General features: G+C 71.7%; 54 protein-coding genes (1 of these 54 cut by a window edge). 27 read left to right on the top strand and 27 right to left on the bottom strand.

The annotated features are described in order from the left end of the window. Positions 1 to 129: 129 nt before the first annotated feature. From OG488_RS36415 to OG488_RS36405, 3 genes are all read left to right on the top strand, one after another. Positions 130 to 501, top strand: a complete 372-nt coding sequence (locus OG488_RS36415) for a VOC family protein (protein WP_329237287.1) — start codon at positions 130 to 132, stop codon at positions 499 to 501. A 152-nt stretch (positions 502 to 653) separates the two neighbouring features. Continuing rightward, a complete protein-coding gene (locus OG488_RS36410; RefSeq protein ID WP_329237284.1) occupies positions 654 to 1,211 on the top strand; it encodes an isochorismatase family cysteine hydrolase in 558 nt (185 codons plus the stop codon). A gap of 307 nt (positions 1,212 to 1,518) precedes the next feature. Continuing rightward, on the top strand, positions 1,519 to 2,838 hold the full coding sequence (locus OG488_RS36405; protein WP_329237282.1) for an MFS transporter: 1,320 nt from the start codon (positions 1,519 to 1,521) through the stop codon (positions 2,836 to 2,838). Positions 2,839 to 2,849: 11 nt separating this feature from the next. Here the strand turns inward: OG488_RS36405 and OG488_RS36400 are convergent, their stop codons facing one another. Beyond that, positions 2,850 to 3,242 (bottom strand): SgcJ/EcaC family oxidoreductase, encoded by a 393-nt coding sequence (locus OG488_RS36400; RefSeq protein WP_329237279.1) that lies wholly within the window; start codon positions 3,240 to 3,242, stop codon positions 2,850 to 2,852. A gap of 384 nt (positions 3,243 to 3,626) precedes the next feature. On the opposite strand from OG488_RS36400, the gene OG488_RS36395 reads away from it, so the two are divergent. Both OG488_RS36395 and OG488_RS36390 read left to right on the top strand, forming a co-directional pair. Continuing rightward, complete coding sequence (locus tag OG488_RS36395) at positions 3,627 to 4,838, top strand: phospholipase D-like domain-containing protein (RefSeq protein ID WP_329237276.1); 1,212 nt, start codon at positions 3,627 to 3,629, stop codon at positions 4,836 to 4,838. A gap of 139 nt (positions 4,839 to 4,977) precedes the next feature. Further along, positions 4,978 to 5,409 (top strand): hypothetical protein, encoded by a 432-nt coding sequence (locus tag OG488_RS36390; protein WP_329237273.1) that lies wholly within the window; start codon positions 4,978 to 4,980, stop codon positions 5,407 to 5,409. Positions 5,410 to 5,562: 153 nt separating this feature from the next. Here OG488_RS36390 and OG488_RS36385 read toward each other — a convergent pair whose 3' ends face one another. Next, entirely contained in the window at positions 5,563 to 6,522 is a 960-nt protein-coding gene (locus tag OG488_RS36385) for a MerR family transcriptional regulator (protein WP_329237271.1), read from the bottom strand. A gap of 92 nt (positions 6,523 to 6,614) precedes the next feature. Between OG488_RS36385 and OG488_RS36380 the strand changes: the two genes are divergently transcribed. The 6 genes from OG488_RS36380 to OG488_RS36355 all read left to right on the top strand — a co-directional run bounded on the left by OG488_RS36380 (position 6,615) and on the right by OG488_RS36355 (position 13,443). Then, positions 6,615 to 8,132, top strand: a complete 1,518-nt coding sequence (locus tag OG488_RS36380) for an alpha/beta hydrolase (protein ID WP_329237268.1) — start codon at positions 6,615 to 6,617, stop codon at positions 8,130 to 8,132. Positions 8,133 to 8,238: 106 nt separating this feature from the next. Beyond that, the gene (locus OG488_RS36375; protein ID WP_329237266.1) at positions 8,239 to 8,469 is read left to right on the top strand and encodes a DUF2945 domain-containing protein; all 231 of its coding nucleotides are present in this window, start codon (positions 8,239 to 8,241) and stop codon (positions 8,467 to 8,469) included. A gap of 150 nt (positions 8,470 to 8,619) precedes the next feature. Beyond that, the gene (locus OG488_RS36370; protein ID WP_329237263.1) at positions 8,620 to 9,885 is read left to right on the top strand and encodes an NAD(P)/FAD-dependent oxidoreductase; all 1,266 of its coding nucleotides are present in this window, start codon (positions 8,620 to 8,622) and stop codon (positions 9,883 to 9,885) included. Then, positions 9,882 to 11,120, top strand: a complete 1,239-nt coding sequence (locus OG488_RS36365) for a lycopene cyclase family protein (protein ID WP_329237260.1) — start codon at positions 9,882 to 9,884, stop codon at positions 11,118 to 11,120. The genes OG488_RS36370 and OG488_RS36365 overlap by 4 nt, the downstream gene beginning before the upstream one ends. Then, complete coding sequence (locus tag OG488_RS36360) at positions 11,117 to 11,851, top strand: class I SAM-dependent methyltransferase (RefSeq protein WP_329237257.1); 735 nt, start codon at positions 11,117 to 11,119, stop codon at positions 11,849 to 11,851. Before OG488_RS36365 ends, OG488_RS36360 begins: the two co-directional genes overlap by 4 nt. Then, positions 11,848 to 13,443, top strand: coding sequence for an FAD-dependent oxidoreductase (locus OG488_RS36355; RefSeq protein WP_329237254.1), 1,596 nt, complete (start codon positions 11,848 to 11,850; stop codon positions 13,441 to 13,443). The genes OG488_RS36360 and OG488_RS36355 overlap by 4 nt, the downstream gene beginning before the upstream one ends. On the opposite strand, the gene OG488_RS36350 is transcribed toward OG488_RS36355, so the two are convergent. The 5 genes from OG488_RS36350 to OG488_RS36330 all read right to left on the bottom strand — a co-directional run bounded on the left by OG488_RS36350 (position 13,411) and on the right by OG488_RS36330 (position 18,791). After that, positions 13,411 to 14,418: a DUF5914 domain-containing protein gene (locus OG488_RS36350; RefSeq protein WP_329237251.1), complete on the bottom strand. Its 1,008-nt coding sequence runs from the start codon at positions 14,416 to 14,418 to the stop codon at positions 13,411 to 13,413. The two genes, OG488_RS36355 and OG488_RS36350, sit on opposite strands and share 33 nt — an antisense overlap. Then, the gene (locus tag OG488_RS36345; protein WP_329237249.1) at positions 14,415 to 15,401 is read right to left on the bottom strand and encodes a phytoene/squalene synthase family protein; all 987 of its coding nucleotides are present in this window, start codon (positions 15,399 to 15,401) and stop codon (positions 14,415 to 14,417) included. Before OG488_RS36345 ends, OG488_RS36350 begins: the two co-directional genes overlap by 4 nt. After that, positions 15,398 to 16,933 (bottom strand): phytoene desaturase, encoded by a 1,536-nt coding sequence (locus OG488_RS36340; RefSeq protein WP_329237246.1) that lies wholly within the window; start codon positions 16,931 to 16,933, stop codon positions 15,398 to 15,400. Before OG488_RS36340 ends, OG488_RS36345 begins: the two co-directional genes overlap by 4 nt. After that, positions 16,930 to 18,108 (bottom strand): polyprenyl synthetase family protein, encoded by a 1,179-nt coding sequence (locus OG488_RS36335; protein WP_329237242.1) that lies wholly within the window; start codon positions 18,106 to 18,108, stop codon positions 16,930 to 16,932. Before OG488_RS36335 ends, OG488_RS36340 begins: the two co-directional genes overlap by 4 nt. Before the next feature lie 194 nt (positions 18,109 to 18,302). Further along, positions 18,303 to 18,791, bottom strand: coding sequence for a carboxymuconolactone decarboxylase family protein (locus OG488_RS36330; RefSeq protein ID WP_329237240.1), 489 nt, complete (start codon positions 18,789 to 18,791; stop codon positions 18,303 to 18,305). A gap of 121 nt (positions 18,792 to 18,912) precedes the next feature. On the opposite strand from OG488_RS36330, the gene OG488_RS36325 reads away from it, so the two are divergent. After that, complete coding sequence (locus OG488_RS36325) at positions 18,913 to 19,914, top strand: pirin family protein (protein WP_329237238.1); 1,002 nt, start codon at positions 18,913 to 18,915, stop codon at positions 19,912 to 19,914. Then, entirely contained in the window at positions 19,911 to 20,249 is a 339-nt protein-coding gene (locus OG488_RS36320; RefSeq protein WP_329237236.1) for a GNAT family N-acetyltransferase, read from the top strand. Before OG488_RS36325 ends, OG488_RS36320 begins: the two co-directional genes overlap by 4 nt. A gap of 61 nt (positions 20,250 to 20,310) precedes the next feature. On the opposite strand, the gene OG488_RS36315 is transcribed toward OG488_RS36320, so the two are convergent. The 4 genes from OG488_RS36315 to OG488_RS36300 all read right to left on the bottom strand — a co-directional run bounded on the left by OG488_RS36315 (position 20,311) and on the right by OG488_RS36300 (position 24,471). Next, positions 20,311 to 21,849 carry a glycoside hydrolase family 43 protein gene (locus tag OG488_RS36315; protein WP_329237233.1) on the bottom strand — a complete coding sequence of 513 codons (1,539 nt, stop codon included), beginning with the start codon at positions 21,847 to 21,849 and terminating at the stop codon, positions 20,311 to 20,313. A 502-nt stretch (positions 21,850 to 22,351) separates the two neighbouring features. Beyond that, a complete protein-coding gene (locus OG488_RS36310) occupies positions 22,352 to 22,645 on the bottom strand; it encodes a DUF1330 domain-containing protein (protein WP_329237230.1) in 294 nt (97 codons plus the stop codon). A 33-nt stretch (positions 22,646 to 22,678) separates the two neighbouring features. Further along, the gene (locus OG488_RS36305; protein WP_329237227.1) at positions 22,679 to 24,067 is read right to left on the bottom strand and encodes an MFS transporter; all 1,389 of its coding nucleotides are present in this window, start codon (positions 24,065 to 24,067) and stop codon (positions 22,679 to 22,681) included. An 11-nt stretch (positions 24,068 to 24,078) separates the two neighbouring features. After that, the gene (locus tag OG488_RS36300; protein ID WP_329239264.1) at positions 24,079 to 24,471 is read right to left on the bottom strand and encodes a MarR family winged helix-turn-helix transcriptional regulator; all 393 of its coding nucleotides are present in this window, start codon (positions 24,469 to 24,471) and stop codon (positions 24,079 to 24,081) included. Between the two features lie 129 nt (positions 24,472 to 24,600). Between OG488_RS36300 and OG488_RS36295 the strand changes: the two genes are divergently transcribed. Then, on the top strand, positions 24,601 to 24,771 hold the full coding sequence (locus OG488_RS36295; RefSeq protein WP_329237224.1) for a hypothetical protein: 171 nt from the start codon (positions 24,601 to 24,603) through the stop codon (positions 24,769 to 24,771). Between the two features lie 92 nt (positions 24,772 to 24,863). On the opposite strand, the gene OG488_RS36290 is transcribed toward OG488_RS36295, so the two are convergent. Beyond that, positions 24,864 to 25,334, bottom strand: coding sequence for a GNAT family N-acetyltransferase (locus tag OG488_RS36290; RefSeq protein WP_329237221.1), 471 nt, complete (start codon positions 25,332 to 25,334; stop codon positions 24,864 to 24,866). A gap of 167 nt (positions 25,335 to 25,501) precedes the next feature. On the opposite strand from OG488_RS36290, the gene OG488_RS36285 reads away from it, so the two are divergent. From OG488_RS36285 to OG488_RS36275, 3 genes are all read left to right on the top strand, one after another. Further along, entirely contained in the window at positions 25,502 to 26,443 is a 942-nt protein-coding gene (locus OG488_RS36285) for a polysaccharide deacetylase family protein (RefSeq protein ID WP_329237218.1), read from the top strand. A gap of 242 nt (positions 26,444 to 26,685) precedes the next feature. After that, the gene (locus tag OG488_RS36280) at positions 26,686 to 26,862 is read left to right on the top strand and encodes a hypothetical protein (RefSeq protein WP_329237215.1); all 177 of its coding nucleotides are present in this window, start codon (positions 26,686 to 26,688) and stop codon (positions 26,860 to 26,862) included. A 111-nt stretch (positions 26,863 to 26,973) separates the two neighbouring features. Beyond that, on the top strand, positions 26,974 to 27,801 hold the full coding sequence (locus tag OG488_RS36275) for an aldo/keto reductase (protein WP_329237213.1): 828 nt from the start codon (positions 26,974 to 26,976) through the stop codon (positions 27,799 to 27,801). 84 nt (positions 27,802 to 27,885) lie between these two features. Here the strand turns inward: OG488_RS36275 and OG488_RS36270 are convergent, their stop codons facing one another. After that, entirely contained in the window at positions 27,886 to 30,234 is a 2,349-nt protein-coding gene (locus OG488_RS36270; protein ID WP_329237211.1) for a GH92 family glycosyl hydrolase, read from the bottom strand. A gap of 340 nt (positions 30,235 to 30,574) precedes the next feature. On the opposite strand from OG488_RS36270, the gene OG488_RS36265 reads away from it, so the two are divergent. Next, entirely contained in the window at positions 30,575 to 31,750 is a 1,176-nt protein-coding gene (locus OG488_RS36265; protein ID WP_329237208.1) for a PP2C family protein-serine/threonine phosphatase, read from the top strand. A 255-nt stretch (positions 31,751 to 32,005) separates the two neighbouring features. On the opposite strand, the gene OG488_RS36260 is transcribed toward OG488_RS36265, so the two are convergent. The 5 genes from OG488_RS36260 to OG488_RS36240 all read right to left on the bottom strand — a co-directional run bounded on the left by OG488_RS36260 (position 32,006) and on the right by OG488_RS36240 (position 36,477). Beyond that, positions 32,006 to 32,605: a class F sortase gene (locus OG488_RS36260; RefSeq protein ID WP_329237205.1), complete on the bottom strand. Its 600-nt coding sequence runs from the start codon at positions 32,603 to 32,605 to the stop codon at positions 32,006 to 32,008. 91 nt (positions 32,606 to 32,696) lie between these two features. Continuing rightward, the gene (locus OG488_RS36255; protein ID WP_329237202.1) at positions 32,697 to 33,107 is read right to left on the bottom strand and encodes an LPXTG cell wall anchor domain-containing protein; all 411 of its coding nucleotides are present in this window, start codon (positions 33,105 to 33,107) and stop codon (positions 32,697 to 32,699) included. Between the two features lie 101 nt (positions 33,108 to 33,208). Continuing rightward, the gene (locus OG488_RS36250) at positions 33,209 to 35,218 is read right to left on the bottom strand and encodes a sensor histidine kinase (RefSeq protein WP_329237200.1); all 2,010 of its coding nucleotides are present in this window, start codon (positions 35,216 to 35,218) and stop codon (positions 33,209 to 33,211) included. Continuing rightward, the gene (locus OG488_RS36245) at positions 35,202 to 35,924 is read right to left on the bottom strand and encodes a response regulator transcription factor (protein ID WP_329237197.1); all 723 of its coding nucleotides are present in this window, start codon (positions 35,922 to 35,924) and stop codon (positions 35,202 to 35,204) included. The genes OG488_RS36250 and OG488_RS36245 overlap by 17 nt, the downstream gene beginning before the upstream one ends. A gap of 160 nt (positions 35,925 to 36,084) precedes the next feature. Then, positions 36,085 to 36,477 (bottom strand): hypothetical protein, encoded by a 393-nt coding sequence (locus OG488_RS36240; protein WP_329237196.1) that lies wholly within the window; start codon positions 36,475 to 36,477, stop codon positions 36,085 to 36,087. Positions 36,478 to 36,971: 494 nt separating this feature from the next. Here OG488_RS36240 and OG488_RS36235 point away from each other — a divergent pair, with 494 nt between their 5' ends. From OG488_RS36235 to OG488_RS36215, 5 genes are all read left to right on the top strand, one after another. Further along, positions 36,972 to 37,250, top strand: coding sequence for a polyprenyl synthetase (locus OG488_RS36235; RefSeq protein ID WP_329237193.1), 279 nt, complete (start codon positions 36,972 to 36,974; stop codon positions 37,248 to 37,250). Further along, the gene (locus OG488_RS36230; RefSeq protein WP_329237190.1) at positions 37,240 to 38,295 is read left to right on the top strand and encodes a polyprenyl synthetase family protein; all 1,056 of its coding nucleotides are present in this window, start codon (positions 37,240 to 37,242) and stop codon (positions 38,293 to 38,295) included. Before OG488_RS36235 ends, OG488_RS36230 begins: the two co-directional genes overlap by 11 nt. Positions 38,296 to 38,385: 90 nt before the next feature. Continuing rightward, positions 38,386 to 39,546 carry an oxygenase MpaB family protein gene (locus OG488_RS36225; RefSeq protein WP_329237187.1) on the top strand — a complete coding sequence of 387 codons (1,161 nt, stop codon included), beginning with the start codon at positions 38,386 to 38,388 and terminating at the stop codon, positions 39,544 to 39,546. Between the two features lie 340 nt (positions 39,547 to 39,886). Then, a complete protein-coding gene (locus tag OG488_RS36220) occupies positions 39,887 to 40,123 on the top strand; it encodes a DUF2283 domain-containing protein (RefSeq protein WP_329239261.1) in 237 nt (78 codons plus the stop codon). Between the two features lie 60 nt (positions 40,124 to 40,183). Beyond that, positions 40,184 to 40,699 (top strand): DUF1877 domain-containing protein, encoded by a 516-nt coding sequence (locus OG488_RS36215; RefSeq protein ID WP_329237185.1) that lies wholly within the window; start codon positions 40,184 to 40,186, stop codon positions 40,697 to 40,699. A gap of 243 nt (positions 40,700 to 40,942) precedes the next feature. On the opposite strand, the gene OG488_RS36210 is transcribed toward OG488_RS36215, so the two are convergent. Further along, the gene (locus OG488_RS36210; protein WP_329237182.1) at positions 40,943 to 41,395 is read right to left on the bottom strand and encodes a winged helix-turn-helix transcriptional regulator; all 453 of its coding nucleotides are present in this window, start codon (positions 41,393 to 41,395) and stop codon (positions 40,943 to 40,945) included. Between the two features lie 96 nt (positions 41,396 to 41,491). On the opposite strand from OG488_RS36210, the gene OG488_RS36205 reads away from it, so the two are divergent. Beyond that, entirely contained in the window at positions 41,492 to 42,814 is a 1,323-nt protein-coding gene (locus OG488_RS36205) for an MFS transporter (protein ID WP_443074260.1), read from the top strand. Positions 42,815 to 42,937: 123 nt separating this feature from the next. Here OG488_RS36205 and OG488_RS36200 read toward each other — a convergent pair whose 3' ends face one another. The 5 genes from OG488_RS36200 to OG488_RS36180 form a co-directional block, all read right to left on the bottom strand. After that, positions 42,938 to 44,230: a YeeE/YedE family protein gene (locus tag OG488_RS36200; RefSeq protein ID WP_329237176.1), complete on the bottom strand. Its 1,293-nt coding sequence runs from the start codon at positions 44,228 to 44,230 to the stop codon at positions 42,938 to 42,940. A 306-nt stretch (positions 44,231 to 44,536) separates the two neighbouring features. Then, entirely contained in the window at positions 44,537 to 46,579 is a 2,043-nt protein-coding gene (locus tag OG488_RS36195; protein ID WP_329237174.1) for a beta-galactosidase, read from the bottom strand. A gap of 68 nt (positions 46,580 to 46,647) precedes the next feature. Further along, a complete protein-coding gene (locus OG488_RS36190; RefSeq protein ID WP_329237171.1) occupies positions 46,648 to 47,985 on the bottom strand; it encodes an ABC transporter substrate-binding protein in 1,338 nt (445 codons plus the stop codon). Between the two features lie 89 nt (positions 47,986 to 48,074). Beyond that, positions 48,075 to 49,016 (bottom strand): carbohydrate ABC transporter permease, encoded by a 942-nt coding sequence (locus tag OG488_RS36185; protein ID WP_329237168.1) that lies wholly within the window; start codon positions 49,014 to 49,016, stop codon positions 48,075 to 48,077. Between the two features lie 4 nt (positions 49,017 to 49,020). Further along, positions 49,021 to 49,947, bottom strand: a complete 927-nt coding sequence (locus tag OG488_RS36180; protein WP_329237165.1) for a carbohydrate ABC transporter permease — start codon at positions 49,945 to 49,947, stop codon at positions 49,021 to 49,023. A gap of 291 nt (positions 49,948 to 50,238) precedes the next feature. Between OG488_RS36180 and OG488_RS36175 the strand changes: the two genes are divergently transcribed. Then, positions 50,239 to 51,231: a LacI family DNA-binding transcriptional regulator gene (locus tag OG488_RS36175; protein WP_329239258.1), complete on the top strand. Its 993-nt coding sequence runs from the start codon at positions 50,239 to 50,241 to the stop codon at positions 51,229 to 51,231. Between the two features lie 393 nt (positions 51,232 to 51,624). Here OG488_RS36175 and OG488_RS36170 read toward each other — a convergent pair whose 3' ends face one another. Continuing rightward, entirely contained in the window at positions 51,625 to 52,032 is a 408-nt protein-coding gene (locus OG488_RS36170; RefSeq protein WP_329237162.1) for a VOC family protein, read from the bottom strand. A gap of 154 nt (positions 52,033 to 52,186) precedes the next feature. Continuing rightward, positions 52,187 to 52,681, bottom strand: a complete 495-nt coding sequence (locus tag OG488_RS36165; protein WP_329237158.1) for a PaaI family thioesterase — start codon at positions 52,679 to 52,681, stop codon at positions 52,187 to 52,189. Positions 52,682 to 52,773: 92 nt separating this feature from the next. On the opposite strand from OG488_RS36165, the gene OG488_RS36160 reads away from it, so the two are divergent. Then, complete coding sequence (locus OG488_RS36160) at positions 52,774 to 53,244, top strand: winged helix-turn-helix transcriptional regulator (RefSeq protein ID WP_329237156.1); 471 nt, start codon at positions 52,774 to 52,776, stop codon at positions 53,242 to 53,244. Between the two features lie 383 nt (positions 53,245 to 53,627). On the opposite strand, the gene OG488_RS36155 is transcribed toward OG488_RS36160, so the two are convergent. Continuing rightward, positions 53,628 to 54,764, bottom strand: a complete 1,137-nt coding sequence (locus tag OG488_RS36155; RefSeq protein ID WP_329237153.1) for an SGNH/GDSL hydrolase family protein — start codon at positions 54,762 to 54,764, stop codon at positions 53,628 to 53,630. Positions 54,765 to 55,325: 561 nt separating this feature from the next. Here OG488_RS36155 and OG488_RS36150 point away from each other — a divergent pair. Then, positions 55,326 to 55,831, top strand: the 5' end (the start) of a protein-coding gene (locus OG488_RS36150; RefSeq protein WP_329239255.1) for a ricin-type beta-trefoil lectin domain protein. It continues 778 nt past the right edge of the window; the window shows 506 of its 1,284 coding nt (coding positions 1-506); its start codon is at positions 55,326 to 55,328; the stop codon falls past the right edge of the window.

The raw sequence follows: 55,831 nt of genomic DNA, 5'->3' as shown, positions 1-55,831 counted from the left end.
GCTCATCGCCCGACGTGCCCACCGTTCACCCGCCCGGGATGATTGACCCACCGCCGCAGGGGAACGCGACGACCGGTAGCCGGGACGCTCCCAGTAGGTTCCGCTCGGCACCTGACGAAAGGACCGGAGATGCCTGTCGCCACCTACAGCCTCGTCGCCCTCGACTGCCCCGATCCCCCGTCGCTGGCTGCCTTCTACCAGGCGGTTCTCGGTGGCGAGATCAGGAAGTACGACGAGGACTGGTACGACCTCTACGTCCCGGGCGGCGCACGGATCGCCTTCCAGAGGGCGGCGGACCACCGACCGCCTGAGTGGCCCCGGGGGGACCGCAATTCCCAGCAGGAGCATCTGGACTTCGACGTGACCGACATCGAGCACGCGCAGGAGCAGGTGCTCGCCCTCGGTGCGACGCCTCTGGACCTCGACGACCAGGGCGGCGAGCGGGGATTCCGTGTGTATGCCGACCCGGCGGGTCATCCGTTCTGCCTCTGCAGTCAGTGACTCGCGGCCGATGCGTGATGCCGTAGGGCAGCAGGCCCCGCACGGGAGCGGCCTCGTTCACCCCGTGCCGCGTCGTCCATGCCCTCACGCCATGCCGCGTCGTCCGTGTCGCCCACGTGCCTGGCATGACGACGCGGGGAGAATGCGGGGCCATGAGCAGAAGTGCCCTCATTGTCATCGACATGCTCAACACCTACGACCACCCCGACGCCGATCGCCTCATCCCGTCCGTGCGCGAGGCGCTCCCCCACGTCGTGGGGCTCATCGAACGAGCCCGGAACGACGGCGTTCCGGTGATCTACGTGAACGACAACTTCGGTGAATGGCGGTCCCACCACGGCGAGATCATCGAGACGACCCTGGCGGGGGCGCACCGCGACCTGGTGGAGCCCGTGCTGCCGGACGCCGCATCACTGTTCGTCGTGAAGGCACGGCACTCGATCTTCTACGAGACCCCGCTCAGCTACCTCCTTTCGCAGCTGGACGTCCGCCATGTGGTCCTCTGCGGCCAGGTCACCGAGCAGTGCGTCCTGTACTCGGCCCTCGACGCGCATATCCGCCATCTCCGGGTGACCGTTCCCGACGACGCCGTCGCACACATCCACGAGGACCTGGCGCAGGCGTCCCTCCAGATGATGGAGCGCAACATGAACGCGTCCGTCCGGAAGGCACGGACCGTCGAGTTCTCGCTCGGGGCACCGAGGCCGTAGACCGTCGCCACCCACGAGGAGACCGGTTTCCGTCACCGTACCGAAGGCCGGGACCAACACCGGTGAACCCGAACGGTGTTACCGGGAGGCCCGACCGGTAGTGTCGTCCTCCACCGGATCCGCTCTTCGATCCCGAAGACCCGATCTCCGCACTCAACGCATCTGCCGGCGCGGGAGCCGACGCCGACGCGGGCCGTACCTCCGCCCCGTCCGCGTCACCATGGACGACTCCTGGCGGGCGGGGGCCGGTGCCCGTCACGGGGCGTCGCACTCCCGGACCGTCCCACCGCGCAGCGGAAGGTATGCCGTGACGTCGCGGCACTGGATTCGTCGTACCACCCGAGGGTTCGGCACCGCCGTCCCGGCACGGAGGGGAACCAGCTCCTACCGGTCGGCCCTGCGCGTTCCCGGCGCGGCGGCCTTCTTCCTGGCCTCGGCGCCGGCCCGGGTCGGGGTGGCCATGGCCGGTCTCGGCATCGTCCAGCTGGTCCATGCCGAGACCGGTTCCTTCGGGGTGGCCGGCCTGGTAACCGGCTCGTTCGCGGTCGCGGAGACGCTGGCCGGGCCGCAGACGGCCCGCCTCATGGACCGCTTCGGGCAGCCGCGCGTCCTCGTGCCTCTCCTGTGCGCCCACGCCGGAGCGATCGCCGCCCTGATCGCGCTGGTCCTGACAGGGGCGTCCTCGGCGCCGCTGATGGCGGCCGGCCTCGCGGCCGGGGCCACCGTTCCCCAGTTCGGTGCTCTCTCCGCGGCCCGCTGGTCGGCCCTGCTGCGCGGCAGACCCGAGCTCTCTCCGGCCCTCGCGCTCGAAACGTTGAGCAACGAGGCCGCCTTCCTGCTCGGGCCCACCCTCGCGGTGCTGATGGCGGCCCAGGTACACCCGGCCGCCGGTACGGTGCTGGCGGGGGCGCTCGTCGTCGGCGCCGGGCTGGTGTTCGCGATGCTGCGTCGCACGGCCCCGGCTCCCGCCGTGACGTCCGCACCGGGCCTGACGGCCGCCCGGGGGCCCGGGGGCCTGTTGTCCCGGAACTTCGCCGTCCTGCTGACGGTCAATCTGGCCCTGGGCGTCTTCTTCGGATCGATGCAGGTCTCGGTGACCGCCTTCGCCGGCGTCCACCACGCCGCCACGGCGGCCGGGTTCCTGTACGGGCTGATGAGCGCGGCAAGTCTGCTGACCGGCCTCGCCTACGGACGACTCCGGCGGCACACCACATCTGCCGCTCAACTGCCCGTCATCCTGGCCTTTCTGGCCTGTTGCTCGCTGCTGCCCCTGCTGGCGGGCTCCCCCTGGCAACTCTCCCTCGCCCTCCTGCTCGCCGGTGCGGGGGTGGCGCCGTGCGTCATCGTCTCCTCGGCGCTCGTCGAGTCGGTCATGGACCGGTCGGTCCTGACCCAGGCGTTCACCTGGACAAACTCCGCGAGTGCGGCAGGCATCGCCGTCTCAGCCGCCGCGGTCGGCCGACTCGTCGACGGACCGGGCGGCCCCCGCGCCGGCTTCGCCGTCCCTCTCCTCGCCCTGACCGCCGCGGCAGCCCTGGCCCGGTCCGGCCGGCATGCCCTGGCCGAAGGCGCCGTGGCAGCCGGCCGGCCGACGTCGGAGGGTGATCCGAGTGTGCGCCGCCCCTGAGGTCCGACCGGTCAAGCGGCCTGGACCCCCGTGTTCTGGCAGGCGTGGAGCAGCCATGCCCCGTCGTCGCTCTTCGTCATGACGTAGAGCGGGGCTCCCTCCGATCCACCCTCGTCCGAGCGGTAGACCTGACGGACCTTGACGGCCGCCACATCGGGCCGCAGGAACTGGGTGTGAACGACCTCGTACGTCACCTCACCGTCCCAGTCGGAGCGCGGCAGCACCGAACGGGTGAACTCGGCGATCGCGTCGAAGCCGATCAGGACCTTGCCGTGGGCGGTCGTCCAGAGGGCATCGGGGTGGAAGAGCGCGAGGAAGCCTTCGGCGTCCTTGGCCCGCTGGCTGCGCTCCACGGCCGCGACCACTTCTTCGATGGCCTTCATGTCTGCGGTTTCGGTGTTCATGCGGACCACTCTGATACCTGAAGCGTGGTTGAGGTCAAGAGGGAGTCCTCTGCGTGGAGCCGGGGTTCCTCGAACGGCGCGACGTGCCCACCGCGTGCGGGCTCGGTCAGGCGAACCGGGTTCGTCATGCGCTCCAGCCACGCCCGGGGCGGGCGGAGCATGTCGCCCGGGACGAGCAAGAGGCGCCGGGGACTGCTGGACGATCGGCTCGGGGCGGGGCCGCAGGTCCGGCGTACGGGCATCCGACGGGCGGCGTCGGTCTCACGGCGGGCGCCACCGGCCACCCGCCCCGGCCCGAAAGTCATACCGGCGGCTCCTGGGGGTAGAGGGCCACGAGAGTAAGGTCGCCATGCCCGTTTGCCCACAAGTCACCAGGTGAGAGATTTGTCCAGCCACATAGATGAGAGATCCACGCTCGACAGACCCGACGAAGCCGTCCACGAGGAGCGCGCGAAGCGTCTGCGGCGGCGGCTGGAGCGCCTGATCGGCATCGCCGCGACCGAGGGCAACAAGCTCGTCCCGCTCCGCAACGGGGACCAGATCTTCCCCGCGATGCTGGAATCCATCCGTGGCGCCGAACACACCGTGGACATGATGACGTTCGTGTACTGGCGCGGGGACATCGCCTGCGAGTTCGCCGAGGCGCTGGCCGAGCGGGCTCGCGCCGGAGTACGGGTGCGACTCCTGCTGGACGGCTTCGGGTCCCGGCTGATCGAGAAGGACCAGCTGGCGCTGATGGACGAGGCGGGGGTGGAGGTCGCGTGGTTCCGGAAGCCGCTGTACCTCTCTCCGCTCAAGCAGAACCACCGCTGCCACCGCAAGGTCCTGATCACCGACGAGGAGACCGCGTACACCGGCGGGGTGGGGATCGCCGAGGAGTGGTGCGGCGACGCCCGTGACGAGAACGAGTGGCGGGACACCCATGTGCGGGTGCAGGGCCCCGCGGTGGACGGTCTGGCAGCCGCGTTCGCACAGAACTGGGCCGAGTGCCACGACGAGCTCTTCACCGACCGCGACCGGTTCGTGGACTCCACACGGCAGGGCGACTCGGTCGTCCAGGTGGTGCGCGGATCGTCCAGCTTCGGCTGGCAGGACATGCAGACCCTGCTCCGTGTCGTGCTGGAGTCCGCGGAGGAGCGGGTCCGGCTCACCACGGCGTACTTCTCGCCCGACGCGTACTTCGTCGAGGTGCTGTGCGCCGCCGCCCGCCGGGGCGTGTCGGTGGAGATACTGCTTCCCGGACCGCACACGGACAAGCGGGTGTGCCAACTGGCAGGCCAGAACTTCTACGAGGATCTGACCGCTTGCGGCGTGAAGATCTACCAGTACCAGCCGACCATGATGCACACCAAGGTGCTGACGGTGGACGGTATCGGCTCGCTGATCGGATCGACGAACTTCAACCGCCGCTCGCTCGAGCACGACGAGGAAGTGATGCTCGCGGTGCTTGACCCGGAGTTCACCGCCACGCTGGACGGCCACTTCGAGGATGACATGAAGAAGAGCACCCTGATCGACGGGAGCCGGTGGAAGCGCCGCTCGGTCGTGCAGCGGGCGCGGGAAGCAGCGGTCCTGCCGATCCGGCGCTGGCTGTGACATCCGCGTCCGTGTGTGCGGCGACCCAGGGGGCCACCCTCGCCCCTGCCACCATGACGCGGTACCCGGGAAGTGTGACGGCCCCGACCGGGGGCATACGGGCTGTCACCTGCCGCTTGTCAGGTGAAGGGAGTGGACCATGAGCGAGTCTGTCGAAACACGGCCGGAGACGATCCCGGTGGTGACGGAGCCCGTGCCCGACCTGCAGCTCCAGTTGCTGATCCAGCTGCTGGACAGGGAGCTGCGCTCCAGTCTGCCGATCACCCTCGCTCTGTCCGGTGCCGTTCTCCACGGAGACGTGATCGGCCACGAGGCGTGGAAGGCCGACTGGGCGCGGAGCCTCCGCCAGGTGGAGGGTGAGGGGGCCAACCTGATCGCGGAGTTCCCGGAGACGGTGGACCAGGGGATCAGGGAGCTGGGGGCCGGTGAGGAGGATGCCGGGCACCTGCCGCGCTGGATCCACCTCAGAGACTCCACGCTGGTCTTCGGCGGGACAGGATCCCTGCGGCTGCCCCTGTGGCGCGGACGCCTGGCCGATGTGTCGGGGTGGGCGCTGGGACGCCCGCAGTGAGGTAGGACGCAGGACGGGAGAGCCGACGGGTGCTGATCACCGGCCCGTCGGCTCCCCGCTGTCCGGCCGACCTTCCGGCGCGGGCCAACCGCCCAGTTCCGGGTGCGCCCCCACCAGCCCTACGACGTGCGGGCGGCAGCCGGAGGGCCGGGTCTACGCGGGCAGCGTGGTTCCCGTGTCGGCGTCCAGTGCGGCGCAGAGCCATTCGTGCGCGGCCCCGGGAGTCGGCTCGGGCAGGCCGGTCAGCTCGGCCGTCAGCTCCCAGTAGCGGTCGATACGCGGGTCGCCCGCGAGCTGCCGGGAGAGGGTCCGGCGGAAGTCGGGCGTGTCCGCGGTGGTGCGCGCGCTCGCGTAGGCGTCGACGAAGCCGTCCAGGGCCTCCCCCGGACACGGCTCCCCGTCCCGGCGCATCTCGGTCGCCGCCAGGCCGTACGCCTCGGCCAGCCCCGCATAGAGGATGGCCGACTCCCGGGCGCCCGCAGCCCGGTGCGCGTGGGGCTGGGGTTGCCCGGCGCTCCCGTCGCACGGGCGGGACACCATGGCGTACAGCTGGGCGAAGGCGAGCACCTGGCCCGGATCGGGATCCTCGGGCGGCTGCGGAACGGCGACCTCGAGGAACGCGGTGACGGAGCGGGCGGGCATCCGCGGTGGCAGCCAGCCGCGCCAGAACCGGGCCAGGGGCGCCGTGTCGGGCGGCGACGTCACCGCGCCGACCAGGAGCAGCCTGGCGGGGCGTTCGGCCGGCGGGCACTCCTGCACCGAGCGGAGGGCCGCCTCTCTCCAGCGCAGGGCGCGCAGTTGGGATCCGAGGGTGCGCAACTGCCCGGCGACGGCGTCCTCCAGGGCCCCGCCCACGCGCCCGGCCGTGTCCTCGCCGTCGTCCTCGTCGAGGACGCGGCGCACCGCGGAGACCGGCAGGTCCATGGCGCGCAGGGAGCGGATCATCCGGAGCCGCTCGAGGGAGCCGGGGCCGTATCTGCGGTGCCCGCCGACGCTGCGGGCCGCCTCGGGAAGCAGGCCGCCGTCGGAGTAGAAGCGGACCGTCTTGACACCGACTCCCGCGCGCGCGGCGAGCTCGCCGATGCCCCACAGCCCGTCGTGCGACGTGAACACTTGAACCTCCCTCAGGGGGAGTTCCTACGGTACCCGCGACAGGACCGGGTGTCCGGGCCTGCCAGCGGACAACGGCGTACCGAGGAGAGACCATGCGCACATTCATCCTGGTGTCCGGAATGTTCACCGGCCCCCACGTGTGGGAGGAGACGGCCGCGCGCCTTGCCGCGGTGGGGGCCGACGTCCACGCGGTGGCGCTGACCGGACTGGGAGGAGCCAGTCCTCCCACCGGTACGGGCATCGATCTGGAGACACACATCGCGGACGTCCTCGCGGTGATCGACTCGGCCCGGCGCACAGCGGACGACGGGATCGTGCTGGTCGGCCACGACTACGGCATCCACCCGGCCCTCGGAGCCGCCGACCGGCGGTCCGAGTCGATCGCCCGGATCGTCTACCTCGACTCCGGGCTCCCTCAGGACGGTGCCCCTGCCCTTGCGGCGGTGGCCGACCAGGGGCTGCGCGAGGAGGCGATGGACGCCGCGCACGGGCCGGGCGCGTCACTGCCGCCCCCTGCCCGTGACGGGTGGCGGCTCTGGGGCAGCACCGCCGGCGTCCCCGATGCCGCACTCGACCGGCTCACCGCTCTCGCCTCCCCGCAGCCGCTGGGCACACTGTTCCAGCCGCTGCGGCTGACCGGTGCGGCGGCCGCGGTGCCGATGACCGGAGTGCTGTGCACCGGCAACGGGGCGAGCATCGCGGTGGTGCAGGCCCGTGCGGACATGGGCGAACCCACCCTCCGGGCGCTGGCCGACTCCCGGGTGGCCTTCTTCGAACTGCCCACGGGTCACTGGCCGATGCTGTCCAGCCCCTCCGAGCTGGCCGTGGTGCTGCTGAGGGCGGCCGCGGGCGAAGGACAGCGGCTGACCCCCGTGGACACGGCGCGGCCGCCCGCGCACCTGCGGCCGTTCCTGCTGGAGGTCCCCGAGGTTCCCCGCGAGCGGGCCGGCGGCGTCGACCTGTACGTGCCGCCCTCCGCCCAGGAGCCCCGCCCCGCGGTGGTCTTCGTGCACGGTGGTCCCGTTCCGGCCGGGGCCCGTCCGACCCCCCGGGACTGGCCGCTCCTGACCGGTTACGCCCGGTTCGCCGCCGGCCACGGGGTGGTGGGCGTGACCCTCGACCACGGCCTTCACTCCGTGAACGACTACGCGCGGGCCGCCGCCGATGTGGCGGACGCGGTGGAACAGGTCCGGGCCGACCAGCGGGTGGACGCGGACCGCGTCGCCCTGTGGTTCTTCTCGGGCAGCGGCCCGCTCACCGCGGACTGGATGGCGAAGCCCCCGCCGTGGCTGCGCTGCCTGGCGGCCAACTACCCCATCATGGCGCCCCTGCCGAACTGGGGGCGCCTCGGCAGCCGCTTCAGCCCGGCGGAGGCGGTCGCCCGGGCGGGTTCCCTGCCTCTCGTACTCGTCCGGGCGGGGCTGGAGACGGCCGACATCTCGGCCACCGTGGAGGAGTTCCTGGCCGCGGCGGACGCGTGCGGGGCGGACATCGAGGTGGTCGACGTGCAGGACGGCCACCACACCTTCGAGACGGTCGACCCGACGGACGCGTCGCGTGACGCCGTCCACCGCGCGATGCGCGCCGTGCTGCACCACCTGACCGGCTGAGCTGTCGCTCCCCACCGGCTCCGCCGCGCAGGGGGTGCGCGGCGGAGCGATCCGCACGACGCTGGAAGGGGCGGAGCCTGCCGCAGGCCCCCCGGAGGAGGGTGTGGTGACGAAGAAGGACGACAGCCTGAGCAAGGGTGACGAGGTCTCCTGGAAGAGCCACGGCCATGACGTGACGGGCAAGGTCACCAAGAAACACACGGACCGCACCCGTGCCGCCGGGCGGACCGTCGACGCCTCGGCGGAGGAGCCGCAGTACGAGGTGGAGAGCGACGGCTCCGGGCGTTCCGCCGTGCACAAGCCGGACTCGCTGAAGAAGAAGCGCGGCACGTCCTGACCACGGGGAGAGCGTGCGGACAGCCCGTGTCCTGATCCGGCGGACGGGTCACCCGTAAAGGCGATTCCGTGGCGGCTGCTGGATTCGGACCCCGGAACGTGATCGGCTTGACAACCCGTCAGCCGTACGGGACCGAGCCGAGGGACGCGGATGACGAACCGACAGCACCGACCGGCGCCGGACGTCGTCGTCGTGGGCGCCGGCCTCGCGGGACTGGCCTGCGCACTCGACCTCAGCGCCGAAGGCCTGCGCGTGGACGTGCTGGAGGCCTCCGACGGGGTGGGGGGCCGGATGCGCACCGACCGCAAGGACGGTTTCCTCCTGGACCGCGGCTTCCAGGTCTTCAACACCTCCTACCCGCAGGTGAAGAAGCGTGTCGACCTGCGCGCGCTGCGGCTGCGGCCGTTCACCCCCGGCCTGATCGCCCGGACGTCCTCGGGGCGGGTGCGCGTCACCGACCCCACCAGGCGCCCGGGGGACGCGGCCCAGCTGCTCCCGGGACGCGTGCTCCCGGCGCGGGATCTCGCCGCGCTCGCCGCGCTCACCGCCCGTGACGTCCTGCTCCCGGCGAAGCGGCTGGGACGCATGACCGACCGCACCGCGTCGGAGGCGCTCGTCCGCGCCGGGCTGTCGCCGCGCACGGTCGAGGACCTCCTGCGGCCGTTCCTGTCCGGGGTGTTCCTGGAGGAGGGGCTGGAGACCTCCGCGCGCTTCCTGCACCTGGTGTGGCGGAGCATGGTGCGCGGGACGCTCTGTCTGCCCTCGGGCGGCATCGGCGCCGTACCGGCCCAGCTCGCCGCCCGGCTCCCGGAAGGGGCCCTCCGGCTCGGTTCTCCTGTCGCCGAGGTCACGGATGCCGGCGTGCTGCTGGCCGACGGCGTGGAGCGGCCCGCCGCCTCCGTCGTCGTGGCCACGGACGCCGTCACGGCCGCCCGTCTGCTGCCCGGTCTGGCCGTGCCGGACGGCCGGACGGTGACGACGTACTACCACGCGTCCGCACGGTCACCGCTGAGCGAGCCGACCCTGGTCGTCGACAGCGGGCTCGCCGTCCTGAACAGCTGTGTCCTCACCGAGGTCGTGCCCGGCTACGCTCCCCCGGGCACGGCGCTGGTCTCGACGTCCGTCCTCGGCGCGGGCCCGCCCGGCGGCGAGAAGACGGTCCGCGCCCGGCTGGCCGAGCTGTACGACATGGACACGAGCGACTGGGAGACGGTCTCCGCCTACACCGTGGAGGGCGCCCTGCCCGCCATGCGGCCCCCCTGGCCGCTGAGCCGTACGACCCGCTTCGCACGGGGCCGCCACGTCTGCGGGGACCACCGGGCGACCGGGTCGGTGCAGGGCGCGCTGGCCTCCGGCAGCAGGGCCGCCCGTGAGGTGCTCGCCGACCGGGCGGCCGCACGGACCCCCAGGACGTGACGGGACGACGCGTGACGGGGCAGGCCCGGACCGGCGGCGTCCGGGAGCCGGTGGACGACGCCGTGATCGTGGGCGGCGGCGCCGCCGGGCTCTGCCTCGCCCACTGGCTCACCAGGGCCGGTACGGGGGTGACGCTGGTCGAGGCCCCGGAAGGACCGCTGCGCCCGGCGGAGCGCACCTGGTGCTACTGGGAGGCGGGCAGCGGCGCGTTCGAGGAGGCCGTCACCGCCTCCTGGCAGCGGCTGCGCGTGCGCGGGCCGGACGGCGTCGTGATCGAGTCGGACCCCGCGCCGCTGCGGTACCGCATGGTGCGTTCGGGCCCGTTCGAACAGTTGGTGCACTCCCGCCTGGCGGCCTCCCCCGCCGGCCGTCTGGTGCGGGCCACCGCCCACGAGGTGCGCGAGACGCGGTACGGCGGCGAGGTGCGCTGCACGACGCCGGGTGGGCAGCCGCTGGAGCTGCGCGGCAGGTACGTCTTCGACTCGCGTCCCGTGCGGGTCACCCCGCCGCACCGCACGCTGTTGCTGCAGCACTTCCGGGGCTGGTTCGTGCGCACCTCCGCTCCCCGCTTCGATCCCGGGGTGGCCGACCTCATGGACTTCCGTGTCCCGCAGCCCCGCCACGGGCTCGCGTTCGGCTACGTCCTGCCCCTCGCACCGGACCGGGCGCTGGTGGAGTACACCGAGTTCTCCCGTGCCCCGCTCTCGACGGCCGCGTACGACACCGCCCTGCGGCGGTACACCGGCGACGTCCTGGGGCTGGGCGGGTTCGACGTGGAGTCGGCCGAACAGGGGGTCATCCCCATGACCGACGCGCGGTTCCCCCGCAGGACCGGGCGCGCCGTCTTCCGTATCGGGGCGGCCGGGGGCGCCACCCGTCCGGCGACCGGTTACACCTTCGCCGCCGTGCAGCGCCAGAGCCGGGCCGTCGCGGCGGCGCTGCAGCGGGGCCGGCCGGGCGTGCCGCCGCCGCACGGCCGCCGTGCGCTCGCCATGGACGCCGTACTCCTGCGTGCCCTGGACACCGGGCGGGTGGACGGCCCGCGCTTCCTCACCGACCTCTTCCGCCGCGTCCCCATGGAGCGGCTGCTGCGCTTCCTCGACGGCGGGAGCACGCCGTGGGAGGAGTTCGGCATCGGACTGCGGACGCCCGTGGGCCCGATGCTCCGCACCGCGGCCGAACTGCCCTTCCTCGCCCGCCGGGCCACCGGCCGATCCGAAGAGAGCTCTCGATGACCCTGCTGCGGGACCACGACCTGGCACGCGCCTTCGATCGCGCGTCGCACAGCTACGACCGGCTCACGGGGCTGAACCCGGGCTACCGCTCGGACCTGCTCCGCTCGGCGCACCGCCTCCGGCTGCCCCGCGGCGGACGGGGGTTGAGGGTGCTCGATCTCGGCTGCGGGACGGGCGCGTCCACGCGGGCGCTGCTGCGGGCGGCCCCGTACGCGAGGATCACGGCGGTCGACGCGTCCGCCGGGATGCTGGAGCGGGCGCGCGCGAAGCGCTGGCCCCGGAACGTCCGCTTCCTGCACCGGTCCGCCGAGGAGCTCGCCACCACCGACGACGACGGTTCCTACGACGCCGTCTTCGCCGCCTACCTCTTCCGCAACGTCGCCGAACCGGCGGTGGTCCTCGATGCCGTGCGCGCGCTGCTGCGGCCCGGTGGCCGTCTGCTGGTCCACGAGTACAGCCTCAGCGGTTCCCCCCTGCACCGGGCCGTGTGGAACACGGTCTGCCGGGGTGTCATCGTCCCCGCGGGCACCCTGACCGGTGACCGCGAGCTGTACCACCATCTGTGGCGCAGCGTCCTGGCGTTCGACACCGCGCCCGCGTTCGCGGAGCGGATCGCCCGGGCCGGGTTCCCGTTCGTACGGACCGCCCCCGTCGGCGGCTGGCAGAACGGCATCGTCCATGTCTTCCTGGCCCGGAGCGGCACGGGGCCCGCCGGGTCCCCGGCGTCATGAGTGCGCGCGGGTTCCGCCCGGACGCGGGCCGGCACGGACGCGACCGCCGGGCGGAGGTCCTCCTGCCGGAACCGGGCCGTGAGCGCTTCACCGGCGACGCGCCCTCGGCCGCGGTGATCGGTGGCGGCATCGCCGGCATCGCGGCGGCGACGGCCCTGGCCGAACGGGGTGTCCGTGTCACCCTGTACGAACAGGGCGAGAGCCTCGGCGGCCGGCTCGCCGGGTGGCCCGTCCGCCTCGCCGACGGGTCCCAGGCCACGATGAGCCGGGGCTTCCACGCCTTCTTCCGCCAGTACTACAACCTGCGCGGCCTGTTGCGGCGTACGGATCCCGGCCTCGCGTCGCTCACCCCGTTGCCGGACTACCCTCTGCGGCACCGCAGCGGTCTGTCGGACAGTTTCGCCCGGGTCCCGAGGACCCCGCCGTGGAGCGCGCTCGGATTCGTCGCGCTCAGCCCGGCGTTCGGCTGGCGCGACCTCGCCGCGATGAACCCCCGCGAGGCCCTGCCCCTCCTCGACGTGCGGGTCCCCGAGGTATACGAGCGGTTCGACGGGGTGAGCGCCGAGGACTTCCTGCGCCGGATCAACTTCCCCGAGGCGGCCCGTCACCTGGCCTTCGAGGTGTTCTCCCGCAGCTTCTTCGCCGACCCGCGCGAACTGTCCTCCGCCGAACTCCTGCTGATGTTCCACATCTACTTCCTCGGGTCCTCCGAGGGCCTCCTCTTCGACGTGCCGGGGGAGCCGTTCCCGCAGGCGCTCTGGGAGCCGCTGGACGGCTATCTGCGGCGGCTCGGCGCCCAGGTGCGCACCGGCACGCCCGTCCTGCGCGTGCGCCCCGCCGCCGACGGTGATCTGACGGTGGAGACCGAGGGCGCGGCCGACCGCCACCAGGCCGTGGTCCTGGCTCTGGACACGGACGGGCTCCGTCATGTCGTCGGCGCGTCCGAGCAGTTGGGGGAAGCGTCCTGGCGCGCGGACATCGCGGCCCTGCGCACCGCGCCGCCGTTCCTCGTCTCCCGGCTGTGGCTCGACCGTCCCGTCCGCGCGGACCGTCCGGGGTTCCTGGGGACCAGCGGATACGACGGCCTCGACAACGTCAGCGTCCTCGACCGCTGGGAGGGCGAATCGGCCCGCTGGGCCGCCCGCACGGGTGGGTCCGTGGTCGAACTCCACGCCTACGCCGTCGACGGGCGCCAGGAGCGGAAGGAGGTCCGGCGCAAGATGCTCGACCGGCTGCACGAGGTCTACCCCGAGACCTCGGACGCCCGTGTCGTCGACGCCCTCCACGAGTGGCGCGCGGACTGCCCCGTCTTCCCCGTGGGCGGCTACCGCCGCCGGCCGGGCGTACGCACCTCCCATCCTCGCGTCACGCTGGCGGGCGATCTGGTGCGCACGGGGCTTCCCGTCGCCCTGATGGAGCGCGCGGCGACCTCGGGGTTCCTGGCGGCCAACGCGCTCCTCGCCGGCTGGGGCGTCCGGGGGCAGGTGCTCTGGACCGTCCCGCGGGCCGGGCGGTCCCGGGTCCTGCGCGCCCTCGCGGGCCTGGCCGGCGGCGGGGTCTCAGCCCGGGAAGCGCCCGGTGCTCCGCAGTGACCAGCGGCGCTCCGCGTAGGCGAGATCGTCACGCCAGAGCCGGCCCGCCGTCCGGCGCATCAGAGGCCGCAGGGCCGGCGCGGCGGCGCGCGCGAGGGCGAAGCCCCGCCGGTCCGAGGAGGCGACGACGGCCTCGACCACCGCGGTCCGGGGATCCGTGGCGCCGGGCGCGGTGAGCGGGGTCGCGTGGGTCTCCACCACCGAACCGGCGCCCTCGCCGTCCGTGATGTGCATGACCACCGTGCGCGGTCCGGGGGCGGTGAACACCGCCCGCACCGGCACCACCAGCCTGCGCGCGACCTTGAACGAGACGTCGACCGCGAACGCGTCGTCCCCGCCGTCCTCGGGAGTGCCCGCCACCTCCAGGCCGACGAACGCGTACGGATGGAACCAGGATCCGTGCCACGGATCGAGCCGGTTGGCGACCACGTCCTCGGGCTCGCACCGGCCGGCGCCGGTGAACACGGCGTCCACCGCGCCCTCCCCCTCCGGTCGCACCGGCACGACCGGGTGCTCCAGAGGGGGTTCGCCTCCGACGGCGTCGAGCCTCACCCAGACCAGGACCCCGTCGTCGTGCACCGGATAGGGCTCCCACCCGGCGAACGGCGTCCCGTCCAGGGCGAGGCCGTGCCAGTGGCACCGGAGTGTCCCGCACGTCACCCGGCTGTCGCGCAACGGTGCGCCCAGGTGGGGGCACTCCCCCGGGCCGGCGCGCAGCGTGCCGTCCTGGGAACGCCACAGGACGACCTCCACGCCGGCGACCGTCCTGCCGTACGGGCGGTCCCGCGCCAGGGTCGCGCGGGAGGACCCGACGACGTACCAGTTGCCCGACGGCCGTGCCGCGGCCCGCTTCAGCGCTCCGGCGATCACGGCGGGCCTCGCCTGGCGCCAGGTCGGCGTCTGCCCCTCCCAGCGGGGGGTGCGCCGCAGGCGCAGCGGCGGGGTCCAGGTCGTCCTTCTCCGTCGTCCGCTCATCGCAGGGAACCCTCCGCTCCGGCGGCGGCGTCCGGCACCGAGACGGGCGGGCCGGTCCGCATCCGCGCGCCCAGGATCCGTACGAGCCCGCCGGCGGCGGTGACGGCCCGCCGCCGGCGCGGCACCACGGCGCGGCGGTGCAGCACCCGGTAGCCGTCGGCGGCGATCGCGTCGAGGATCCCCCGGTACAGGACGAACGCCGTGCGGATGCAGGGCCGTACCCGCGGCTCCAGCATGGCGATGCCGGGCTCCGCCTCCCGGTAGACGGCGCGGATCATCGTGTCGGCCTCGGCGAACGCGGCCCGGACGCGCGGGTCGTGGCGTCCGGTGCGTCGGCTCCACTCCAGCAGGCGGCGGTCCACCCCGTGGGCGGCGAGCAGGTCCGCGGGCAGGTAGACGCGTCCGCGGTCCAGGTCCTCGCCGACGTCCCGCAGGAAGTTGGTCAGCTGGAAGGCCACTCCGAGGGCGGCCGCGTGCGGAGCGGCCACCTCGCGGTCCACGACCGTCCCGAGCACCGGCAGCATCTGCAGCCCGATCACCGCCGCCGAACCGTGCATGTAGCCCCGCAGGTCCTCGTACGTCGGATAGTCGGTGACCGTCAGGTCGCTGCGCATGGATGCCAGGAAGTCGGCGAAGAGGCCGTGGTCGATGGCGTAGCGCCCTGCGGTGTCCGCGACGGCCCTGACCACGGGCTCGTCGCCGCCTCCCGTACGGAGCCCGTCGGCCAGGTCGCTCTCCAGCAGGCGCAGCAGACGGTCGCGCTCCGCCGGGGGCTGCCGGCGGTCCAGGTCGTCCACGATGTCGTCCGCCCACCGTGCGAAGCCGTACAGGGCGTGCACGGCGGGCCGGCGTTCCACCGGCAGCAGCCGGGTGGCCAGGAAGTACGTCCGCCCGTGCTGGGCGTTGAGCCGCCTGCACCGGGCGTACGCGGCGCGCAGGGCGGGCCCGGTGATCCCGGCGGCGTCCAGTTCACGGCGGTTCATCGGCTCTGCCTCTCGAGGACGGGGGGACGACGGCGCACGCCTCTCGCGCTGGTGGTGCCCGTGATGCGGGCGGCGGCGAGCTTGCCGCTGACGAGGACGGTCGGTACGCCGACTCCGGGTGTGGTCCCGCAGCCGGCGAGGACGACGTTGTCGTAGCCGCGTACGAGGTTGCGGGGCCGGAAGGGGCCGGTCTGCGCGAACGTGTGCGCCACGGAGAACGGGGTGCCCGCCGCGTGTCCCTGGGCCGTCCAGTCGACCGGGGTGACCAGCAGCTCCTGCTCCATGGACGCCTCGAAGCCGTCGAGCCCCCGGCGTTCGAGCTCGGCGAGCAGGCTGTCCCGGTAGCGGGGGCCCAGGTCGCGCCAGGTGGAAGCCGACGGGCCCGTCGTGGTGTTGGGACACGGGGCCAGGACGTAGTGCAGGTGTCTGCCCCGCGGCGCGAGTGACGGGTCGTGGGTCGTCGGCCGGGTGATGAGCAGTGACGGGTCGCTCATCAGGCGTCCGGTGCGGGTGAGTTCGTCGAAGGTGCCCTCCCAGGCGGCGCCGAAGGAGAGGGTGTGGTGGGCCAGTTCCGGCCAGGTGCGGTCCGTGCCGGCGTGCAGGACCACGGCCGACGGTGCGTGGCGCAGCGGCACGGGGCGGCGCGGCGCGCGGCCCAGGAGGCGGTGGACGACGGGGAGGTCCGGTGTCAGGACGACGGCGTCGCAGGTGATCCGTTCGCCGGACGCCAGCCGGACGGCCCGTACGCGGCCCGCCGACCGTTCCAGCGCGCTCACCTCGGAGGACCATCGGAACCGGCCCCCGGCGTCGGCCGCCGCGTCCGCCATGGCCCGGGGAAGGGCGTGCATGCCGCCCTTCGGGAACCAGACGCCCGCGACGGTGTCCATGTAGGCGATGACGGCGTAGGCGGCGAGGGCGCGGGCCGGGGCGACGCCCGCGTACAGCGACTGGAAGGAGAAGACCCGGCGCAGCCGCGGGTCCGAGAGGAACGTACCGATCCGCGGGTCGAGCCGGCCGAAGCCCCCGAGGGCGGCCAGCCGTGCCAGGTCCGGGTGCAGCAGCTGGAAGGGCGAGTCGAAGTTGGTGTCGATGAACCGGTGCATCTGGGCCTGGTACAGCCGCTCCAGCCAGATCCGCATCCGGCGGTACCCCGCGGCCTCCGCCGGCCCCGCGAACCGCCGCACCTCGGCCTCCATCGCGTCGCCGTCCGTGTGGACGTCGAGCCCGCTGCCGTCCGCGAAGCGGGCGCGGTAGGCGGGGTGCAGCGGGATCAGTTCCACCCTGCGGTGGAGGCTGTCCCCGACGGCTGCGAACGCCTCGTCGGCGAGGTGCGGCATGGTGAGCACCGTGGGCCCGGTGTCGATGCGGTAGCCGCCGAGTTCCACCCGTCCCGCCCGGCCGCCGGGCCCGGTGTCCCGTTCGACGACGGTCACGCTCCGGCCGGCACCGAGCAGGTGGAGGGCGGTGGCGAGGCCGGACAGGCCGGCGCCGACCACCACCACATGGTCCGTGGGCCCCGGTACCGTCCTCATGCGTCCTCCCCGCTCAGGGCGGGTTCGGTGCCCACGGCCCGGGCCACGAGCGAGGCGAACTCCCGCCGGGCTCCCTCATCGGCTCCGGAGGAGGCGAAGTGACGCAGACCGGATGCCGAGAGACCGGCGATCTCCTTCTCCACGGCGGCCCGGGCCCCCGTTCGCTCCAGAGCGGCCCGCATGCGGGGGACCGCCTCTCCCCCGGGCGGGGCGCCCTCGGCGCCGAGGACGGCCAGGGCGTCGGTGTCACCGGACTCGGTGGCGCGGCCGACCGCGACCGCCAGGAGATAGGTGAGTTTGCGCGCCCGCAGGTCCTCGCCCGTGGGCTTTCCCGTGACGTCGGGGTCCCCGAACGCGCCCAGCAGGTCGTCACGGAGCTGGAAGGCGAGTCCCACACACTGCCCGGCGGACCGCAGCGCCTCCATGGTGCGGGCGTCGGCCCCGGCCAGGGAGGCCCCCAGGGCGAGGGGCCGCTCCACGGTGTAGAGGGCGCTCTTGAGCGTCGCGATGTGCCGGGCCTGGGCGGGGTCGGAGGAACCGGTCGCCTGGGCACGGACGTCGAGGTACTGGCCTGCGGCCATCTCGACGCGCATCGCCTGCCACTCGCGGTGCAGCCGCTCCCCGTACGGGGAGGACAGCGCGGTCTCGGTGAACAGGTCGTCGGCCCATGCCAGCGCCAGGTCCCCGGCGAGCACCGCGGCGTTGGCCGACCAGGACGCTGCGGAGCCGCGCAGCCGGCCCGCACGGTGCATGCGGGCGAAGTCGGCGTGGACGGCGGGTGCGCCCCGGCGTACCGGCGATTCGTCCATGACGTCGTCGTGCACCAGTGCACAGGCCTGCAGCAGCTCGAGAGCGGCGCCGATGCGCAGGGGGGTCCCGGCGTCCCCCGTTCCGCCCGCGGCCATCCACCCGCACCGGACGAAGGCCGTCCGCAGCCGCTTGCCACCGCTCAGGACGAACGCGGCCACTCTGGAGGCCACCTCGTCGGCGAACACGGTGTCCACCCGCCGTGCTTCCCGCAGTCGCCCGTCCAGGTGCTCCGCGAGAAGGGCGTCGACGGCTGCCGCGCTCGACACCCCGCCCGGGCCGGCCGGTGCGCCCGTGTCGATCGGTCCGCCGGAGCCGGTACGTCCGCCGGGACCGGTCCCCGCCCGCGTCGCCCGTGGACCGAGCATGGAGATCCCCTTTCGCCCGCCTGTCCGCTTCCGCGTCCACCGGTGCTGCCGGCCGCGAGAACCGCGGATGCGCCTATCCCTGCCCGGCGCACGGCCCTGTCGGAGCGGAGTTCACCCGGACGGCGGGCGGAAAGGACGGCGGGAGAAGGGGCGGGAGGGCGGATCCGGGCCGCAGGGACGTCGGCCCGGCCGCGTCACTGCCGGGGCACTCCACGCACGGGGTGCTTGCTCATGACGGAGACCCGGTTGAACGCGTTGATGGCGATGGCCACCCAGATCACCGCCGAGATCTCGTCGTCGGAGAGGGTCCGGCGCGCCGTGGCGTAGGCGTCCTCCTGCAAGGCGGCGTCGGCGGGGTGCGTCGTCGCCTCGGCGAGGGCCAGGGCGGCACGCTCCTGGTCGGTGAACACCTCGGTGTCGCGCCAGGCGGGGAGTACGCCCAGCCGCTGGGTCGTCTCGCCCGCGCGCAGAGCCGCCCGGGTGTGGACGTCCAGGCAGAAGGCGCAGCCGTTGATCTGTGACACCCGGAGGTTGACCAGCTCGACCAGGGTCCGGGGCAGCCCGGCCTCCTGGGCGGCCGTACGCACGGCTTCGGCCGTGGCGGTCATGGCGTGGTACGCCTTCGGGCTCTGCTTGTCGACGTAGACCCGCGTCTCCCCATGTCCCGTCTCCGTGCCGTTCACCCTGGACTCCTCACCGGGACGTTCCGCCCCTCACCGCACCGTGCGCCCGAACGGACCACGGCTTACCATTGAGCATGATTGTTGAACATGAAAGCATCATTGTCGTGCAGGGGGCCCCTCGATGAGCGTCGCCGACACGGGCAGCGTCCCCCCGCAGGCGGACGCCGACGGCCGAGGGGGGCCGGAGCCGGACACCTCTGTCGAGGTGCTGACGGCGCGTGACGTACCTCTGGGCGGCCCCCGGGCGATGACGGTGCGGCGCACGCTTCCGCAGAGGGCCCGCACCCTCATCGGCGCGTGGTGCTTCATCGACCACTACGGCCCCGACGACGTCGCCGGGACGGGCGGGATGGACGTGGCCCCGCATCCGCACATCGGCCTGCAGACCGTCAGCTGGCTGTTCAGCGGGGAGATCGAGCACCGCGACAGCCTGGGCAGCCACGCCTTCGTACGTCCCGGCGAGCTGAACCTGATGACCGGGGGCCATGGGATCAGCCATACGGAGGTGTCCACCCCCGGCACCACGATCCTGCACGGCGTCCAGCTGTGGGTGGCCCTCCCCGAGGAGCACCGGGACACCGGACGCGACTTCCGGCACCACGCGCCGGACCCCGTCCACCGGGACGGCGCCGCGATCAGGGTCTTCCTCGGCTCGCTCGCCGGCGACACCTCGCCGGTGCCCACCTTCACCCCTCTGCTCGGCGCCGAGATCGTCCTGGATCCGCGTGCGACGACGACACTCGGCACGGACGCCGCCTTCGAGCACGGACTCCTGGTCGACCAGGGGCGCATCCGCGTGGACGGAGCCCTGCTGAACCCGGCGGAACTGGGCTACCTGGCGCCTGGCAGGGGCACGGTGACCCTGACCAACGAGACGGACGCACCCGCCCGGGCGGTCCTCGTGGGCGGAACCCCGTTCGAGGAACAAATCGTCATGTGGTGGAATTTCGTGGGCCGCAGCCATCAGGACATCGTCGAGGCGCGCGAGGACTGGGAGGCCGCCTCCGACCGCTTCGGCCGGGTCGACGGCTACCCCGGCGACCGCATCCCCGCCCCCGCACTCCCCAACGCCGCCCTCGCACCGCGGGGCAACCCCACACGCCCGAAAGGCAGCACACGATGACGCAGGCCGCCGACCCGATCGTCCGGAACGTGGACGCCAGGCACCGCTACGAGATCCTGGTCGAGGAGGTGTCCGCCGGGTTCACCGCCTACCGCGATCGCGACGGGCAGCGCGTCTTCTTCCACACGGAGATCGACGACGCCTTCGCGGGCCGGGGACTGGCCTCCGTCCTCGTGGAGCAGGCGCTGAGCCACGTACGGTCCACGGGCAAGCGCATCGTGCCGGTCTGCCCCTACGTGGCGAAGTTCCTCAAGAAGCACGAGGAGTTCGCCGACATCACCGACCCGGTCACGCCGCAGATCCTGCAGTGGCTGGAGACCGCCCTGGCTCGCTGAGACGTCACCCCATGCGGGTCCCCGGCCACCGGTGCGGTGGCCGGGGACCCGCACGGCTCCGTCAGGCCGGCCGCAGCTCGAACCAGTCGAAGGCCGCGGCCCCCCGAGTCGCGTACATGCCGATGACACGGCCGGTGAAGCCACCGGCGACCTCCGTGGTGAGGTAACGGCCGTCGAGTTCGGCGAGGACCTCGAAGGCTCCGTCACCGGTCTCGTACCCCAGGCGGAGGGTGTCGGGCCCCCCGGTACGGAGCCCGGACAGCGCCGCGGTGTCGGCATCCCCGGGTCGTACGGTGACGGTGGGCGGCAGGACGTCCGTGGTGGTCACGTCGATCCGCAGTGTCACGGGGCCCGGCTCCACGGACCGTTCGGCCAGCGTCCGGCGCAGCGGGCCGATGCGGGCGACGGCGCGCACCAGGCCGCCCTCCGTCTCCACCTGGTAGTGATGCGCCTCGTCCAGCCGTACGGCGATGCCGCCCCGGCCGTCCTCGCCGACGTCGACCCGCGTCCGCGCGGCGCAGTCGGGTTCCGACTGCCGCCGCCCCACGAACAGCACGCCGGGCTTGTCCATCGCGTCCGCGCGGGCGTGCAGCACCAGGTGACCCGGCCGCTCGTCCAGGCGTACGGCCACCGGGTCGTGCCGCCGCAGCGAGACCCAGCACGGGGCGAGCACCGGGGTGTCGAAGTCGTCGCGGTCCGGCTCCGCGGGCCAGGGGTGCGGATCCAGTCCCGGCGCCGGGGCGCGGAGCTCCAGCGGGCCCGGCAGCGGCCACTCGTCCTCCCACCGCACCGGCACCAGGAACGTCTCCCGGCCCATGCCGTGGAACTTCGGGGTGTCACCGCGCGGCCGGGTACCGAGCAGCACCATCCACCACGTGCCGTCGTGCGCCCGCACCAGATCGCCGTGGCCCGTGTTCTGCACCGGGTGACCGGTGCTGCGGTGCGACAGGACGGGATTGTCCGGGTGCGGCTCGAAGGGGCCGGTGAGTGTGCGCGCCCTGGCCACCGACATCGCGTGCCCGCGCTCCGTCCCGCCCTCCGACAGCAGCAGGTACCACCAGTCGTCGATCCTGTAGAGGTGCGGGCCCTCGGGGTACTGCAGGCCGCTCCCCGACCACATCTCCACCGGCTCACCGAGTACGACGCCCGTCTCCGGTTCGATGCGCACGGCGCGGATCCCGTCGTGGGAGTACACGCACCAGCAGGTCCCCTCGTCGTCCCAGGCCAGATCGGGATCGATGCCGGGGATACCGACCGGCACGGGGTCCGACCACGGGCCGGCGGGATCGTCGGCGGTCACCAGGATGTTGCCCTCGCCGGCCACGACCGTCGTGATCATCCAGAAGCGGCCGTCATGGTGCCGCAGCGTGGGGGCGTACACCCCGCACGAGGACGGGGCCGTGTCGGGCAGTGACAACTGCGACGGCCGGTCCAGGGCGTGGCCGATCAGCCTCCAGTTGACGAGGTCCCGGCTGTGCCACAGCGGCACCCCGGGGACGTACTCGAAGCTGGAGGTGGCGACGTAGTAGTCCTCCCCCACGCGGCAGATGCTGGGGTCCGGACTGAAGCCGGGGATCACGGGATTGTCGAAGAACACCATGCTCTGTCCTCAGAGTTCGGGGAGCCAGGACCGGGTCCCGCGGTCATGATCGTTGAAGCGCTTCGACGATGGCACCGGGGTGCGGGAGTGTCAATAGGCCTGCTGGAGTTGAGGCCCCCACGTGCAGGAAGAGACTCAGGCGGAGTTGGACCCGCCGGATCGACAGCGACGAGGCGCGTCGGATCGAAGCGCTTCAACTCACCCCAGGCCACGGAGACTCCGCCGCCGAAAACCCCGTACTCCTCAGGCGTTTCACGCACCGGCGTTTCGGCCGACTCGCACCGCTCGACAACGGCCCCCGACACAGCTGAGAGGACGCTGAGGCCTTGCCGCGCAAGAGCTCTGGGTCGTCCGGAATCGAGCACGTACGAATCCCCCGACGCGTCGTCAGGACGTGTACCACAGCGGCCCGAGACCAGCACGAGCACCCACGAACCCCGCCACGCCGGCGAAAGCCACGATGGTGGATCGTCGGTGAACATCCGACCCGACCGGGCCTCGGTCAGCCGATGCCTTCGACGATGCGGAAGTCGCGCTCGACGCCGTCGGAGAGGGCTGCCAGCGCCTCCTGGTAGGCCGCACTCCCGTACGCCGCGACGGCCTGCTCGAAGCTGTCGAACTCGACCAGGACGGTGCGCTCGGCGATTCCGGCGTCATGCGCCACGGCCCGACCGCCACGGACGAGGATCCGACCGCCCCCGGCCTTGACGGCCGGAGCAGCCAGCTCGTTGTAGGCAGCCAGCTTCTCAGGGTCTGCAATGGTGCGGTAGGCGCTGACCCAGTAGCCCTTGGGCATGGAACCTCCGGTGTGAGGATGAGTGCATCCGACTTACGGACCGGTCTCGGACGAGCGTCGGCGGGCGAGAGCGAGGCTCGTCAGCGTCGTGATCGCCACGGCGCCGATACCGACCAGCGCCGCGGTGGTGTAGGCGCTGTCGTCGGGGAAGAGGTGGCCGGGGCCGGTGCCCGCGGCGAGGATCAGGCCGCCGATGGCGCTGCCCAGGGAGTACCCGACGCTGCGGACGACGTAGTTGAAGCTCATGGCACTCGACGTCTCACTCTTGGGGGTGACGGCCAGGATGACGCCGGGCATCGCGGCCGAGAAGCCCCCTACGCCGAAGCCGAGCACGCCCATCGCCACGAACAGTTCGGCCAGGTCCGACCGGGCCGCCGCGAACAGGACGAACCCGCCGCCGACCACGACGGCGCTGCCGGCCAGGAGCAGAGGGCCGGCGACATGCGTCCGGACCCGCGGCGTGAGCTTGCCGGCGACGAACCCCAGCACCGAGAACGGGATGAGGACCAGCCCGGCGACGAAGGTCGTCAGCCCGAAGCCGTAGCCGGCGCCGTGCGGCGTCTGCGCGTACCGGGTGATGAGCGTGAGCAGGAGGTACATGCCGATCCCGCCGACGAACATGGCGAGGTTCGCCCCGGCGACCGCCGGGTGCCGCACCGCCCGCACGTCGACCAGGGGCGTCGTGCTGCGCAGTTCCATGACGGCCCAGACGCAGAGCAGCACCACCGCGACGACGGCGAGGCCCACCGCCACGGCGAGGTGACGGCTCCACAGAATCCGTTCGCCGGCGAGGAACAGCACCAGGAACAGCGCAGCGGCCAGGACGACCGCGCCCGCCACGTCCACGTGGGCGGAGCGGCCTTCGGGGGCTTCGGGCATGGAGCGCCACGCGGCTAGGAGGGCGGCGGTGGTGACGACCAGGCCGAGGCCGTAGGCGGCCCGCACCCCGCCGAGCTCGGCGAGCAGTGCGGCCAGCGGGTAGCCGACGCCGGCCCCGATGATCGAGACCACCGAGATCAGGGCGATCACGGACGTGCTGCGCTCGTCCGGGAGGTGGTCCCGGGCCACGCCCATCATCAGCGCCGTCAGACCGAGCCCGACGCCCTGGGCCGCCCGGCCGGCCAGCAGCCACGCGAACGGCAGCGGCAGCACGGTGAGCGCGCCGCCGGCGACGACGACCGCCAGCGTCGCGAGGATCGTGGCCCGCCGGTGCGGGCCGGCTCCGAGCCGGCCGAGGACCGGCGTGGCGACGGCACCGCTGAGCAGCGCGACGGTCAGCGTCCACTGCGCGCTGCCGAGCGAGACATGGAACGACGTCGCCACGCTGGTGATGAGCGGCGTCCCCAGGCTGGCTACCGCCGCCACGACGAGAGCGACGAATATCAGGGTGGGGACCAGCGTCCGCGCCTCGGAACTCGCCACGGGGAACGTCTTCACCGCGACCCCGCCGACCGGCCGCCCGGTGACCGCTTCGGCCCTTCGCGGTCCTGGCTCTCGAGCTCTGCCAGATGCTTCAGCGCCGGAAGGGCCGCCACCAGCGCCTCGACCTCGTCGCCGGTGAGCTCGCCGATCAACCGCTCGAACGCGTGGACGCCCGCCTGGCGCCGCGTCCGGACGTAGGAGGCGCCGGCCTCGGTCAGGCACACCAGCGTGACCCGCTTGTCGGACGCGTCGCCCCGCCGCTCGACCAGGCCGGACTCCTCCATCACCCTGACCAGGGCGGTCATCGCGGGCTGGGTGACACCCTCGATCGCGGCCAGATCGGTGATGCGCCGTGGGCCGGTCCGGTCCAGGGTGGCCAGGGTGGCGGCGGACGTCAGGCTCATGTCCCGGGGCAGGCGTCTCACGGCCCTGGTGGCCAGGCCGTAGAGGGCTGCCCCGATGGCGGCGGACGCGCCAGGCGTGGTGTCTTGACGACTCATGTTCGAAGCATAGCAATTTTATATTCACAGCTTATGTACTTGGTCGGATTCACGCTCGACCCGCACATCGACCTGCTCGACCAGCTCCCCTTCCAGCAGATCCAGCTCGGCACGTCGCGTGGCGAGAAGAGAACCTCGTCTCGTACGCCGAGCCGCCCCGGCCCCGCCACCGTGGTTCCGGTGACGTCGCCGATCGGGAGATGAGCGGACCACCCTGCCGTCCGGACTCCGCTCCGGAGGCCGGCCCACCGGCCGGTCTCCTGCGGGACAGCCCCCAGCTCCGTACGGGACAGCCGTCAGCGCAGCTCCAGCTCCCCCACCGTCTGGTCCCCGCTCGTCTCCCCCGTCGGCCGGAATCCGAGTCCCAGGTAGAAGCCCTCGGGGCCGTCCTCGCCCGGGTGCCAGGTCGTGGTCAGGCGGGTGCCGCCGCGGCGGCGGATCTCGGCGGCCACGGCCTCGACCGCGAAGCGGCCGTAGCCCCGGCCCTGTTCGCCGGCTGCGATGTTGAGCCGCCACAGGCCCGAGCGGATGTCGGTGCCCGTGCCGTCGCCCGCGAAGTCGATGTCATGGAAGGCCATGAGGAAGCCGACGGCCCGGTCTCCGTCGAAGAGGAGACGGGGCCAGGCGATGTCCGGGTACACGTACGCCTCGGCAAGGGATTTCACGACCGGAGCGACCAAGTGCTCCTGGTCGGGGCGGACCTTCAGGCCGATCGCCGTGTCGATGTTGGCGGTGGTGACCGGTTCCAACCGGAGCTGAGTCGTCATTCGGAAACCGTAGACCGGCGGTTTACGGTTGTCCGACGGGGCCACCCCCACTGATCACTCCTTACCGGTCCACGCCCTCGCCACGACGCGGCCCACGCCCAGCGCCGGAGCCGCCGGGCACGGGAATGCGCGTGCGCGATCGCCGGGGAGAGGCCCAGACTGCGGGCATGGATGGACAAGCCGGCGAAGCCTCAGCCCTGACCTCGCCCTCGCCCTCGCACGGCATCCCGGGGTTCCCGCCCGATGCCCGCCTCCTCCTCGTCAACTGCGACGACTTCGGGATGTACCCCGCTGTCAACGCCGCGGTGATCGAGTCGATCGAGGAGGGGATCGCCGCGTCCTGCAGCCTCATGACCGTGTGTCCGGCGGCAGCGGACGCCATGCGGCTGCTCCGTCGGAGGCCCGGGATTCCGTTCGGGATCCACCTGACCCTCGTCTGCGAGACGCCCAGCTTCCCCTGGGGTCCCCTGACCGCGAGGGAGAAGGTGCCCTCTTTGCTGGACCCCTCCGGCGAGTTCTTCGAGCCGACCCCCGTCGGGCGGGCCGCGCTGCTCGGCCGGGCCCGGACCGACGAGGTCGAGACCGAGTTCCGCGCACAGATCGACGCCGTGGCCGACGCGGGGCTCTCCCCGACACACCTGGATTTCCACTGCCTGGCGGACGGGGGACGAGACGACATCCTCGACCTCACCGTGGGGCTGGCCGCGGAGTACGGCCTCGCCGTACGCGTCTGGCTGGAGCCCGGCCTGAGCGCGATGCGCCGGCGAGGTCTGCCCGTCATCGACCACGCCTTCCTGGACAGTTTCTCCCTCGGGACCGAGGACAAGCCGGCCCGGTACGACCGGCTGCTGCGCGACCTGCCGGCCGGGCTCAGCGAGTGGGCCGTCCATCCCGGGCTCGGCACCCCGGAGGCGCGGGCCCTCGACAGCGGCTGGCAGGTGCGGCACACGGACCACGCGTTCCTCACCTCGCCGGAGGCCCGGGAAGCCGTGGCCCGGGAAGACATCACGGTGCTCGACCACCGGGCCCTCCAACAGGTCTGGGCCCGGCGTACCCCGGCTCAGGGTTTCGTCGAGGGGCAGGACGGACACGCGCCTTGGGGGCGCTGATTCCGGACTCCTCGACGTACGCCCCCCAGGGGCAGGCACTTCGCCACCTGTGAGACCTTGCGGAGAGTGCGGGTTCGCACACGACTCGCACATGTGCAGCCATTGAGGCGTATCGGCCTGTTTGCCCCGATTGATGTCGGGTACCCCGCAGAGAGGGCGGAATCCAGCACTCCGCCGCACGACCCCGCCTGTCGCCACCGCGCGTCGTGCCCTGTCACCTCACACGTCGTTCTGGAGTCTTCATGTCGGATCAGCGCAGGAGCGCCTTCGCCACCGTCAACCCCGCCACGGGAGGGACACTCGCGGAGTTCCCCTCGATCGAGCGCTGCGCGGACGCGGAGCGGGCCCGGCGCGTGGCCGAGCGCGTGGAGACCGGCATGGTCCGGGTCAACCACGAGCTGCACGGCATCGCCGGCTGAGCTCCGAACCGCGAGCCGCGTTCCGGGGCCGGAGTCCGGCGGCATGCCCGTCCTCCGGCGCCGGAACACCGAATCCCCACCACCCGACACACCGACGTAAGGAGTCGTTTCGTGCCCTCAGTACCCGCCCTCACGCTCAACAACGGTGTGGAGATCCCGCAGCTCGGCTTCGGGACCTTCCAGATCCCTCCGGAGGACACCCGCGAGACCACGCTGGCTGCCCTGAAGGCCGGCTACCGGCACATCGACACGGCGCAGATGTACGGCAACGAGAAGGAGGTCGGCCAGGCGGTCCTGGACTCCGGCCTCGACCGGGCGGACGTCTTCGTCACCAGCAAGCTGGACAACGGCGCCCATGCGTACGACGACGCCCTCCAGGCGTTCGAGGGCACCATGGAGAAGGTGCGGCTGGACTACCTGGACCTCTTCCTCATCCACTGGCCGCTGCCCGACAGGGGCGACTTCGTCGAGACCTGGAAGGCGCTGGAGGAGATCTACCGCTCGGGCCGCGTCAAGGCGATCGGGGTCTCCAACTTCCAGCCGCACCACCTGCGCCGCCTGCTGGACAGCAGTGTGGTGGTGCCCGCCGTCAACCAGATCGAGGTACACCCGTATCTCACCCAGGACGCCGTGAGGTCCTTCGGCGCCGAGCACGGCATCGCCACCGAGGCCTGGTCACCGATCGCCCAGGGCAAGGTGCTCGACGATCCGACGCTCACCCGGATCGCGGAGCGGGTCGGCAGGTCGACGGCGCAGGTCACCCTGCGCTGGCACCTGCAGCGCGGGGACATCGTGTTCCCCAAGTCGGTGACGCAGCGGCGCATCGAGGAGAACTTCGACCTCTTCGACTTCGAGCTCACCGAGGGGGACATCGGCGAGATCAACTCCCTGAACCGCGACGAGCGCACCGGACTCGACCCCGACCGGTTCAACGGCTGAGTCCCGTCACGGCCGGCACAGGAGAGAGGACCCGCCCCTCGTCGAGGGGCGGGTCCTCCGGTGTGCGCGGAAGGGAGCAGTGCCCTACTTCAGGGCGGGCGGTGCCGCGTCCGCCGAGGTGCCCCACGTCGAGGGCTCCGAGCCGACCTCGAAGGTCAGGTCACGCGTGCCTCGGATGTCCTCGGTGGTGAGGTAGGTCTTCCCGTACGCCTTCCCGTCCGTCTTCGCGGACCGGATGTAGCGCGCCGAGTCGGAGGTGCCCTGAGCCTTCACGGTCAGCTTCCCCTCGGGGTAGTACCGCCGGTCCAGGGTGAGGTCCACCCGCTCGAAGACCGGGGTCGAGAGGCCCCAGGTGTCCGTGCCCGGCTGGACCGGGAAGATCCCGATCGAGGACAGGACGTTCCAGGCGGACATCGTGCCCAGGTCGTCGTTGCCCGTCATGCCGGTGGGAGCATCGGTGAAGAGGGTGAGCGCGGCGTGCACCACGTCCGTCGTCTTCCAGGGCTGCCCCGTGGAGAGGTAGGTGTAGGGGGCGATCAGGTCGGGCTCGTTCTGCGGGTTGTACTTGTCCGCGTTGTAGTACTCGTACGGCCCGTTCACCCACACCTCGCGGGCGGTCTTCGCCGGGTCCTGGAGCAGCTGCTCGTAGGCGAAGAACGAGTCGAGGCGTTCGTTGGCGGACCGGGTGCCGCCGATCAGGGACACCATGCCGGGCAGGTCCTGCGGGACGAGCCACTGGTACTGCCAGGACGTGCCCTCGTGGAAGCCCTCGCTCTGGGCCGGGTCGACGGGGCCGGTGAAGTCGCCGTTCACGTCCCGTGCGCGGAAGAAGCCGGTCGAGCTGTCGAAGATCTTCCGGTAGTTCTGGGCACGCTCCGCGTACCGGGCGGCGTCGTCCTTGTGCCCCAGTTCCTTCGCCATCTGTCCGAGCATCGCGTCGGAGAGCGCGTACTCCAGGGTCGCGGAGGCGCCGTGGTCGTAGTCGGAGTCGCCCGGCTTCACATGGGCGCGACCCTTGATGTACGGCGCGAAGCCGTCGGCGAGGTACTCCTTGTTGGCCTCACGGCCCACGGGGGCGGAGTCGGCCGGGGGCACACCGTCGGCGTTCTTCTTCAGAGCCCGGTAGGCCTGCTCCTCGTATCCCTTGAGGAGGCCCTGCTGGTAGGCGTTGGTGAGGAACGGCGTGACGGGGTCGCCGGTCATGATGTTCGTCTCGACCGTGCCGTAGCCCCACTTGGGCAGCCAGCCGCTGTCCTGGTCGATCTTGAGGACGGAGATCGCCATGTCACGGGACTCGTGGGGTGCGAGGAGTGACAGGAGCTGGGCCTGGGTCCGGTAGGTGTCCCAGAGCGACCAGTTCTGGTAGTAGGTGAAGCCCTTGGCCCGGTGGATCTTCTGGTCCCAGCCGGTGTAGCGGCCGTCGACGTCGCTGCCGATGTTCGGCGCGAGGAACGAGCGGTAGAGGGACGAGTAGAAGGTCCGGCGCAGGGTCTCGCTGCCGCCCTTCGCCTCGACGTCGTCGAGCCGGTCCTCCCACGCCGCCTGTGCGGCGCGGGCGACACGGTCGTACGAACGGCCGCCCTCGGCGCGGAGGTTGAGGGCCGCGCCCTTCGCGTCCACGTACGAGATCGCGGTCGTCGCCTCGACGGTGCGGTCCTTCGTGGTGTCGAAGCGCAGGAAGGCGCCGTTGCGCTCGGAGGCCGCCGACGAGGACTTCGAGCCCTCGGTGACCGCGTCTCCCTTCCAGGTACCGGAAGTCGTGAAGGGCCGGTCGAAGCGGGTGATCGTGTACACCGTGTACGGCTTGGTGTCCTGGCAGAAGCCGCTGCCGGTGATGGCCGTACGCACGGTCCGGTCGTCGATGATCTCGACGTCGGTGTTCACGGTCTTGTGCAGCGACTGGCCCGCGTTGATGAGGACGTTGGCCTTGTCCGTGGCGGGGAAGGTGTAGCGCTGCACACCGGTGCGCTCGGTGGCGCTCAGCTCGGCCTTGATGCCCGTCTTGAGGCCGACCTCGTAGGTGCCGGGGCTCGCCTTCTCGTCGTCGTGGCTGAATTCGGCCGCGTACGTGGCGTTGTCCGTCGACGTGATGTCACCGGTGGTCGGAAGCACCGGGAGGTCTCCGCCGAGGCCGCAGCCCACGCCGGATATGTGAACGGTGGAGAAGCCCCGGATGTGGGTCTCGGAGTAGTCGTAGCCGGTGTTGTGGCCGGTGTCGGGCGAGAACTGGACCATGCCGAACGGCACCGCGGCGCCCGGATAGGTGTTGCCCTCGTTCTCGGTTCCGATGAACGGGTTGACGAGATCGGTGAGACGACCGCGCTCGGCGTGGCCCCCTCCGTCCGCCGCGGCGGGTGCGGCGACGGCCCCGCCGAGGAGGGCTGCCGTGGCGGCCGCCGCCCCCGCGCCGCGAATCCAGTGGGTCCATCTCATGGGATGAGCGCCTCTCGAAAAACGTAGACAACGTTGTCATGCGCACTGCGCGATCATTCTTGGCCCGCACATGTGTGCCCGTCAAGGGGTGCGGCGCACCTCGGCGTTCATGGCGCCCGCCCGCCACGCACCCCCGCGTCCCCACCGGAACGCGGGTGCGACGTGCCGGGTGACCCGATGTCCGCACGCCGGAGAACCCGGACGGAGTACGCCTCCGACGCCGCCGGCCCGCTCGCCGGGGGCCGCTTCCGCGTGCGGGGCGGGGCTTCCGGCTCCAAGGTCGGTAGAGGACGCGGAGCCTGTCCGGCCGAGGCCCGCCCGCCGCACCGGAGGCGATGCAGTGAGCCCGAACCGCACCACGACGGGGCTGGTCTCGCACGTGCCGCAGGACGAGAGCGACCTCCTCCCGTGGTGGACGCGGCTCGCACCGCTGGCCCTGGTGGTTCTCGCACTGGCGGTCGACCTGCCCTGGCCGGGGGAGTTCAGCGGGGACGTGTTCCTGATCCTCAGCTCGATGATGGCGGCGTGTGTGTACTCGCTCCGTGCCGTCGTCGGGGTGGCCGTCCTCAACAGTCTCGCCGGGCTGGTCCTGCTGTTCGCGAGTCATCTGTCGTCCGACGGCCGTCACGCGGTGGTCGACTACGTCGCCATGGTGGTCCTCGCCTGGGCGTCCGTGCCCCTGTGCCGGCTGCGGCTCTCCCTGCGACGCCGGCTCCAGGGCGCCGAGCGGGTGGCGGAGAGCGCCCAGCGCGCCGTCCTGCCGCCCGTACGGGCCTGGTGGGGGGACACCTGGATCGCGGTGCGCTACGAAGCCGCCTCCGCCGCTGCCGCTGTCGGAGGAGACCTCTACGCGGCGGAGCACACCCCGTACGGCGTGCGCCTGCTCATCGGTGACGTGCGCGGCAAGGGGTTGAACGCCATTCCGAGCGTCGCCGCACTCGTGGGAAGCTTCCACGAGGCCGCCCACCACACTCCCACCCTGCCCGAGCTGGCCCGCCACCTCGACGAGGCGGTGACCCGTCACACCCGGGAGACCGCGGCGGTGGGCGGTGGCGCCACCGCGAGCAGTGAGCACTTCATCACGGCTGCCATCGCGCAGATCCCGGACGACGGCACGGAGGTCCGCCTCATCAACCGGGGCCACTGTCCGGCCTACCTCGTGGACGGGAGCACCCTTCTCGCCTGGGAACCGGAGCACCCGGGGCTGCCTCTGGGGCTCGGTGAGCTCGACACCGGCCCGTGGACCGACGAGGCCCGCCCCTTCGGCCCCGGACATCTGCTCCTGCTGTGCACGGACGGCCTTCTCGAGGCCCGTGACGCCGACGGACACTTCTACACACCGGACAGGGAACTGCGGCAGTCCTGGCACCAGGGGCCGCCGGCCGTCGTGGAGAAGCTCGCCCAGGCGGTCCACCGTCATACCGGCGGGGTCCTGACCGACGACCTGGCGCTCGTCGCTGTCACCCGTGCGGAGCACGCCCTCCCCCGGGGCGGAACGGACACGCCCGTTCCGTGATTCGCCGGGCGTGCCTGCCGACGGTGCGACTCGGCACCGTGGGGTGCGTGAGGCTTCCGGCCACGGCGGTGCGCGGCCTGAACGAACGGACGGAGAAGCGCTGCCCTGCCCGCCCGCGGAGCTGCGACGATGCCCTCCGATTCACTGGCGGAGGACATGTGTTCGTTTTCGCGTGTGCCGGATGCGGCGCCGCACTGACCATCCCGCTGGCCCAGACCGCGCTGCCGGCCCACGCCCATCAGAAGCGGTTTCCCGTCAGCGCAGTGCCGCGTAGACGATCAGGTTGTCCACTGGGTGGCCCTCGGCGTCGAAGGCTCCGTCGCACGTGATGAGGCGGAGAACACGCTCGCCGGTGGCACCGTAGACCTTCTGGGTGGGGAAGGCCTTCTTGCTCACGCTCTCGGTGCCGGTGACCGTGAAATGGGCTTCCTCGCCGCTCCCGTCGGAGACGGCGATGTCCGCGCCCTTGGTGATGCGGTGCAGGTCGTGGAAGACGGCCTCGCCGAACCGGGTGTCGTTGTGTCCGATGAGCACGGCGGCGCCGGGCTCGCCGGGGACGGCCCCGCCCGCGTACCAGCCGGCCGTCATGCCCTTCTCCGCGGGCGGGACCTCGACCGTGCCGTCCTCGTTGAGTCCCAACCGCAACAGTGCGGTGTCTATGCCGAGCGACGGGACCACCAGCCGCGTCGGAGCCGGTGCCTTGGGTTCGTCCCGGGTCCCGGGGGCGTGTGTGGCCACCTTGACGGAGGGGTCAGGCGTATCGGTAGCGCCGCAACCGGTGACGGGGGCCAGCAGCAGGCAGGCCGCCGCCACGGTCACGGCGGTGCGTCGCGACGTCTTCGTTGTGCAGGACATGGGTACTCCGGTGCGGTGGGCGAACGCGAGGGGGAACAGCGAGAGCGGGTGGCGCCGCCCCCTGTGCCGGGAGCGGCGCCACCCCTGCGGATCAGCCGTTGCGCTGGGCGGCGGACCGGCGGCGCAGGACGAGGACACCGGCGCCCGCGAGCAGCGCGATGCCCGCCGCGGAGCCGTAAGGAACGGTGTCACTCGCGCTTCCGGTGTCTCCGGCCGGAAGCTCCCCGGCGGCCACACCGCCCCGCGGGACCGTGCCCGGCCGCACGGAGTCGGCGGGGACCGGTGCCGCGGTGGCGGACTGTTCCGCTCCCTCGGGGGCGGGGGCCGGCGTCGCGGCACCGGCTTCGGCGCCCTCGGGCGCGGGGGTGGGGCTCTCGGTCTTCTCGGCCGGCGGCTTCACTGCCGGAGTGCCGTCGGCGACGGCCGCGGCGGACGGGAGCAGGACCGCGCCGATGGCGGCGGCAACGAGGACCGCGGTGCGCAGGGTGGGACGAAGGGACATGGAGAACTCCGATTCCAGCTCGGCTGTTGTGGTGCCCGCACACGGGTGCGTGTCGGGCGCCGGGCTTGCCGTGAGTCTGGAGTGAAGTTGTGAGGAAACTGTCAGACCAGCGTTCGCATCGGATCAGGGCCGGCCGACGGCAACCGCAGGGTGAACACCGAGCCGTGGCCCACCGTGCTGGCCACCCCCGTCGTGCCACCGTGCGCCTCGACGAGCTTGCGTACGATCGCCAGCCCCAGACCGCTCCCGCCGGTGCGGCGGCTGCGGGACTTCTCGGCGCGCCAGAAACGGTCGAAGACGTGCGGCAGGTCCTCCTGCGCTATGCCGCAGCCGGTGTCCGCGACCTCCACCACCGTCTCGTCGCCCCCGGACCCGGTGGCGTAGACGCGCAACGTCACCCGCCCTCCGGGCGGGGTGTGGCGCACGGCGTTGGACACCAGGTTGCTGATGGCCTGCCGCATGCGTACCGGGTCCGCGGCCAGGTCAGGGGGCGGTTCGCGCCCTTCCGGGTCGGCCACGGTCAGGCCGACCCCTGCGGCATCCGCCTCTGCCTGGTGGGCCGCGACGACGTAGGTGAGCAACTCCTCGATCCTCAGGGGTTCGGGGTGGAGACGGAGGACACCGGCGTCCGCCGCCGCCAGGTCCTGGAGGTCGTCGATGATGTGCTGCAGCTGCACCGCCTCCTCGAGGAGCGAGGAGACGAACGACGCGTCCAGCTCGGCGATTCCGTCCTGGGCACCCTCCAGCCATCCCCGGATGTTGCTCAGCGGTGTGCGCAGCTCGTGCGCCACGTCGCTGACCAGCGCCTTGCGCTGCTCCTCCAGCCGTGCCCGGTGTTCCGTCATGTCGTTGAAGGCGGCGGCCAGCCGGCCGATCTCGTTGTCCGCCGCGACCACCACATGGGAGGGGTTCTCTCCGTCCCGCATGCGCTGGGCCGCACCCGTGAGCGCGTGCAGCGGACGTACGAGCCGGGCACCGGCCAGGACCGAGGCCCCGACCGTGAGCGCGAGGACGAGCGCCGCGACGCCGGTGATCTTCGCGGTGTTGCCGGAGGACAGCTCGAAGGCGGGGACGGCGCCCCCGCCCGGGTCGCTGATGAACAGCAGCGCGGGCGAGGCGACGTACGAACTGAGCTGCTCCTGACGGGCGATGCCGACGCACGAGGCGATGTCGCGGTCGTTCTCGCTGTCCAGGGACGCCGGGGTGGGGAGGGCGGTCGGCCGGGCCTCCTGCGGAACGGTGACACCGGGCACGGGCCGGGGTACGGCCGTTGCTGCCTCGGGCTCCTCCCGCGTGTTCCACGAGAGGTCGAGATCGAGCCGTACGGCTTCGCGGCCCTGCCGGTCGAGGCACGCGTTGACCAGCCCGTTGAGCGCGGTGAGTGCCTTCGTCTCGGTTCCGGTGGGACTGTCCAGGTCGTCCGTCGAACACCTGCTGTTCTGCATGCGGGCCGGATCGTTGCCCACGACCTGGATACGGGGCCGGCCGCTCGGGCTCTCGATGACGTCCGAGGCGATCCCCGACCGGCTGAGGCACCGCACCGTCTCCTCGGCGGTGCGCCGCAACGACGCCCGCTCGGCCTCGGGCAGCTTGAACGGGCCGACGGCACGCGGGTCCACTCGATCGTTGCCGGAGCGCTGTGCCGCGTCGGTGCCGGGTACCGCGACGGTCACGGACCCCGCACCCGGCTCCGCCTCGGAGGGGACGGCGGCGACCGACAGCGGGTCCACGACCGCCGAGGCCTGCGGGGGCAGGGCCGGTGGGGGCGGGGACGAACCGGCGGAGTCCGCGAGGATCTCCCGGCTCTGCGTCGTCAGCGTGATGCGCCGGTCGGACGCGTCGGCCAGCTCGTCGACGGTGGTCCCCACGCCGTCCCAGGTGGGGTGTTCGGCCGCGTAGGCGAGGAGACCGTCGAGGACCCGGGTGTCGGCGGCGAGGTTGCGGCCCTGCTCCTGCTCGATCGCGCCGGACGTGGTCTGCACGGCCAGCCATGCCGTGGCGGCTACCGAGCAGGCCGCGACCAGCGCCGACACCGCCAGCAGCCTGCCGAGCAGACTCTTGCGCAGGGGCAGCCGCAGACGCTGTCCGGCGCGCTCAGCGCGCCGGAGCACGCGAGGCACCCTTCTCCGGGTCCAGGAGTTTGTAGCCGACGCCGAAGACGGTGAGCAGGCGGACCGGGCGCCGGGGTGCTCGCTCGATCTTCTTGCGGAGGTTCATGATGTGCACGTCGACCGTACGGCTGCTGATGTACCGGTCGAAGCCGTGCAGTTCGGCCAGGAGCTGCTCACGGGTGAAGACCCTCTCGGGTTCGGCGGCCATCGTCGAGAGGAGGCGGAACTCCCCGGGTGTGCACTCGACCCCGACACCGTCGACCGCCACCTCGTGGCGTACGGGATCGACGGCAAGGGTTCCCACCCGCAGCACGTGGCCGTCCTCGCGCCCCACGCCCCGCCGGGTGCGCCGCAGGAGCGTCCGCACGCGCGCCATGAGCTCGCGGGGACTGTAGGGCTTGGTCATGTAGTCGTCCGCGCCGAGGTCGAGGCCGAGCAGCAGGTCGTCCTCCGCGGCCCGCGCGGTGAGCATGAGGACCGCCACCTCCCGCTCCTCGGCGCGCAGTATGCGTACGACGTCGAGTCCGTCGGCCCTCGGCATCATCACGTCGAGGACGAGGAGGTCCGGCTCCCCCCGCCGGGCCTCCTCCAGGGCGGAGAGGCCGTCCGACACCACGGTGACGGTATGGCCCTCGCGTTCGAGGTAACGGCGGACCAGCTCGGCCTGTTTCGCGTCGTCTTCGGCGACTATGACGTTTGCACACACGGAGAGGATCGTAAGCGAGCCCCGCGCCACGACGGTCCGCCAGGGGCGCGGCCGGTGCCTCCCCGACGGCCGTGATCCCTCCGGGCCGGGGGGCGGGCCGTCGGGGCGGACGGCTCGGTGCCCTCCGCCCCGACCGCGCCCCGCCGTCAGCGGGCGCGGCTCACCGGGTCCCCTCCTCCCCGCCGGCTGTCCCGTCCAACTCCGCCCTCACCGACCGGGCTTCCTCCGTCCGCCCCAGCACGGTCAGCTCCTGCTCGCACGCCTCCAGCGCCTTCCGGAGCAGCGCCGCGCGCCTCGGCTCGGCCGCCTCCATCCGCCGGGCCGCGGATGCGGCCTCCGTCACGACCGCCAGGCGGGTCCCGGGGTTCCGGGGGTCCGCCGTCCCGTACTCCAGGAGTGCCTGGGCCAGGCGCGGCAGGTACACCGCCGGGCTCACCACGGCGAGCAGGCGATAGGCGTCGACGGCCTCGTGGATGTTGATGGTGCCGGATCCGAGCAGAAGTGTCCGTGCCCGCAGTACCGCATGGTGATCGACGCTCTCCCAGTGATTCATGACGGTGATTCTGAAAGGTGCGGCAGCCCCTCAACAAGGCTTGGAGAGCGTGCTGTTCGTCCTACGAAAATGCCCTCTGACCTGTCATGATGGGTGTGCCATCACCCCTTCGGGGAAGATCGGGGGCCGGCGCGACCGCCAGGTCGGGCGCCTCCCGCTCACGGTCGGTGGGTGTGCCGGCGCCCGCCACCGTCTCCACGCGGGCCGCGCGCACGGCGTCCTCGCGTCCGGCCGTGTGACCGCCCGGGTCGAGCCCGGCACCGAATCCCCCGGGCGAGCCCGTGTGAGCCCGCCCAGACGCTCCTCCGTCAGCGGATCGCCGACGGCCGACGTTTGAGCTGGAAGGGGGCGTGACCTGTGCGATCCGTACGGCTGGGCGACGCCCTCACTCTATCGTGACTTCCTCCGCCCGCCCCTCCGCCCGCCGGGATCCTGAGGAGAGCGGCGCGCGACCGGCGCCGTCCGATGCGCGGTGCGCGAGGGGAGACGGAGCGATGGCGAAGGATGCGGGGCGGGGCACGAGCCCGGAGGGACAGGCAGTGCTGCTGGCGGCGGGGCTGGCCGATCTGGCGGTGAGCACCGTGGGTTCGGTCCTGGGGACGGTACGAGGGCTGCTGCGCCGTTCGGACGGCGCGGAGTTGGTGGTGGAGGCCGAGCGCGATCTGAAGGCTCGGGGCCGCCTGGTCCTGGACAGGTACGCCGACACACCACCGGCCCACCTGGAGACCCTCGCCCAGGAGGCGCTGGCCAGGAAGTCCGCCGATGGCGTCTGACCGGTGGGAGCCGGCCGTCTTCAAGGCCCGGGTCGACGGCGTGCTGCGCCGCTTCGTCGCCGAGGAGGCGCAACTGTTCGCGGACGTGGACCCGGCCCTGCGGCCCGTGGCGGACCAGCTGGAGACCTCGGTCGCGGACGGGAAGCGGCTGCGGGCAGCGTTCTGCTACTGGGGCTGGCGAGCCGTGGGCCAGCCGGACAACGACGCGCTGGTGCGCGCCGCGGCCTCGATGGAACTGGTGCACGCCGCCGCTGTCGTCCACGACGACCTCATCGACGACAGCCCGCTGCGCCATGGCCGGCCCACCGCACAGATCGCCCTGCGTGGTGCGGTACGCCGCCGGCCGCGTTCCGTCGCCGCCGGCAGGTCGCTGGCGATGCTGGTGGGAGACCTGCTGATGGGGCTGGCCGGGCAGTTGTTCGCCACCAGCGGTCTGCCGGCCGCGTATCTTGCCCGGGCCCGCCCCTTGTGGTCGGACCTGGCCCGGGACCTGATCGCCGGTGAGTGCCTGGAGATCCTCCGTACCGGAGCACCCCCGGACACCACCGAATCGCTCAAGGTGATCCGGTTCAAGACGGCCAAGTACACCGTCGAGCAGCCCCTGCTGATCGGCGGTGCCCTGGCCGGGGCCGGCGACCGGATACGCGAGGGCTTCTCGGCGTACGGGCTCCCGCTCGGCGAGGCGTTCCAGCTCCGGGACGACCTGCTCGGCCTGTTCGGGAACCCCGAGCGGACGGGGAAGGCCAACACCGACGACCTGCGGGGACACCGGCCCACGACCCTGCTGGCGGAGACCTGGCGCCTCGCAGGCGAGGCCGAGCGGCAGCATTTGCGGGCCCTCCTGGGCCGGCGGGATCTGGACGCGGAGGGTCTGCGCGCGGTGCGTGAGCTGATGTGCCGGCTCCACGCACCCGACCGCGTCGAGGAGATGATCAGCGCACGGGTGGAGGAGGCTCTCGGCGCCCTGGCCGGGCTCGGTGTGCCCGCCCCGGCCGCCTCGGCCCTGACCACGCTGGCACGGTCGGTGACCGTCCGCGTGTCCTGACCGCGCAGGCGCGCCGGGCAGCTCGGCCTGGAACGGCGTGCGTCACGGCCTCGTACGGAACACACCTCCCTCAGTACAAGGAGCCTTGCCATGAGCTACACCGAGTCGTCGTTGAACTCCCTTCGCCTGGCCGGGGACGAACTCGCCGACGCCACCGTCGCCGCACTCTTCGAACGCGGGGAGGTGGGCAAGTTCAACTCCCTGATGCGGTACGTCTCCACCGCCGGCTCCCCCTTGCCGGACGGGCTGCCCGACGTAGCACGCGAGTACCTCGAGGCCACCGGCGCACCACCGGCCTGGGTCGACTGGGGCGAGATGGAGAAGGCACGGCTGTTCTTCGCCGACAACAACGTGCACATCTCCACCGCGCTGTCCTTCGCCTCGATGCCCGCCTGCTACCTCGTCCCCCACGTGGCGAAGCTGCTGTCGGCCACCCACGGGCTCGACTACCCCTCCAGACGGATGGCGGAGACCGGGCAGTTCACCGTCTACCTGATGCAGCCAGGGGCGTTCGAGGCGGGCAGTCCCTTCATCCCCGCGGCCCAGAAGGTCCGGCTCCTCCATGCCTCCATCCGTCACCACCTGACACGCGAGAACCGCTGGGACACCGGGGCGCTCGGGACGCCGATCTGCCAGGAGGACATGATCGGCGGGCAGATGTTCTTCTCCCTGCTGGTTCTCGACAGCCTGCATCGTCTCGGCATCCACATGTCGACGGACGGCGCCGAGTCGTACTACTACGCCTGGCGCGTGGTCGGTGCGATGCTCGGAGTGGACCAGGACACCGTGCCCCGGACGCTCGAGGACGCCCGCCGCTTCCTCGACCTGTACATGGTCCGGCACATGGGGCCTTCCCCGGAGGGAGCGCACCTGACGCGCCAGCTCATCGACCTGTACGAGGAGGTCGTACCGGGGACCTTCCTCGACCCGGTCGTCTCCGCCCTCATCCGCCACCTGGTCGGCGACACCTGCGCGGACTGGCTCCAGGTGCCCCGCTCCTCGTGGGACACCCTGGTCAGGACAGTGCCCCACCTGCTGGGGGCCCTGGAGAGCATCGAGGACCGTTCCCCGCTCGGTGCCTGGGCCTTGGACCACATCGGCCGGCTGACGACCTCCCTCGAGCTGTCCTCCCTGACCCGGGGACGCGTCATGCACTACGCGATCCCCGAGCAGCTCAAGAAGGACTACGACGTCCCCGGCTCGGTCCCCCGCTCCAAGCGGTGGACGCCACCGGCTGCCACGGTGTTCTAGGCGAGTGGTCCCGAAGTCCGATCGAGTTGTTGGTCGGCCCAGCACAACGGCAAGAACATCCAGGTCTCCGGCCGACGGCCCTGGAAGGACTACCTGCCGTCGTGGGCGTGTGATCGGCGCACTCACCGAAGCCGACATGCAGACCTGGGCCGACAAGGGTTACCAGGGAGCCTGCGGAGCCCTCAAGATCTGACGCCTCCTGCACAAACCCTGTTGCGGCAGCACTCGCACCACCGGCATCGTCAAGGCGGTCCTGGCTCTGCGGCTCGCCGCGGTGGCATGGGGCCGCCACAGACATGGACAGCGCAGTCATCGACGACACCGAGGGAGCCAGTTCACTGTGAGGGTTACGTACGACAGGGCTGTGGACGCAGCATACGTGTACTTCACCGATCCGCAGGATCGCGTGAAGTCAGCGCACACGTATCCCTGCGATCCGGTGGACGTCGACGGCATGATCAACCTTGACTTCGACGAACAGGGACGGCTGATCGGTGTCGAGGTCCTGGCGGCCAGTTCAAAACTGCCCCAGTACCTTCTCCGGTCGGCGGAGCGCTTGGGCACCGAAGGCGCATGACGCAGTGGAACAAGGCAGCCACCACCGCGCTCCCAGGTGGGAAAGGGGTCACTTCACCGTATGGCACTGACCCAGCAACTCGCACGGGTGACCCCGCAGTACCTGGCTCAGTGCCGTGCGATTGCGGAGGCGTCTCCGGACGGCGACCCCGATTGGGATCCACCCGTGGAGGACACGGTGGATCTCGACTGGGCGATCTGGGGCTTGATCTGGTTCTGTCAGCGCATGCCTGTCGAGGGTCCGTGTGTCCAGCTCCTCAGGCGGAGCATCTCGGGAGACCCAGGTGGCGATGTCGAGTTCCTTGATCATCCCGGGGTCCATGACGGCTTCGACTCCCCTCCAGCCCTTCTCGCTCCTGCAGTAGTGGCCGAACTGGCCCGCGAACTGGCCGCTCTGGACGTCGACGACATACTCAGGTGCCTGCCTGCGGACCACGTGGAAGCCGCCGAAGCATGCGGATTCCGAGGGTTCGGCGGACACCCACGCGAGTACCTTGTTGAGCATTTCGGGCTGCTGCAGAGTTTCTATCTCGTCGCCGGCCGACGTGGGCTGGCAGTTTTGACCTGGACGGACTGAGCACGGTCCACGAATTCGACGTCGCATGAGGCCCGTTGTTGCGGTGCTGGTCAGAGCGGTTCCTGGACGGCTGGGATCAACACGGCGGCTTCGCGATGGACGACGGGCCCGTCGTGGCGGTCGCGACCGCGCTGCGCCGCTCGAAGCGGTTGATGCCGTACTCGGCGATGGCGCGCTTCTCGGCCCGCCGCGTGGGCTTCCGGGGCCATCGTCGCGGAGAACGGCGAGTGACGGGCGCCGGGCTCACCGGGGAGCGACCTTGTGGACGGTGGTGTCGTCGGGACTCAGCCGTCGCCCGTCCTCGGACAGCACTTCCAGGGCGCGGAGGCGATTCCCCTGACGGCGGTCGACCAACTCCGAGTGGGGCTCGCCGGGGACGAAGAAGTTCTGCTCACCCCACTGCCGGAGCGCGACGATGACGGGGAAGAGCGCTTCGCCCTTCGGAGTCAGTACGTACTCGCGGTAGGCGCTGCCGTCCGAGGCGGGGACCGAAGCGAGCACTCCACCGGCGACCAGCGCGCGCAGACGAGCGGTGAGGATGTTCTTCGCCACGCCGAGGCTGCGCTGGAACTCCCCGAACCGCCGGCTTCCGTCGAAGGCGTCCCGCACGATCAGCAGGGACCACCAGTCGCCGATCGCGTCCACCGACCGGGCGACCGGACATTCACTGTCGTCGAAGCGCGTCCTGGCCACCATTGCGTCCTCACTCTCACCACGGTTGCAACATGCTACCAAAGCGCGCTAGCGTCCCCATCGGTAGCAAGATGAAACCAGCTGTGCGGAGGAGTGCTGATGCCGGGCGACAGCGAAGCTGTGGAACCACGGACCGAGGCCCGGAACGGGGAGGGGTCCGCGTCAGCCCTGTCCAGGGGCGTCGTCGCCCTGTTCGCCGTCGCCTGCGGGGCCGCAGTGGCCAACGTCTACTTCTCCCAGCCGCTCCTCGTGACCATGGGCCACGACCTCGGCATGAGCCCGGCTCTTGTGGGCGGCGTCGTCACCCTGACCCATGTCGGATACGGGCTGGGGCTCTTCCTCCTCGTACCGCTGGGCGATGTGGCCGACCGCAGGCGGCTCGTCGTGGGTCAGTTGCTGCTCCTGGTGGTGGCGCTGGCCGTGGTGGCCACCGCGCACACGGCGGTGGTCCTGCTCGCGGCCATGGCCGCGCTGGGACTTCTCGCGGTGGTGACGCAGACACTGGTGGCCTTCGCCGCGTCGATGGCCGCGCCCGCGGAGCGCGGACGGGTCGTCGGCCTGGTCACCAGCGGCGTGGTCATCGGCATCCTGCTGGCCCGCACCGCGTCCGGCTTCGTGGCCGATCTCGCGGGCTGGCGCTCCGTCTACCTCGCTTCGGCGGCGCTCACCGCCCTGCTCGCCCTGGTCCTCCACCGAGTGCTGCCACGTCACACCGGCGTCCCGACGACACCCCTGCGCTACGGGGAACTCCTGCGCTCCACCCTCACCCTCTTCGCACGGGAACGCCTGTTGCGGCTCCGGGCCCTCTTCGGTCTGCTGATCTTCGCCGCCTTCAGCACACTGTGGAGCAGCGTCGCACTGCCCCTCAGCGAGGCCCCGTACTTCCTGTCCCACAGCAAGATCGGGGCGTTGGGGCTGATCGGTGCCGCCGGGGCTGTGGCCGCGACCGCGGCGGGCCGCCTGAACGACCGTGGGCTCTCCCGCCGGACCACCGGCACCGCCCTCGCACTGCTCACAGCCTCGTGGCTGCCTTTGGCGTTCACGCGCGGCTCGCTCTGGGCGCTGGTCGTCGGCATCATCCTTCTCGACCTCGCCGTACAGGCGGTCCATGTCACCAACCAGACCCTGATCCACGCGCTGCACCCGGACGCGGGCAGTCGGCTGATCGGCGGGTACATGGTCTTCTACTCCATCGGCAGCGCCACCGGTGCCATCGCCGCGACCACCCTCTACACGGTGGCCGGCTGGGGCGCCGTGTGCGGGCTGGGTGCCGCGTTCAGCTTCCTCGGGCTGACGCTCTGGACGTTCACCCGGCGGCACAGTGCCCCACCACCGGGGTGGACAACGGCACCGCCGACCACCTCCGGCGCTTCGCCTGACACGGACAACGCCTTCACGGCGGGCCGGGCGGGCCCGCCGTGAAGGCGTCGGATGCAGTGGATGCGTCGGACGCATGGGTTGGACGCGTCGGATGCGGTGGGGCGGGACCCCGGGCGGGCGGGCGGCCGCCGCGCCGGCTGCGAGCCGGACAGGTCGGCAGACCGGTCAGCAGACCCCGTCGCCCGGCTTCGGGTTGCCCAGGCCGAACAGCGGGCGCAGCTTGAGCCCGATCCAGGTGCCGCCCAGGGCGACGGCACCCCACAGCCAGCCGCTCAGACTGCCCGAGGCGACGCCCGCCAGGTAGGCCCCGATGTTGCAGCCTCCGGCCAGCCGGGCACCGATGCCCATCAGCACACCGCCGAGCACCGACGCGACGGCCGTGCGCCACGGAATCCCGCGGTGCAGGGCCCAGGTCCCGCCGAGCGCCGCCGCCACCGCGGCACCGATCATGATGCCGATGTCGGTGAGGCTGGTCTTGTCGGCCAGGACCGGCCCGGCGAGCATCTCCGCGTTGCCCGCCTGCCGCCACCACGTCCAGTTCTCCGGATGGCCTCCGAGGGCGCCCACCAGCTCGGAACCCCACAGGCTGAACGCGCTGGTAACGCCCCAGGCCCCGCCGGACACCAGCAGGACGCCCGCGCCGAGCACGGCCAGCACCAGGGCGCCCGCGGCCAGTGGCCAGGAGCCGCGCAGGGCCCGCACCGCCGCCGTGCGCGCCGACGGTACGGCGCCGAGGGGCGGGGGGTTGCGGCGGGCCTGCACGCGCCGCGTGACCACGACCACCAGGAGCAGCGCGGCAATCGTCACGGCCCAGGAGCCGAACCAGCCGATGTGTTCGGAGAGGACGACCGGCTCCCAGGCGGGGAGGTCCTTCCACAGGTCGAACTGCCAGGCCGCGAGCGTGGCTCCGGCGATGAACCCGCCGAGGGTCAGGAGTACGGAGGTCTGCCCGGAGCCCACGGCGAAGAGTGTTCCGGAGGCGCAGGCCCCGCCGAGCTGCATCCCGATGGCGAAGAGCAGGGAGCCGACGACGAGACCGACCCCGAGGGTCCCGGCGGAGGGCGCGGGCTGTGAGCCGAACAGCCCGGTGCTCGTGCCGATGATCAGGGCGAAGAGCGTGGCGGTGGTGCCGAGCAGCAGCGCGTGCGCCCGCAGCCCGGTGCCGTTGCCGACGGCGATGAGCTGACGCCAGGCGGAGGTGAAGCCGAACCGGGAGTGGAACAGCGCGACGCCCAGGCCGAGCCCCAGCAGGAGCAGCACGCCCGGCTTGGCCCCGTGCGCGGACCACACGTACGCGGTCAGGGCCGCTGCGAGCAGCCCGGACACGACGAGGGGTGTCCTGCGCACCGGGGGCAGGGCGGGCGCCTCGGGCTGCGGCGCCGAGGTGGGGGAAGGGACGAAGAGGGCGGGCAGGGCGCGCGGCGGCGCGGCCGGCCCGGCAGGTGGCGCGGTGGTCACGGAAGGTCTCCGGGTGATGCTCGGCGGACGGCGGCGTGGGCGGTCGACGGCGCGGGACGCGGGCCGACACGGGATTCAGCCGCGACAGAGCCCGTCGTCGACGCACCACGCCGAGTGCGCGAACAGCGCGAGGCACAGAGGCGGGGCCGATGCAGACATGCGTGCGAATATACGGACTGGATCACTCCGGATGCCCGGCCGTCTCGCCATGCGGAAGGGTTCTGAGACGGCGGGCAGCGCTCCCCACGCCGGCACCCTCGCGACCGGCAGGTCACGAGGGTGCGCTGTCCGAGCGGTCCGAGGACGTCAGGCGGCGGGCTGCCGCAGGACGGCGACCCCCCTCGGCGGGAGGACGACAGCGCCCGCCTCGGCCGTGCCGATCAGGAGATCTCCGGCGAGCCCGGCCACCGGCACCGGCCCGTCGGTGCGGTTGACCAGGAACAGGTAGCGGTGACCGGCGTCGCGGCGCACGGCCAGTTCGACCCTGCCGGCCGCGTCGGCAGGCAGCTCACCGGTGACCCCGGCGGGGGCCAGCAGCCGCGGCAGCAGTCCGCCGAGACCGTCGGCGCCCAGGCGGGTGGAGACGTACGCGGCCGAGCCGGCGCCCACGGCCCGGCGGGTGACGGCGGGGCGGCCCGCGTACACACCGCTGCGGTAGTGGGCCAGCACCTCCACATCCGGCGCGCTGACGGTGATCCGGTCGGTCCACATGCTGCCCGTGGCGCCGCCGTCCACCTCGACCGTGTCCCCGTCGAGGAGCGGGCCGAACTCCTCGATGCGGATCCCGAGCAGGTCCCGCAGTGCTCCGGGATAGCCGCCGAGCCAGATGTGGTCGTTCTCGTCGACGACACCGGAGAAGTACGTCGTGACCAGATGGCCGCCGTTCTCGGTGTACCGCGTCAGCTCCTTGGCCAGCGCCGCGGGGACGACGTGCAGCACGGGGGCGATGACGAGCCGGTAGCGGCTCAGGTCCGAGCGGGCCGGGACCACGTCGGCCCGGATGCCCAGGTCGAGGAGGGCGGAGTACCAGTCGAGCGCCTCCTGGTGGTAGTCGAGGCGGGCGGTGGGATGGGAGTCCTGCTCGCTCGCCCACCACGAGTCCCAGTCGAAGACGATGCCGACCTGGGCCGGTTCACGCTCCGAGCCCGCGACCGGCGCCAGTGCGCGGAGGTCCTGCCCGAGTCCGGTCACCGCCCGGAAGAGATCGCTGTCCGCTCCGGCGTGCGGGAGCATCGCCGAGTGGTACTTCTCGGCCCCGGCGGCCGACTGGCGCCACTGGAAGAAGCACACGGCGTCGGCCCCGTGCGCGACGTGCAGGAGCGAGTCGCGGGCGAGGTCGCCGGGCAGCTTGGCCAGGTTGACCGGCTGCCAGTTGACGGCGCTGGTGGAGTGCTCCATGAGGAACCACGGACGCCCTCCGGAGATGCCGCCGGAGAGACTGGCGGAGAAGGACAGCTCCTCGCGGCACTGCGGACCGGGCACGACGTAGTGGTCGTTGGAGACGAAGTCGACCTCCCCGGCCCAGTCTGCGTAGTCCATCCCCTTGGTCCCGCTCATGACCATGAAGTTCGTGGTGACGGGGACGGAGGGAGTGATCGTACGCAACAGGTCGCGTTCCAGTCGCAGATGGTCCTTCAGCGCGTCGGACGAGAAGCGCTTGAAGTCCAGCTGCTGCGTCGGGTTGGGGTGGGAGGCGGCCAGCCGGGGCGGCAGGATCTGTTCCCAGGCGCTGTAGCGCTGCGCCCAGAACGCGGTGCCCCAGGCGTGGTTGAGGGAATCGAGCGTGGTGTAGCGGGTGCGCAGCCAGGCACGGAAGGCACGCGCGGCATCGTCGGAGTAGTCGTAGACGTTGTGGCAGCCCAGCTCGTTGGAGACGTGCCAGGCGACCAGCGCGGGGTGGTCCGCATAGCGTTCGGCCATCGCGCGGACCAGCCGCAGGGCGTGCTCGCGGAAGACCGGCGACGTGGGGCGCCAGTGCTGCCGGGCGCCGGGCCAGACCGTCTCGCCGGACGCGGTCACCGGGAGGATCTCCGGGTGCTCCGTGGTCAGCCAGGGCGGCGGGGACGCGGTGGCGGTGGCCAGGTCGACGCCGATCCCGCCCGCGTGCAGGAGGTCCATCACCTCGTCGAGCCAGGCGAAGTCCCACGCGTCGCGGGCGGGCTGGATGCGGGCCCAGGAGAAGATCGCGAGGGAGACGATGTTCACCCCGGCCTCCCTCATCAGCCGTACGTCCTCCTCCCACACCTCCCGGGGCCACTGCTCGGGGTTGTAGTCGGCGCCGAAGGCGAGGCACGGAGCGGCGTCACCGTCCGGCCCCTGCCGTACCTGGGACAGAAGGGTGGAGATCATGTCGGTCCTTCCGGTGTACCGCACGGGGCGGGACGGAGCGCGTGCTTGCTTCGGGACGGAACGCGTGCCTACTTCTTGACGGTGAAACCCTGCTCGGTCCCGTACGTGACGGAGGCGTCCTGCCAGCGCTTGAGGCCGTCGGCCAGCTTGGTCCCGGACACGTAGGCCTGCCCGGCGGTGTCGTTGAAGATGGAGTTGGCGTAGACCTGGTACGGGAGGTACGACCATCCCGGGGCGACGTTCGCGGCCGACTCGGCGAAGACCTGGTTGGCCTTCTGGCCGCCGAAGTAGGGGAATGCGGTGTTCTGGAAGGCCTCGGACCGCAGGTCCGCGGTGGTGGCCGGGAAGGCGCCGGCCTTGATGCGGGTCTGGACGCCGTCACCCGCATTCGCGTACTCCGTGAAGGCGTAGGCGAGTTCCTTGTTCGCACCGAGTGCGGGCAGGGCCAGGGAGCTGCCGCCGTTCTCGGAGCTGGCCGTCTCCCCCGCCTTCCACTGCGGCAGCGGGGCCACCCGCCACTGGCCGGTCCCCTCCTTCACTCCGGAGGCGAGGTTGGCGGGCATCCAGGCCCCGATGGCCAGGGTGGCGATCGTGCCGTCGCCCATGCCCTTGTACCACTCGTCGCTCCAGCTGGTGATCGGCGCGACGAGCTTCTCGTCGAGCAGCTTCTGCCAGACCTCGGTGTACTTCGCGGCGCCCGCGTCGGAGAAGTCGATCTTCACCTCGGTGCCGTCGACGGTGTAGGGGCGGGATCCCGCCTGCCACAGCAGGCTGGTGGTGGCTCCGGCGTCCCCGGTGTCGTTGGTGATGTAGGCCTTGGGATCGGCCTTGTGCAGATCCCTGGCGGCCTGGAGGTACTCGTCCCAGGTGGTGGGGACGGCGATCTTGTACCGGTCGAAGACCTTCTTGTTGAAGAACAGCGCCATGGGCCCGGAGTCCATGGGAAGGGCGTACACGTTCTTCTCCGACTTCACGGCGTTCCACGGCCCCGGGGTGTACTTCCCGGCCAGCTCGTCGGCGCCGTAGGGGGCGAGGTCGTCCAGGCCCTTGGTCAGGGCGTACTGCCCGAGCGCGTAGTACTCGATCTGCGCGACGTCGGGGACGCCCTTCTTCGCCGAGATGGCGTTCTGGAGGGCCTTGTACTGGTCGTTGCCGGTGCCCGCGTTGACGAGCTCGACGTGGACAGCGGGGTGCGCCTTCTCGAAGTCCGCGGCGACCTGCTTCAGGGTCGGCTCCCACGCCCAGACGGTGAGGGTGCCTCCCTTCTTCAGGGCGGCGTCGATGTCCCCCGCCCCGACCTGCTTCCGGTCGGAGCCGTCGTCGGAACCGCCGCAGGCGGTGGCACCCAGGGTGAGGGCGGAGATCAGGGCGATGCCGCGCAGCAGGCGGCGTGTGCTCATACGCATGGATGTGGCTTCCACTTCTTCGTGGCCGGGACCGTGCCTGATGAGGGGTGGCTGGACGGTGAGGGCGCGTCCGGTGCGGGCGCGCCCGGTTACTCCTTGACGCTTCCGGCGGCGAGCCCGGACTGCCAGTACTTCTGCAGCAGGAGGAACGCGGCGATCAGCGGGAGGACGGTGATCAGGGATCCGGTGATCACCAGGTGGAAGACGGGCTCTCCGCCGGCCGTGGCGGCCTGGGCGTTCCAGCTGTTGAGACCCAGGGTGAGCGGGTACCAGTCCGGGTCCTTGAGCATGATCAGCGGCAGGAAGTAGTTGTTCCACGTCGCGACCACGGTGAACAGCAGGACCGTGACGATGCCGGGTGCGAGCAGCGGCAGGACCACCTGGAAGAACGTACGGATCTCGCCCGCCCCGTCGATGCGGGCGGCTTCCAGCAGTTCGTCCGGTACGGCCTGGGAGGCGAACACCCACATGAGGTAGAGGCCGAAGGGCGAGATGAGGGAGGGGATGATGACGGCCCACGGCGTGTCGGTCAGCCCCATCGTGCTGAACATCAGGAAGGTGGGGACGGCCAGCGCGGTGCCGGGTACCGCGACGGCGCCGATGACGACGGCGAAGACGGCGCGCTTGCCCGGGAAGGCGAACTTCGCCAGGGCGTAGCCGCCGAGGACCGCCAGGAGCGTCGCCCCGCCCGCCCCGACCACGACGTACATCACCGTGTTCAGCAGCCACCGGGTGAAGACGCCGTCGTGGTAGCCGAAGGTCTCGGTGATGTTGTCCCACAGGGCGAAGTCCCCGCTGAACCACAGGCCGAACGAATCGGCCAGCCCCTGCTGGGTCTTGGTGGCGCTGATGACCAGCCAGGCGAGCGGGACGAGCGAGTAGAGCAGGACCAGTCCGGTGAGCACGGTCAGCAGCAGGCTGCGCCGGGGGCGGGACGGAGTGTGTCCGGCCCGCCTGCGGAGGCGGGGGACGGTGCCGGGCCGGCCGGCCGGGGCGGGCACGGGCGGGAGTGTGGTGGAGGGGCTGCTCATCGCTTCACGACTCCTTGCGCATGCCGCGCAGCTGGACGACATAGGCGATGACCATGGTGATCAGTCCCATGACGATGGCGACCGTCGCCGAGTAGTTGTGCTGCTGACCGGAGAAGGACAACGAGTAGGTGTAGAAGTTGGGGGTGTACGAGGTGGTGATGGCGTTGGGCGCCAGCTTCTGCAGGATGCTCGGCTCGTTGAACAGCTGGAAGCTGCCGATGATCGAGAAGATCGTCGCGATGACCAGGGCGCCTCGGATGGCAGGGAGTTTGATGGCCGTGATCACGCGGATCTGTCCGGCGCCGTCCATCTCCGCGGCCTCGTACAGCGAGTTCGGGATGACGCGGAGCGCGGAGTAGAAGATCAGCATGTTGTAGCCGACGAACTCCCAGGTGACGATGTTCCCGATCGACGCCAGGACGAGGCCCGGTGAGAGCGGGTCCGGCAGCGAGACGCCCAGCGCGTCGTTGACGTCGCTGACGAGACCGAAGCGGGTGCCGTACATGAAGCCCCACATGAGCGTGGCGACCACGGCCGGCACCGCGTACGGCAGGAAGATCGATATCCGGAAGAAGTCCCTGCCGTAGAGCCGCCCGCTGTCCAGCGCGAGGGCGACGAGCAGGGCGATGCCCAGCATGATCGGCACCTGGATGAGCAGGAAGAGCGACACCCGGCTCAGCGACGACCAGAACTGCTCGTCCTGAAGGGCCTGTTGGTAGTTGTCCAGGCCCACGAAGGTCGTGCCGCCGATGAGCTGGTCCCGGAAGAGGCTGAGGTGGACCGAGTAGACGATCGGCGCCAGGAAGACGAACGCGAAGACCAGCACGAACGGCCCGATGAAGCCCCATCCCGCCCATGACCGGCGGTCCCGCCTCGCGGGTGGCCGGTCCGGGCGCCGGTCGGCACCCGCAACGGTTTCAAGCGTTGTCATGTTGTCCCTCGCTCGTCCATCTCGGAACCGGCGGCACACAGCGTCGGGATGGTTGCGTGAACATCGCGTTCCGACCGAGGTCAGGGCTGCTATGTTTGCGTAAACATCTGACGGCCGAATGTTTACACCGGCATGATGTGGACGGTCAAGAGTCGTCGGGCGATCCGGCGGATCGCACGGCGGAGGAGACGGGTGGACAGGACGGGCGGGGCGGGCAGCGGTTCGACGAACACGCCACGGGCGGAGGCCCGCAGGGGCGCACCGGCCGCCCGTCAGTCGCGGACGGCCTCGATGGCGGACGTCGCCCATCTGGCCGGCGTCTCGTCCCAGACCGTCTCCCGCGTCTCCAACGGGTACGAGGGAGTCACCGAGGAGACCAGACGCCAGGTGCTGGCCGCCATGAAGGAGCTGGGCTACCGGCCGAACAGCGCCGCACGGGCGCTCAAGCGCGGCGAGTTCCGCACGATCGGCGTCATCACGTTCAACCTCTCCACCACGGGCAACATGCGCACGCTGGAGGCGATCGCCACCTCCGCCGCACTGGAGGGATACGCCGTCACGCTCCTGCCCGTGGCCGTGCCCACGCAGGACGAGGTGCGCGGCGCCTTCTCCCGGCTGGGGGAGCTGGCGGTCGACGCCGTCATCGTCATCATGGAGGTCCATCTGCTCGACGTGGCGACGCTCTCACTCCCCCCGCACGTGCAGGTCGTCGTCGCCGACTCGGACGCCGGTGACCGCTACACCGTGGTCGACACCGACCAGGCCGGTGGCGCACGGGCAGCCGTCCGGCACCTCCTGGACCTCGGCCACCGCACGGTGTGGCACCTGGCCGGGCCCGAGGAGTCCTTCGCCGCCCAGCGCCGCGCGGACGCGTGGCAGGCCGAACTCACCGACGCGGGCTGCTCCGTACCACCCGTGGCGCGTGGGGACTGGTCGGCCGAATCCGGCTACCGCGCCGGGCTCCGCATCGCCGACGAGGAGAACTGCACGGCCGTGTTCGCCGCCAACGACCAGATGGCGCTGGGACTCCTGAGGGCACTCCGCGAGCGGGGACGCGCCATCCCCGGCGACGTCAGCGTCATCGGCTTCGACGACATCCCCGAAGCCGGATCCTTCATGCCTCCCCTGACGACCGTTCACCAGGACTTCGCCGAGGTGGGGCGGCTGTGCGTCGAGGGCGTACTACGGCGGATGCGGCACGACGAGGCGGACCACGGCACAACACTCGTGCCCACACGGCTGGTGGTGCGCGACAGCACCGCACCGCCGCCCGCCGGAGGGTAGCGCCGACGGCGGGGCCGGCCGCGGGCGTACGGGAGTGGCCGGGAGGTCCACTGCTGGAGGCGCGCGGTTCCCTGCACGGACAGCGGCCCTCCCGGCCACACCGGTCTTCTGCCCCGTTCCCGCGCCACCTGAGCGCCAACCATCACATATTCACGCAAGAGGCACACGAAGGAGAGACGGACCAGCACTCGGACACCCCGGCACCCCCGATCAGGGCGCGATCAGCCGCCAGGGGGACGACGCCTCACCGGCGAGCCCGTCGGCCGGACGCCTCGCAGGCGGACGGACCCACGGACGGTCACGACCGTGAGCGGGCACGTCCGCCGGCACGTGCAGGCCGTCGGCTGCCGAGGCGCTCGCCCGCCTTCGGGCCTTCGGGCCTTCGGGCCGGCCCTACCGGCCGCTGATGTTGACCATCCATGGGATGCCGAACGTGTCCGTACACATACCGAACACATCCCCCCACATCTGCTTCTCCAGGGGGACCGTCACGGTGGCTCCGTCGGACAGCTTGTCCCAGTAGCCGCGCAGCTCGTCCGGGTCGTCGCCGCTCAGACTCACGGCGAAGTTGTTCCCCGGTTCATGTTCGGTCCCGGGAGGGTTGTCGGCGCCCATCAGCGTGAACCCGCCGGCCGTCTCGAGCGTTCCGTGCATGATCTTGTCGCTCTGCCCGGCACCGCCCCCGTCGATGTAGCCGTAGGTGTGCAGCGTCAGGGTGCCGCCGAGGACGTTCTTGTAGAACTCCAAGGCTTGCCGTGCGTCGCCGGCGAAGCTGAGGTACGGATTGAGCTGAGATGCCACCGCGTTCCCCTTTCGTGAAAGTCGGTCAGGACCGACAGCGTACGAGCGAAAGGGGACACATCGGTCGATCCCGCGACAGGAATCGTCCGGTCGGCCGGGGAGCCCGACACAGGTGCGCGGGCGCTCCCGCACGCGGACCCCGAGCCCGGCACGCTCAGCCGGCGGGCAGCGGGAACAGCATGCAGGTACTGGTCGCGTGGGCGAGTACGCGACCCGTCACGTCCACCAACTGGGCCTGGGCGAGGGCGGTCTGGCGCCCCGCGCTGACGACGGTGCCGACGGCGCGGACCGCGCCCGTGTCCACGGTGATCCGCCGCAGGAACTTCACGGTCAGGTCGAGCGAGGTGTACGCCATGCCCGGCGGCAGGGTCGACTGGACCGCGCAGCCGGCCGCGGAGTCGAGCAGGGTGGCATAGATCCCCCCGTGCACACTGCCGATGGGGTTGTAGTGCTCCTCCCCCGGCACCAGCGTGAACACCACGCGCCCCTTCTCGACCTCGTCGAGGGCGAAGCCGACGGTGGCGCTCACGGGCGCCGGGGCGAGGCGGCCCTCCTGGATCTCACGCAGGAAGTCCAGCCCGGAGGACCGCCCCACGGCCGCCGCTGTGAGCGCGGGGTCCTCCCACTCGTACGTGCGCGTCCGTCCCATGATGCCGCTCCTCCCGATCTGGCTTCGAAGAACGAAGTTAGCCCTGCCCCACCTGACTGTCAATCACGCAGTCAGCGTCCTAGAATGCCGCCATGGAGTGGCTTGAGATGAGCACGGAGAACTGCCCGGTCCAGCTCACGCTCGACCTGGTCGGGGAGAAGTGGACGCTTCTGATCCTGCGCGACGCGAGTAACGGCGTACGGCGGTTCGACGAGTTCCGCCGCCACATCGGGCTGTCGGAGGCGATTCTCAGCGACCGGCTCAGGAAGCTGACCGCGGCGGGCGTCCTGAGGACCGTCGCGTATCAGGAGCCCGGCAGTCGCGCCCGCAACGAGTACCGCCTGACCCGCAAGGGCTGGGACCTGTGGCCGGTGCTGGTGGCGTTGAAGCAGTGGGGCGAGACGTACACGGGCGACGACGCGGAGGGGCCGGTCCTCGATCTCCGGCACGACCCGTGCGGAGCCCCCGTGCGCGTGGCGGTCGAGTGCGAGCACGGGCACACCGCCCTCTCCCCCGCCGACGTCAGCGCCCGGCCCGGCCCGGCGGCCCGGCCCCGGACGTGACACCTCCACACCGACAGCCGTCTCAGGGCGGAGCCAGGCAGCCACCTCAGGGCGGAGCCCGGCAGTCGTCTCAGGGGGAGCCCGGCAGTGGCCCGCACGGTCAGCCGGCGGACGCCAGGGGGTCAGCCACCGGGCGTCGACACGGCGCGCGCGGAGGCGAGGATCCCCTCGGAGGTCGGTGACCCCTCCGTGGCCAGGGCCGGGAGAAGCGCTCCGGGCCTCGTGCACAGCTGCGCAATACCGCCGCCGACTTCGGGGGCGAGCCGGCACCGGAAGCGGCGTGACGCCACCATCCGGGGGCCCCGATCCCCCTGCCGTCCGAGGGATCGACCCGGCCACGCACGGACGGCCGGGGCCCCGGGAGGCCCGGGCCGTCCGCCCGGTCACCAGTTCAGCGGAAGAGCGGCGATCTTCTGGTCGAGCAGAGCCGAGATGATCCGATGGTCCTGGAGCGAGGGGTGCCAGTCGCAGCCGAGGCGGTCCAGGCCCGGATCGTCGTAGTGCCAGTGCCCGATCCGCCTGTCGCCCCGCGCGCTCCGCTCCTCGACGATACGCCTGGCGGTGTCCGCGAATGCGGTGGTACGGGACACGGGGGTGCTGCTGACCAGCAGGAACGTCCGGGTGCCGTAGCGCGTACGCAGTGTGTCGAGGAAGCCCTGGTAGGCGCTCGCGTATGCGGCGACCAGGTCGTCCTCGGTCGCCCAGGGCTCGTCCGGGCCGAGCGGGGTGGAGAAGTCGTTGATACCCAGTCCGATGACGACGAGTTGCGGGTGCCAGGTGCCCGGCCTGCGCCAGACGTCGCCGTCCACGTTCAGCAGGGCCCGGTCGTAGTAGGTGCGGTAATCGGTGCCGGGCTCGCCGCCGGCGTAGTTGCGGACCATGCCACGGCCGGAGAAGGCGTTCTGCTGGTGGTCGGCACCGAGCCTCTTGGCGGTGAGGGCACCGAACGCCAGATCGGCGTTGCTGTTGCGGTTGACCCCTCCGTTTCCTGAACAGTCGCGTGTACCCGAGACGTTTCCGTACCCGGCTGTGTAGGAGTCACCGATGAACTCGATCTGTCTGCGGCGCGGTGCCGGAGGCGGGAGGACCGCGCCGCCGGCCGCAGCGACGAAGCCGCCGAACCGGCCGACGGCCCAGGGGCTCTCCGTCCGCTTGACGAGCCGCACTTCGTGCTCCGTATCGGTGAGGCCGTCGACCCAGGACGTGCTCCGACCTGGCGTCACCAGCGTGCTGACGGTCCGTCCGTCGATCTGGACGTCGTAGTCGTTGTCCGAGTCGGCAAGCACGACCCCGACACCGGTGCCCCTGAATCGCCCTTCGAAGGCGATGCCGGGCCAGGCGTACTGCACGGATCCATCGGCGGCCTTCCTCACTCGGCCCACGGTCCGGAAGGTCGACGAGGGGCGGGGTGACCGGAAGGGGTGGGCGACGGACGCATAGGAGGGAGAAGTCGCGGCGACTGCACCCGCGGCAACCGCGGTGAGTACGGCCCTACGGGAGACGGGGCGGGGTATGCGCATGTGCGTTCCTTTCGATGTCGGGTCGTTGTCGTGGGAACTCCTGATGTGCGGTGCGGTGCAGGAGATCTCCTGCCGTGCGTCGTCGGGGATCTCCTTCCGTGGTGCGCGGTCGAGTCTGCCGACATCGAAGGGAGCGCTCCCACCCCCGCCGCACGGGACGGCCGAAAAGGTTCTGCGCGGGACCCGGCGCTCGGGGCCGCCGCCGACCCGACCAGTGCCCGGACTCAGGCACTTCGGCGCGCCCCCGATCCACCCCGGGCAACCTCCGCCCACCCAGGGCATGCCGAGGTTCGACGGACCAACTGGGCCCAGCAGTCCCCGTACCCGAGTCCGGCAGGCCTGTCGCCGGTGGCGTATCCACGCCCTGCGGGCCCCGTTCAAAGCGTTTGGTCCATACCAGACCCTTGACAGGCCAATCGTTCACTTCTTAAATCACGTAGTGAAGTAAGTCCCCCACACCGCGTCACCCCCTTCCATCATTCGACCAGGCATCGACCCGCCTCACTGAATGTCATGCGCATGCCATTTCACGTCCTCGTCATGTCCCTCGAAGGGAACGTCATGGATCCCGCGCGTCTGCCCAGACGTCTGCTCCTCCTGCTCGTCTCGGCGCTCACGCTCACCTCGTTGTCAGCAGGACTGGCTCAAGGTGCGCCCACACCCACCGCCGAACCGTCCGCACGCACCGCCGCCGCGGCGGCCGCGCCGACCGCCGTGACGTTCTCCGACGAGTTCGACGGTGCCGCCGGCTCTGCCGTGAACGGCGCGAAGTGGCAGATCGAGACCGGCGACAACGTCAACAACCACGAGCGGCAGTACTACACCGCGGGGAACCGCAACGCTGCCCTCGACGGGCAGGGCAATCTGGTCATCACCGCCCGCAAGGAGAACCCGGGCAACTACCAGTGCTGGTACGGACGGTGCGAGTACACCTCCGCCCGGCTGAACACGTCCGGCAAGTTCACGACCACCTACGGTCGTGTCGAGTCCCGGATGAAGATCCCGCGCGGTCAGGGCATCTGGCCCGCCTTCTGGATGCTGGGCGCCGACATCGGCAGCGTCGGCTG

Origin of the sequence: Streptomyces sp. NBC_01460, from assembly GCF_036227405.1 — a bacterium.
Classification (GTDB): domain Bacteria; phylum Actinomycetota; class Actinomycetes; order Streptomycetales; family Streptomycetaceae; genus Streptomyces.
This window is presented reverse-complemented; position numbering and strand designations above follow the sequence as displayed.

Bases quoted from the DNA above. Each gene is read 5' to 3' on its own strand.
- OG488_RS36295 (WP_329237224.1), top strand. From the start codon at position 24,601: ATGTACTTGGTCGGATTCACGCTCGACCCGCACATCGACCTGCTCGAC.
- OG488_RS36235 (WP_329237193.1), top strand. From the start codon at position 36,972: ATGGCGAAGGATGCGGGGCGGGGCACGAGCCCGGAGGGACAGGCAGTG.
- OG488_RS36155 (WP_329237153.1), bottom strand. From the start codon at position 54,764: ATGCGCATACCCCGCCCCGTCTCCCGTAGGGCCGTACTCACCGCGGTT.
- OG488_RS36360 (WP_329237257.1), top strand. From the start codon at position 11,117: ATGACCCTGCTGCGGGACCACGACCTGGCACGCGCCTTCGATCGCGCG.
- OG488_RS36280 (WP_329237215.1), top strand. From the start codon at position 26,686: ATGTCGGATCAGCGCAGGAGCGCCTTCGCCACCGTCAACCCCGCCACG.
- OG488_RS36205 (WP_443074260.1), top strand. From the start codon at position 41,492: ATGCCGGGCGACAGCGAAGCTGTGGAACCACGGACCGAGGCCCGGAAC.
- OG488_RS36230 (WP_329237190.1), top strand. From the start codon at position 37,240: ATGGCGTCTGACCGGTGGGAGCCGGCCGTCTTCAAGGCCCGGGTCGAC.
- OG488_RS36255 (WP_329237202.1), bottom strand. From the start codon at position 33,107: ATGTCCCTTCGTCCCACCCTGCGCACCGCGGTCCTCGTTGCCGCCGCC.
- OG488_RS36185 (WP_329237168.1), bottom strand. From the start codon at position 49,016: ATGAGCAGCCCCTCCACCACACTCCCGCCCGTGCCCGCCCCGGCCGGC.
- OG488_RS36225 (WP_329237187.1), top strand. From the start codon at position 38,386: ATGAGCTACACCGAGTCGTCGTTGAACTCCCTTCGCCTGGCCGGGGAC.
- OG488_RS36215 (WP_329237185.1), top strand. From the start codon at position 40,184: ATGGCACTGACCCAGCAACTCGCACGGGTGACCCCGCAGTACCTGGCT.
- OG488_RS36175 (WP_329239258.1), top strand. From the start codon at position 50,239: ATGGCGGACGTCGCCCATCTGGCCGGCGTCTCGTCCCAGACCGTCTCC.
- OG488_RS36340 (WP_329237246.1), bottom strand. From the start codon at position 16,933: ATGAGGACGGTACCGGGGCCCACGGACCATGTGGTGGTGGTCGGCGCC.
- OG488_RS36210 (WP_329237182.1), bottom strand. From the start codon at position 41,395: ATGGTGGCCAGGACGCGCTTCGACGACAGTGAATGTCCGGTCGCCCGG.
- OG488_RS36315 (WP_329237233.1), bottom strand. From the start codon at position 21,849: ATGGTGTTCTTCGACAATCCCGTGATCCCCGGCTTCAGTCCGGACCCC.
- OG488_RS36390 (WP_329237273.1), top strand. From the start codon at position 4,978: ATGAGCGAGTCTGTCGAAACACGGCCGGAGACGATCCCGGTGGTGACG.
- OG488_RS36160 (WP_329237156.1), top strand. From the start codon at position 52,774: ATGGAGTGGCTTGAGATGAGCACGGAGAACTGCCCGGTCCAGCTCACG.
- OG488_RS36180 (WP_329237165.1), bottom strand. From the start codon at position 49,947: ATGACAACGCTTGAAACCGTTGCGGGTGCCGACCGGCGCCCGGACCGG.
- OG488_RS36380 (WP_329237268.1), top strand. From the start codon at position 6,615: ATGCGCACATTCATCCTGGTGTCCGGAATGTTCACCGGCCCCCACGTG.
- OG488_RS36195 (WP_329237174.1), bottom strand. From the start codon at position 46,579: ATGATCTCCACCCTTCTGTCCCAGGTACGGCAGGGGCCGGACGGTGAC.
- OG488_RS36335 (WP_329237242.1), bottom strand. From the start codon at position 18,108: ATGCTCGGTCCACGGGCGACGCGGGCGGGGACCGGTCCCGGCGGACGT.
- OG488_RS36325 (WP_329237238.1), top strand. From the start codon at position 18,913: ATGAGCGTCGCCGACACGGGCAGCGTCCCCCCGCAGGCGGACGCCGAC.
- OG488_RS36270 (WP_329237211.1), bottom strand. From the start codon at position 30,234: ATGAGATGGACCCACTGGATTCGCGGCGCGGGGGCGGCGGCCGCCACG.
- OG488_RS36190 (WP_329237171.1), bottom strand. From the start codon at position 47,985: ATGCGTATGAGCACACGCCGCCTGCTGCGCGGCATCGCCCTGATCTCC.
- OG488_RS36300 (WP_329239264.1), bottom strand. From the start codon at position 24,471: ATGAGCCTGACGTCCGCCGCCACCCTGGCCACCCTGGACCGGACCGGC.
- OG488_RS36410 (WP_329237284.1), top strand. From the start codon at position 654: ATGAGCAGAAGTGCCCTCATTGTCATCGACATGCTCAACACCTACGAC.
- OG488_RS36415 (WP_329237287.1), top strand. From the start codon at position 130: ATGCCTGTCGCCACCTACAGCCTCGTCGCCCTCGACTGCCCCGATCCC.
- OG488_RS36350 (WP_329237251.1), bottom strand. From the start codon at position 14,418: ATGAGCGGACGACGGAGAAGGACGACCTGGACCCCGCCGCTGCGCCTG.
- OG488_RS36355 (WP_329237254.1), top strand. From the start codon at position 11,848: ATGAGTGCGCGCGGGTTCCGCCCGGACGCGGGCCGGCACGGACGCGAC.
- OG488_RS36345 (WP_329237249.1), bottom strand. From the start codon at position 15,401: ATGAACCGCCGTGAACTGGACGCCGCCGGGATCACCGGGCCCGCCCTG.
- OG488_RS36260 (WP_329237205.1), bottom strand. From the start codon at position 32,605: ATGTCCTGCACAACGAAGACGTCGCGACGCACCGCCGTGACCGTGGCG.
- OG488_RS36370 (WP_329237263.1), top strand. From the start codon at position 8,620: ATGACGAACCGACAGCACCGACCGGCGCCGGACGTCGTCGTCGTGGGC.
- OG488_RS36290 (WP_329237221.1), bottom strand. From the start codon at position 25,334: ATGACGACTCAGCTCCGGTTGGAACCGGTCACCACCGCCAACATCGAC.
- OG488_RS36310 (WP_329237230.1), bottom strand. From the start codon at position 22,645: ATGCCCAAGGGCTACTGGGTCAGCGCCTACCGCACCATTGCAGACCCT.
- OG488_RS36240 (WP_329237196.1), bottom strand. From the start codon at position 36,477: ATGAATCACTGGGAGAGCGTCGATCACCATGCGGTACTGCGGGCACGG.
- OG488_RS36165 (WP_329237158.1), bottom strand. From the start codon at position 52,681: ATGGGACGGACGCGCACGTACGAGTGGGAGGACCCCGCGCTCACAGCG.
- OG488_RS36400 (WP_329237279.1), bottom strand. From the start codon at position 3,242: ATGAACACCGAAACCGCAGACATGAAGGCCATCGAAGAAGTGGTCGCG.
- OG488_RS36285 (WP_329237218.1), top strand. From the start codon at position 25,502: ATGGATGGACAAGCCGGCGAAGCCTCAGCCCTGACCTCGCCCTCGCCC.
- OG488_RS36320 (WP_329237236.1), top strand. From the start codon at position 19,911: ATGACGCAGGCCGCCGACCCGATCGTCCGGAACGTGGACGCCAGGCAC.